Genomic DNA, 54,468 nt, shown 5'->3' with positions numbered 1-54,468 from the left:
GATCTTGATGGCGTAATTGCCCACCGCCTCGACGCCGATGATGCCCACATGGCTGCGCCCGGCCACCAGCTTCTTTTCATCCGGGCCATGGCCCTGCACTTCCGCCGACGGGCTTTCCACCCGCAGTAATTCCGCTGACAGGGTAAAGCTAGCACCATCATCGAAGGCGATTTCGACGCACTTTTCCGCCTTCTTCACCGTGATGTCGGTGGGCGTGTGGCGGCTGCCATAGGTTTGGCTCATGACCGGGCTCCGCTGTTGTCCAGGCTGCGGGCTTCGTCCGGCAGCATGATGGGAATGCCGTCGCGGATGGGAAAGGCCAGCGCGGCCTTGTCGCTGATCAGCTCGTTGGCGGCGGCGTCATAGCGCAGCGGCCCCTTGGACACCGGGCAAACCAGAATTTCCAGCAATTTCGGGTCAATGGCGGCGACACGTTCGGACATGGGGGACTCCTAATGACGGATGGTTTCACCGGCCTCGGCCAGCACCGCCATCTCGAAAATGGCAATCATCATCTTGGCCCGCTGGCTGGCATCGGGGGCTTCCAGCAAGGCCTGTTTTTCCTCGGGCGACAAGGGCGCCGCCATGGCCAGGGTGGTGATCAACTCGCGGTCGGCGGCAGCATCCAACTTGGCCAGATCCGAGGCCAAACCATTCTGGGCCAGACAGGCGGTGACCGCCCCGATCAGCCGGCGGCGGTCGAATACGGGATCGGACTCACCGGCCAAATCGGCAGCGAAGGGGGTATAATCGGCCATCACCCGACGATAGCCGGAGCGGCCCTCGGCCTCGCCGACGATACGGAAACGGCTGATGCCCTGACACGTGATCAGATAACGGCCATCGCCGGTTTCACCAAAGGCGACGATACGGGCCAGACAGCCAACGGAATAAAGCCCCGGCGCCGGTCCCTCGCCCGATGCCGTCGGCTGCACCAGGGCCAGCAGGCGACCGGCCCCCAGGCAATGATCGGTCATGGCCAGATAACGCGGCTCAAACACCGTCAACGGCAGACGCCCGCCCGGCAGCAACAGGGCACCGGGTACGGCGAACACCGGAACGATGGCCGGCAGCGGGCTCATGCGAACAACAGCGCCGACAACCGACGCCGGCCCTGCAGGGTCAGCGGATGGGCACCGCCCAAGGCCTCGAACATCTTCAGCAATTGCTTGCGCGCGCCATCGTCGTTCCAGGTGCGGTCACGGCGGAACAATTCCAGCAATTCCTCGAGCGCCGCTTCGGTTTCGCCGGCACCATAATAGGCCAGGGCCAGATCGAAACGGGCCTGATGATCATCGGCATTGGCCGCCAGCCGGCGGCGCAATTCAGCCGCCTGCCCAGCCCCGGCCGCGGCGGCCTGTTGCAGTTCCAGCGCTGTCCTGACCGCCGCCACCTCGGCATGCTTGGCCAGCTCCGGCGGCAATTGCCCCAACATCTGGACCACGCTGTCCACATCGCCCACCGCCATCAGGCAGCGCAGCAGCCCGGCCATGGCCGGGCCGTTATTGGGGTCTTCGCCCAGCACCTGCTGGAAAATCTGCGCGGCGGTCTCGGCATCGCCTTGGGCCAGCAAGGCCTTGGCCTCGTCCATCACCTCGGCCAGGCTGGGCTGGGCCGCGCTCTTGGTCAAGCGTTGGACGAAAGCGCGCAACTGGCTTTCCGACTGGGCGCCGGTAAAGCCATCCACGGGACGGCCATTGGCGAAGGCGTAGACGGTGGGCACTGACTGAATGCGCAATTGCGCCGCCAGTTCCTGGTTCTTGTCGACGTCGATCTTGACCATGCGCACGGCACCGCGAGCCTCGCGCACCACTTTTTCCAGGGCCGGCCCCAATTGTTTGCACGGGCCGCACCACGTTGCCCAGAAATCGACGATCACCGGCGCCTTCATGGAGGCTTCGATGACGTCGGCGGTAAAGGTCGCGGCACTGCCATCCTTGATGAGATCGCTGGGGGTGGCCCCGCCGGCGGCGGGCTTTGATCCTGAACCAATGATGAAATCCATGGTGGCGACAGATCCCAAATATATAAGAAGACTCGCAAAAGATGGGCTGTCGGGGGCAAACGCGCAAGGCCAAAGGCAGCGATGAATTTTTTTGAAAAAAAGCTCTTGACCCCGTCCGGGATTTTGCTATTTTCCGGGCCTCCGCAGCGACGAGCCGCGGAACACGCCAGGAAGCGGGCGTAGCTCAGGGGTAGAGCACAACCTTGCCAAGGTTGGGGTCGAGGGTTCGAATCCCTTCGCCCGCTCCAATTTATCTAAGCAATATCAAAGGCTTACGGTCACTTGACTGTGAGCCTTTTGCTTTTCTGGCTTTTCCCCGAATCATCCAAATTCATAAAAATCAATGATTACAGTGGCTTACAGGCGTGGAATCGTCTGTGAGAATGCACAAATTTATGCACAAAATATTGGTGAATTCTGCAAAAGAACACTACCTGTAAATTTGACTTCAACCGCAGATAGAGGTATATTGTCTATACTACATAATCATAAATGGAGGAGAATTGATGAAATGAAGACAAAGCGTAAGTGTGTATTGGACAACAAGGTTTATATATTTATTCGTGATAATGCTAAATTACTAATCTGGCACTACTATTTTACTCATAATGGCGATCAGTTTCGTGGATCAACCGGTCATAGAGATGTCGGTGATGCCACGGTCGCTGCAATCAGCCGATACAAGGCTGTGCGTGATGGAGAGGTTTTGGTTCAGACCACCCGGACATCATTCAAGGATGTGGCTGAACGGTGGCTGAAGGTCAACGGAACCAATCGGGACATAGCCAACAAACGCAAGGCGGTGGAGAAGTTCTTCATTCCATATTTCCACGATGTGCTGAAGCTGGCTGATATCGGGAAGATCCGCCAAAGCCATCTGACGGATTATATAGAGTGGCGTCGGGCTTATCACACCACTGGTCCTGGCAGCCAAAATCTCAAGAAGGGCTATAAGCGGGATGGCAAAAGGGTTCAGGCAAATGCCCAATCCTATGGGGTTCCCAAGAACGACACGCTCAATCGTGAAAACCAGAACCTGAACCAGATCATCGCCTTCGCCAAGAAGGAGGGGTTGATAGATTCCAGGAATCTTGCCCACATTGATAAGCTGGATAGCGATGGCGATGTACGACCGGCTTTCACCAGCCAGCAGTGCGACACATTGATCAAGATGGCGATGGATCGGATGGGGGAGGATCGCGGCAAACACATCCAAGCCCAACGCAAGTCGCTATACAATTTCGTGGTCCTGCTTCGCTACACAGGTCTACGTCCCCATGAAGGCTTGAACCTACAATGGGCTGATATCGATCTGGATCGCAGCAGGTTCGACATCAAGAAGGGTAAGACCGGCAAGCGGGTTGTTCCCATGGCATTCCCGGAATTGATTGCCATGTTCAGGCAGATGCTGGTGGATCAAACCGTCGATGGGGTTTCCCCTACTGGATTCCTCTTCACCAATCCCAATGGTAAACGTGTGGGGTCGTTCAAGACGTCCTTCGAGACGTTGGTACAAGCCTGTGGGTTCAAATCCGATGATCCCAAGGGCTATTCCTTCTATAGCTTCCGGCATCACTTGGCGACCTACCTTACCGGCGTGGGGCTTCCAGATGGGTTGTCGGTTCAGATCATGGGCACCAGCAGGCGCATGATGGATGCCCATTATGACCATTCCAATGCCAGTGCCGTGCTGGAATGGTTCGATAATCGGCGGGGTCCGTCTGGGAATGCAGGTGTGGTTCAGGTGGTCGCCGGTTCTGGTCCGCTGCTTCAGATGGGTAGTGATGGGCTGTTGGTCCTGGGATGAAGATTCTCGGGAAATTTGCTGGTCGGTCATATTTCAGGAGATCAATATCCCTGACGAAACTCCTCTAGATAGTAGTTTCGTTAGGGATTTTTTGTGGCAGACCTGAAGGCTGGAAAGTTGGGAGTCTCAACTTTTCTGCTCCTGCACCTTCATAGGAGTCAGGTGGTTGGCGCAGATTCACCCAGATCAAAGATTCCGGGAATCTTGGCGAGGACCAGACACTTGACTCCAACCATGGACACGGATCAACCCTAAATCTTTGGATGTGATCAGGGGTAGACGAAACTCCTCTAGATAGCTGTATCGTCTACCCTTATGATTCCGTCGATCCGCCACAGGATTGAATTCTGGGTCAGGTTTCTGGGATCAATTCGATCTCACTGCTGGCATCGAACATCCGGCGGGCTATGCCAGTCGCCTCTGCCGCTCTTGCCCAGAACACCTTGATCGTCCACCGCCCCCCGATGAAGCCCTGTGCTCGGAATTTCAGTTTCGGGGCGTCGGGGTCGAACTTACGGGTATTCCGGCGACTACGGTCCCGCACCGATAAATTGGAATGGAAAACCATTGATTAACCTAATGTTTTTTCGTCAAATGGCTTGGATCTTTGAATGACCAAACCTACCATATAGTCATCGATCATGACCTAATTTTGGTGATTGGCTACCGAATCTTTCCATCTGGCGAACCCTTCACCCCCACCAAGATAGCCACCACCTCAGTCCTCCCTGTTCAAGGTCACGAACTCGGGATTATCATCTGCCTGACCCAGAGGGGCTTCATGACTCTTCAATTCAGATATTTTATCCGAGCAGTGTCCGCAATCACGGTCCTGGTTGTGTTTGCGTTTGGGCTCCTGCGCTACAATGAATTTCTTACAATGCGGGAAGACGCCCAATCAAAGAGATCTAATTTTGAGGTTGAGATTCAAAGACGAAATAATTTGTTCGGCAACCTCATTAACCTAACAGTTAATCATGCTTCTTTAGAGAGTACTGTATTTAATCATGGTTCAGATAAGCGCACTGAAGGTGTTTCTGGTAGCACTGCCAAAAATGAAGTATTGAAAATTGATCAGATATTTTCCCGTGATGGATTCGGCGCTGCATTCGGAAAAATTATTGCTTACTCTGAACGTTATCCAGACATTAAATCCGTTAAATCATATAAATTAATGATGTCATCTCTGGTTGAGATGGAAGAAAGAATAGCTAACAATAGAGTTTTATATAATGAATCTGCTGCGAAATTTAATGCTGAGATTCGAAAAATGCCTTGGAAATACCTAGCTATTATTGCTGGCTTCCAGCCTCGTGAATATTTTCATCAAGGTCAGGAAAGCACTGCGATTATCAATGCCCCCATTGTTGCTCCAGAGATGTACCAACAGCTGATGCCATTGGATTCTGCACAGGAGCCAAACAAAAAGTGACGAAGGGCATCACCCCATCAAATTGACCGCCTTCTTCAGCATGGCATCGTTGACGTCGATGTACCTCTGGGTGGTTGCGAGGCTGGAATGCCCAGCAAGGTGCTGCAGAACCCTTGCCCCGACGCCCTTCTCGGCAAGCGTTGTTATAAAGGAGCGTCGTCCACTATGGCTGCTGGCTCCATCGATCCCCGCATCGGCATAAATCTTCCTGAATAGCTGGACCAACGTGTTTGCCGAAAATGGCTTGTTAGATTTCTGGCTGGCAATCAGGGGGCGGGAAGATTCCCGGGAATCTTGGAGGGCAATGAATCGAGCCACCTCCTTCTGGAGTTTGTCGCCCACCATGATGGTGCGACCCTTCTTGCCCTTGGTCATGGACTGGGCGAGGTAGATTTCCGATTTGGGCTTGCCGGTGGAATCCATCACATCGCCGATGGTGAGGCTGGCAATCTCACAAGCCCGCAATCCTGCGAGTAGGCTGAACTGGAATGCCATGCGATTCCTGTCTGCATGACGATCTTGGGCAATGATGGACAGAACCCGCTTGGTCTCGTCTGGGGAAAGAACCTTCGCCTGTTTCATAACCGGAAACCTCACATAATCTCGTTATGCGAGTATTTTAACTCATTATGAAAAGCAGTCCAGTCGAACCCGACCAAAAAACCAAGCATTTCTGCGGGTTACGGGGATAATCTCATAGAATGATAATTCTGTGAGGTTTTGGGAATTGGATGGCAAATGAGCGGAGGTTGCTCCTTTGGTTGTGATCGGGGGGCGCGGATGCGGAACCCCAGAAATCAGCGGATCAATTGGTGAAATGCCATCGTGTGATTTGTAAAGGTGTGGGGCTGACGAACGGCATCGTTGCAGGCATACTGCCGTTGTTCTCGGATTCCCCCATGATCAGGCAACTGCTGATGCCCACCAATGAAGCCTTCAGCCGCATCAAGATTGACGCCCAATTGAAGGATGTGGGGTGGAGTCTGACCGACGGGCATAGCGTCAGATACGAGTATCACCTGCCGGACAAGACCAAGGCTGATTATGTCCTGTGCAATCGACACGGTCACGCCCTGGCGGTGGTGGAAGCCAAGCGGGCATCCATCAATCCAGTTGAAGCCGAGAAGCAGGCACTTGATTACGCCAAGCAGGTGGATGTGCCCTTCATCTTCCTCGCCAATGGCGACGAGGTGTGGTTCTGGGAATGGGAGAAGGAAGCCCATCCCCGGCTGGTGGCGACATTCTCGTCCCAGGAAGACCTTGAACGGGCGACTGCCCTGCGAACGCTTCGAGTTGATCCGCTCACCGTGCCCATCGATGACAAGATCGCTGGGCGTGATTACCAGAAGGCGTGCATCAACAAACTTTCTGAGGAAATTACGCTTGGGCGGCGAAAGATGCTGGTCAGCATGGCGACCGGTTGCGGCAAGACTCGGTTGTCCATTTCATCGTAGATAGATTGCAGGAAATTCTTCACATCTTGCCGCTGCTCCTGCTCTGCCAGTTCCAATGCGTGTTTGTGGGATTTATCAGCGGCTTTAATCGTGAAATGTCCGCTTAGCCACCCGCCAATCAGACTGGCAAAAAATCCAACAATGGCAGCGATTAAGGTCACGTCATTTCCATCCATTGGCAGTCTCCAGCGCCAAAATCGAACAATCGCTCTGATTGATCTATCTGCCAATTCTGCCCGCTTATAGCTACACTGGCAATTTAGCGATTATGGAAATCCAAGGGGCTTCAGCTGGTGAACTCAGGTAGTGAAGCCCAACCATCGACAACCACGGTCCAGATCACCGTCCTGCACCTTGTTCCCACGCAAGGTAGGGGAAACCTTCTGGCGTTGGCTGACGTCGAGGTGCTGATCGATGGCGTCTCCATCATCCTTCATGGTGTCCAAGTGTGTGCCACGTCGGAACGCACCGAGGTCCGATTGCCCAAGTATCGTGCCCCTGATGGGACATGGATGGCGGCGATCACCTTACCGGACGAGGTGAAGGGTCCAATGGGTGATGCCGTGATAGCCACTGGCATTGAAGCTGGGGTCTTGCGGGAGAAGGGTATCCCTCCGGCGTGGACCGCCTTCCCGGCCGGGTGAGCTTCGGCGAAGCTGATCGCCTGATTGGCGTTGAAGTTGGCGGAAGTGTCCACGGATTCATTTATGGACAGAAACTCGACCGGGCGGCGGCGGAACCGTTCTTGGCCTGAGGATCTGAAGCGGGAGATCGTCGCGGCGACCTACGAGCCCGGGGCCTCTGTGGCCGGGGTGGCGCGGCGGTACGGGGTCAACGACAATCAGGTTTTCACTTGGCGCAAGCGTTTCGGGGGACAACAGGGCGAGACGGTGCCGGCCCATATGGTGCCGGTGGTGGTGGCCGAGGACATGGCGGCCTCCGGGCGGAAGGAAGCCTCTTCTTCTGCCGGCGTGGTGGAGATCGATCTGGCTGGTGGCTACCGTGTCCGTGTCGGCGATGGTGTCGGTGCCCAGCTGCTGTGCCGGGTCTTGGACGTGCTGGAGCGGCGATGATCCCGGTTCCGACGGGCGTCCGGGTCTGGCTGGCGGTCGGGCGGACGGACATGCGGCGCGGCATGAACGGCTTGGCGCTGCAGGTGCAGGAGGCGCTCGGCCGCGATCCCCACGCCGGTGACCTGTTCGTTTTCCGGGGTGCTCGGGGGGATCTGATCAAGGTCCTTTGGCACGACGGCCTGGGCATGTCGCTGTACGCCAAGCGCCTGGAGAAGGGGCGGTTCATCTGGCCCTCTCCGGCTGACGGCGTGGTGGCGATCTCGTCGGCCCAACTGGCCTACATGCTCGACGGGATCGACTGGCGCAACCCGCGCCACACCTTCCGCCCGCGAAGTGCCGGATAGGGCGGAAACCCACATTTTTAGCGAGTCAGCGGCCGGGTTTTATGATTCCATTGGGGCATGGAAATCGGCCGCGAGACCCCGACAGACGACATCGACGCCCTGAGGGCGGAGCTGGCGGTCGCGCGCGCCAGGGCCGCCGAGGACCAGGCGCTGATCGCGCACCAGAAGCTGCAGATCGAGAAACTGAAGCGCGAACTCTACGGCCCCCAGGCGGAACGCTCGGCCCGCCTGATCGACCAGATGGAGCTGGCGTTCGAGGAACTGGCGGCGGCGGCCACCGAGGACGAGATCACCGCCGAGAAGGCCGCGGCGCGCACCACCAACGTGGCGGCCTTCACCCGCAACCGGCCTGCCCGCAAGCCGTTTCCCGAGCATTTGCCGCGCGAGCGGGTGGTCGAGCCGGCTCCGTCGGCCTGCTCCTGCTGCGGCGGTGACCGTCTGCGCAAGATCGGCGAGGACGTCACCGAGACCCTGGAGGTGATCCCGCGCCAGTGGAAGGTCATCCAGCGGGTCCGCGAGAAGTTCAGCTGCCGGGACTGCGAGAAGATCAGCCAGGCGCCGGCGCCCTTCCATGTGACCCCGCGCGGCTGGGCCGGCCCCAGCCTGCTGGCCATGATCCTGTTCGAGAAGTTCGGGCAGCACCAGCCGCTGAACCGCCAGGCCGAGCGCTATGCCAAGGAGGGTGTGCCGCTCAGCCTGTCCACGCTGGCCGACCAGGTGGGCGCCGGCTGCGCCGCCCTGGAGCCGTTGATCCGGCGCATCGAGGCCCATGTGTTTGCCGCCGCGCGTCTGCATGGCGACGACACCACGGTGCCCGTCCTGGCGAAGGGCAAGACCGACACCGGCCGATGTTGGGTCTATGTCCGCGACGACCGCCCCTTCGGCGGACCGGCACCACCGGCGGCCATGTTCTACTATTCGCGCGACCGGAGAGGTGAACACCCCCAGGCCCATCTCGCTGGGTATGCCGGGCTGCTCCAGGCGGACGCCTATGGGGGCTATGGCGCACTCTACCTGCCCGACCGAAAACCCGGGCCAATCCTGGAGGCCGCCTGCTGGGCGCATGCGAGGCGTCCGTTCTTCGCCCTAGCCGACCTGGCGGCCAATGCCCGCCGCAAGGCCGAGGGCCGGGCTGCCTCGGTGATCTCGCCCCTGGCGCTGGAGGCGGTCCGGCGCATCGACGCCCTGTTCGAGATCGAGCGCGCCATCAGCGGCCAGGACGCCGACCGGCGGCGGGCGATCCGCCAGGAGCTCAGCGCCCCCCTGGTCGCCGACCTGGAACGATGGCTGACGGAGAAGCGCGCCGGTCTGTCGCGAGGCAACGATCTTGCCAAGGCCATGGACTACATGCTGAAACGCTGGCCCGCCTTCACCCGCTTCCTCGACGACGGCCGCGTCTGCATGACCAACAATTCCGCCGAACGCGCCCTTCGTGGCATCGCGCTCGGCCGGAAGTCCTGGCTCTTCGCCGGGTCCGACCGCGGTGGACAGCGTGCCGCCTCCATGTACAGCCTCATCGTCACAGCCAAGATGAACGACATCGATCCGCAAGCCTGGCTGGCCGATGTCCTTGCACGGATCGCGGGTCACCCCGCCAGCCGCATCGACGAACTCCTGCCCTGGAACTGGCGGAACGCCAACCCGGCCTCCGCCGTCGCCGCCTGACGCCGCCCCCCCCCCCTGCGTCCTTCACCGGATGGATACGGAGAAGGTGATGATTTCTGTGAATCTTGATTCGAAAACTTCCGGGGAAATTTGCTGATCGATTCCATTGGGGATTACCGATCTATCAAATTTTTGGATGTGACCAGGGGTAGACGAAACTCCTCTAGATAGAAGTTTCGTCTACCCCAATTTTCTAGAAGACCAGGCTGTTGATGAAAAAGTTGAGACTCCCAACTTTCCAGACCTTGTCAGACACCGAAGATATTTGATCCGGCAGCATCCACTTGTGCCTGGGTCACACCCAGTTGCTGATTGATGTCAGCCCAATCAATCGGGGCTCCAATTTCCCCCTGCTCAGCGAGAAACTGATCCAGTTTCCGAATGGTGTCCAATCGGGTATCTGGCTCACCTGGCTTGTAGTTTGAGGTCAAAACCTCGGTCTGCACCTTGTTAGTGATACCGCTCATGATCTTGTGCTTATGGAATTGGAACTGAAATTCATCGCGTTGGCTGAGAGCGGTGAAGACCGAACGTGTTTTGAACAGTTCGGTGTCGCTATGGGTCATTAGCCATCGATGGGGGCATTTCGCCACAGCCATGCTGTATTCCCAATGGGATCTCACAAGCTCCTGCTTCCTCAATTCTGCAGAAGCCCCTGCTGTCCGGTTGCCCAGAAATGTCTGATAGAGTGATTCTTGATCGTCATAGGGTGGATCAAGAAAAATGAACACCCCAGCCTTTTTCGGAGAGTCCTTCAACAGGTCCAAGACGTCCTTATTGGTGATTTTCACACCCTTTAGCAGCGGATGAACAACATTTAAGATCTTGTTGAATAGAGCGGAGGGATCCTTCTTCACCATCAACGGAGAGACACCCCCGTTATCCATATTTCTGAAGCTCCAAAGCTTAGACAGAAGGAATGCTGTTGCAGCCAGGAGCTGATCATCTCCGACTCTATCCGGAGAAATCCTATTCATTATTTGTTTAGCTACATTTGCATCCCCGTCTGCCTTATCAATATGGCTTTGGATGGCTTTAACCAGCGCCACTGGATCAGATTGAATCTGTGACCAGAACCGAAAAACGTCCCCAGCCTTGTCATTGATCCAGTATTTGATGTTCTGCCCAGGACGGGAATTCTTGATGAACAGGAATGTAGCCCCACCACCAATGAAGGGCTCACGGTACTCGGAAATCTCATCAGGGAACCATTGATCCAGAAGACGGAGCTGGCTGTACTTTCCACCGACGTATGGGGTGGGTGATAGCCTTGGATACCGCTCTTTTGAAGCAGCCAGAATTGCCGCTTTGACGTCCTTGTCTGGTCGTTCGCTCAGGATCTTGGCAACACCCTTATCATCAACATGGATGAGGGCGAGTTTGAATCCTGACTGACCTGAAAATTCAAACGTGTGTGTCGGCTGATTGCGAAGTACTGCCTTTTCATCATCTTCCATGGTCCGTTTCGGTTTGCCGGTAGAAACCTTCTTGGCATCTCGAGCAGCAGCAATGAGAGATTCGACCCCGCCAGATTCTTCAATCGCAGTTGAGACCGAATCCTGATCCGTGGTGATGGATGTATTCTGAATCTCGAGGCGCTTCAATGCGGTGGAATATCGGCTGATCGCAGTTTTGTCGGCATCCTTCCCAAACGCCATTTTCAGGATGATTGCGTACACTTTGGATAATGGTTTAGCCCCGACCTTGCCCCATCCATTGGCGTCATAGGTTGTCTGGGTGAATTTCATGAAGTCATCTGGGGCTTTTTCAGCTTGTTTGGCGATTTGGTAGGTTCGTTCCAATAGCTGGTAGAGGGATTGCTTGCTACGAGTGGCGTTGGAATGGATTTCAGCAACGACTGACTGTGCACCCTGAAGGAGTTCCATGAAGCCCTGGTTATGCTGCAAATTTGGCGAATCAGTCATTGCATCCCCCTTGGTTCCGAATTGGAAATAATTCTGACTGGGGAACACCCTAAAATCCAGCCAGAACACTTCACCACCAAATTTTGGTCGGCATCACTGTCAGTCTGCAGTCGTTGAAAAGTTGAGAGTCTCAACTTCTTCGGCGGAAGTCCGGGTCACCGCTCTTCAATACCATGATTGCCAATACCAATTGGGAAGTCGTCAAAGACAAAATCGCCGCCTAGTACAAATATCCACCCAGAGATTGGAATGGTCAATTGGACCATTCCAATCTCTGGCGGAGAGAATAAATAAATGAATTGTTGTTTGTTTATTTAGACTTAACGCCATCACCTACGGTATTGTTACTATATTAAATATGATGTTGCCGAATTTGATAAATAAATATGTGACCAAGGCTTGCTGCTTAATGGTCTTGGATAGAGCGAAACGTTACAGAATCATACCGACTTTCCTGTTCCGCTCAATCCACAGGAAACCCAGCCCCAGAAGGTTCCAGCAAGCCCCTTCTGGGGCTATTTTTATGAGGAGTGTATTATGAGCGGAAATACAATTAATTATGTTGATGCCATCTGTGGGGCAGGCAAGACCCATGGGGCAATTTTATATGCCATTGATCAGGCGGCGAACCAAGATGCCAAGATCGCCATCATCCAACCGTCCAGGGAATTGATCCTGCAGACCGAGGTGGCGATGACCAAGCAGATCAGGTCAATGGGGGTGGAAGTACCCTTGACCACCATCTACTCGGACGACGATATCACCCAGGGCGATTACGTCTCGGTCAGCACACGGATTCAGGACCACCTCAAGAAGGCAGCAGAAATTCCAACGGGGCAGATCCTCATCATCACCCACGCTGCCTTTCTGTCCCTGCCCCATTGGCATCGCAAAGATTCTTGGGAAATTATCATCGACGAGGTGCCCAACATCGCCCCCTTCCATCGCTATGAACTGGAGGAGAACAGCGATCTCTTGAAGAATCTGGCACGGATCGAACCGGACCGCGGCAGCCCCGCCTACAATAAGGTGGTCGTTAATGACAGGGAATTGGTCGAGAAGGCAATTCTGCTCAACAACGATGTGTTTGGCGTGTTTCGTGACCTCGCCAAGAACCTGATCAACCCCCATGCCGACATCTACTGCCTCAAGGGTCAATGGGACAGACTGTCCACCAAGGGCAATGATTCCATCGACTTCTTCGGCGTGGTCGGTTCCTCGCTGGTCAAGGGCTACAGCAAGGTCACCATCATGGGTGCCCACTTCCCCGATAGCTTGTTAGCGATGATCTGGAACAAGGAGGGCGTCAGGTTCGTCGAGAACAAGGGCATCCAACTCCGCCACACCGACCATGACATTGGAGCCAGACAGCTCACCGTCAATTACCTCTCGGAACTTAGCTGGTCGAAGGCGTTGAAGAGGAAGGTCGGCATCAGCCATTCCAGCATCGGATGCATCCTGCCATCGATCCAAGCGATCTTGGGAACCTGCCCATTCATCTGGTGCGCCAACAATGACCTGCTCAACCAGGCGGTCGATCCCCATTTCCGTGGTTCAGCCACTCGCATCTCCAATGTGTCCCATGGCATCAACCAACACCAAGGCGTCCATCAGGTGCTGGTATTGAGCGCATTGAACCTGACCACCGACCATTTCAAATTCCTCGAGCAGAGGTTCATGATCGATCACACCGAGGTCCAGAAAGCCATCAGCCATGAGACCATTTACCAAGCCCTCATGAGATGCAGCCTGCGAGATCCAGCGGCGACCGACCCAGTGACCATCATCGTTCCCGACAGGTCATTGGGCGAATGGCTGGTTCGCCAGTTCAATGACAACGGCAGGATCAAATTGAACCGTGTTCAAACCGACATTCCTCTTCTGGAAACCAAGTCGGGAAGCACCAGCCGCATGGGTGGTCGCCCACCTGTGAACGTGGTCGCAATGACCAATGCCAAACGCGAATCGAAACACAGGAAGAAGAAACGGCAGATTCGAAATGGAATAATGGCGATTAGCCTTGGTCTAAGAGGGGTAGACGAAACTCCTCTAGATAGTAGTTCCGTCTACCCCTGTTTAGAAGTCTCATTGATCAAAGATATTCATTCCGCACCAATCGATTTTGAGGTGCTAAACAATGACGAATTGATTTCCCAACTTAAGGTCTGCTGGGAATTTAAAGCCAATTCGAAACACGACAATATTTTGATCTCGCCTGCTCGATTCGTTGAGAAGGAGGGGATCGATACCAAACGGGGTCTGGAGAATGTGATCTCCGTCCATGGCATCTGGCTCGATCAGGACGATGGAACCCTGACCCCAGACGAGATGAACCGCATTTTCCCCGATATCAGATTCGTCGCCATGAACAGTTATTCGGGAAACAAACGATACTTCTTCCCCACCACCATCCCCATGACCCTCGAGGCATACCATGCCATCTGGGACATCATGGTCACTGCCATCGAGACATACGGCTACTCGAAGGACAAGGCTGCCTCAAATTTCCATGGAATTGATAAATCCAAGCGACCCGCCTGCTCCATGTTCTATGTGCCCTGTCAAGCCAAAGACCCATCGAAATCATTCTGGGTGGAATTCCCTGGAGTGGACATCGACCCATTGTTCTTCATTGAAAACTACCTGCTGCCAGACCCAACAGAATATGTTGCCTCCACCGCCTTCGCCAATCCAGTGTCAGATGGAATGAAGAGGTTGCGAGAGGCAATTGCACGAACCAGCAATGACAACGAGGTCGCCAAAGCCCGCCAGGTCAGCATGGTGATCAGCCAATGGCGCAATGCCCCCAAGGGCGAGGGATCGAAGGAATTCTTCCTCCTCGGTTGCCGCCTCCGTGACCTTGGACTCGACGAATCCTCGATCCGCCAGAAGCTCAACGAGGAAGCCGCCTATGCCCGCCACCCAGACGAACGACGCAAGCAAATATCGAGGATTGTCGCCTCGGTCATCAAAGACGGTCATCACCCGAATGCATCCAACGACCATGGTGATGACCAGGGGCTACGTCGGAAGGGATGATCGCCATCACCGGCAGAGTTGAGAGTCTCAACTTTTGTCGGGGGTTGGTTGATAAACATGAACCGGAATTCGCACTCCTTGATAAATAGATCACAAACCTATTTGAGAAGGAGGAGTGCTATGACGAATATCAATTTTAACAATGTTATCAATAGATTGAAGGCTGCTGGCAAAATTAAATCTGAAGCCGATATGGGGAACCTTCTAGGGAAGGGTCCGTCCTATGTTTCATCAAGAAAGTCCAAGAATCGACCGCCATCACTTGATGCGTTGACCCATTTGGCTTTCAACCTCGAGCAGGACATCCAAGAATTTCAGGATGAAGCCCGTGAGGGATTGGCATCGGTGGAAGAATGGGAATCCGCCAGCATCCTGTGGGAACTCCAGAACGAGGTGTTCGCCGTCATCAGGGAAACGGTGCAACGGGACCGTCCCGAGGTATTCGACCGCCATCCCGAATTGAAGCGGATGACCTCTTGGATCAAGGACTGAACCGGCGGAAATGTCCTCAGTACCAGATGGCTTGCATGGTCATGGCACAGAAACCCACCAGGGAAGCCCACCAATGGCTCGTTCGATCTGGCTGGGGGATTTGGGCACTCCTACCAGAGAAGCCCCGTATGGGCTTGGAAATGGCGTTCCTCGCCATCGAGTGGAAATTCATCACCTCCCTGATTGGGACATGAGGGCGGCAAGATCACTCTGGGTTTTGATCATCTTGGTCCGTTGCCCATTGATCTGCTCCCGCTTTTTCGCCAATGCAGCCTGCTGTTTCAAGCGTTTCGCCTGATCTGCTTTGGTGTCTGCCTGTTTCTTCAAATTACTAGATAGGGTGTTTGCTGGTTGATCTTCTGTAATCTTCATAAATTCGTGGTATCTCATCTGATTGTCTCCATAATTATCTTCAGCTGTATTTATACTTTATCTAGAAAATCCAGCTGGACTGAAATTCATGATCGCGCTACTGGTCGCTTCAGGACAATATTACTGGAGATGACCATGAACCTTTCAGAATTGAAGTTTGGTGCCGAGAAGCGACCGGTTCCCCACTGGCGTTCTTCGCCCACCGAGAAAATGCGAGCCGCAGTCCTGGCTGCCATCCAGAACCAACGTGTTCTGCTGGAAGCCGAACGCACCGGCACCGCCCCAAACCTGACCAAGACCGTGAAGACGATGGGCGAGGACGGTTCGGTTATTACCTCGGTCGTTGCAAAGAATCCCCGCAAGTGGTTCTGGAAGAATCCGGCTGGGCAGTACCTGATCGAGATGCTATTCGCCGGTCACCCGGTTCTGATCAATGGCAAGCAGTCCACCATACTTGCCGGTGATGCCGATGGGGTGGAACGGGTTCTGAATGTTCTGGCTGATGCCGTTACCAAGGGTGAATTGGACACCCAGCTTGCCAGTGCTGCGGCGAACCGGAAGAAGGCTGGCAGGAAGTCAGCTTGACCAGAACCACCATTGTCCCCCACCGGAATTCAACGGTGGGGGCAAGGATTCCCCACATGAACCACCTGATCCATACCGCTTATGATGGCACCATCACCTTCAAGGATTCCCATGGGGTCGCTGTGGCGTATGCCGGGACACCGGATTTCATCGCATCCATCATCCAAGAACGAGGCTGGAAGGCATATGGCTCCCCATCGGCAGATGGATATTTCCTGGCGTTGAAGGCGACCATGGTGCCGGAGGATCTGGAGATCGATCCTGGCGTCGATGGTTGGCTTCGATTGACCATGGACGACCTGCTGGATTTTGCGTCGTAGCTGCCTGGTCATGGTCACCAAGATTCCTGGGAATCTTAGGGGGCTCTACGCCTGCGGGGGCTGCCAATCCGGATCAACCCATTGCCTCATATTGGTATCGAACTTCTTTATGTGGTCTATAAGCCATGTCTTTAGAAACTGATTCAGAATGTTAACTGGCGGCTTATGCCTCTGACCCATTATGGCCATCATCCGCTTTCGGGCACCGTTTTTTCGGCCCGGTCCCGTCGATCTGAACGCCTTCCTGGGTCTTGCGTTGGCGGGGGCTTTTTCGGTTCACAGGGCGGCCCTTCCGGGGATTGTCGCGCTGTATGATTTCCCAATACGACATCGGCGCATGGTCAGCGGACAGGCCGAGGATGGTCTCGAACGAGACATGGCGGTAATAGCGCCGGTTGTAACGGAAGACGAACTCATAGAGGTAGGTGTCGATGTGCTCGCGGCGGAACCCATGATAGGTGCCGAGCCCCCAGCGCTTCAGAAGGGCGAAGACCCGATGAATCCAGCGCAGGGGGATATGCGCAGCCATATTGCCGACGATGCGGGGATCGTGCCGGTATCCGACAAGCCCGGTGTAGGAGGCGTGGCCATCGCAAACCAGGGTGGCGCCGGGGGCGATGTTGGCCTTGATGAAGGCGTGGATATTCGGCTTCTCGTTGCTGGGGATCACCTCCATCCGGCAGCGGCCCGACAGGGTGTCGAGGTATTTCGCGCCGAGAGCCTCGGGTTTCTGCGGCTTTCCTGTGGTTTTGTCGCGCACCTCGACGGCGCCGATCACGATGATCTTGCCCTCCTTGAGCGGCTTGCCGGGTTCTTCCAGATCGTGGAACGGCATTTCCGTCTGGTCGATCTCGATCACGCCATCGAGAGGATCGCGATTCGGATCGACCATCGCCCGCCGCAGCTTCTGTTCCAGCAACCAAGCTGCCCGATAGGTGATGCCGAGTTGCCCGGCCATTTGCCACGCCGACATCCCATTGGAATGCGTCGCCATCAGGTGGGCGGCACAGAACCACGCCCGAAGCGGATGGCGGGTCCGATGCATGATGGTTCCGGCGGTCGCCGACGTCTGCTTCCCACAGTCTCTGCACGCGAAAGTGTAGGCGCGGCTGGTCAGGCGGGCGGCGTTCTGCGCACCGCATTTCGGGAAAACGAAGCCACTCGGCCATCGTCGATCCATCAACAGCCGGTAACAGCTATCCTCGTCGGGAAACCATACCTGGAAGTCGAGAAGGGACAACTGCTTCGCCATGGCCGCGAACATATCTTGACGTCCGGCCTATCTCAAGGCGCTTAATGGGGCAGCGGCATAAGTCGCGTTAACTGAATGTTGATCAAGTGGCTTTGACTTTTCTATGAAGTATGTGCGTGCCATATCTTGTATCTGCATAACAAGAGCGTTGTGCTCATGAAGGTGCATATCGTGATATGGATACATGCATTCTTTTTGTATTCTTTCTTCGCGCTCAAAATGGAATTTTGTATAGTCTAGCAACGCTTTTAGCGTGTCGCTCATTAATTTTGCATTATTGAGTGATTTCGAATGTTCAAGAAAGTCATTTATTATTGTTATAAGTTTCTCATGGTCTTTATCAATTGTGGTGTTGCCAATTAGCAAATCAGGGGTCAGTTTGATCATTGCTAATTTCCTTACATGTAGTCTTTAGATGACTGCTTCAGTAATCCGTTTGAATAGGATTTCTGTGGAAAGGTCTTCGATGTTCACTGTCACCCGTCCGCAGCCATCAACCTGATTCATCTCAGCCTGAGCCGGAAGGTTTCGGATGTTCGTCAATTTGCGCACTGTCCATACAGTCCGCTGCCGCCCAACCATTTCGAACAGATCACCGATTGATACGGGACGCTGCAGCTTCTGCGATTGAACGGTCTGATTCGGTTGGGAAATCGGCGGCTTCATCGGGTTCAATCAGATATACAAATCGCATATGTCTTTACTCTAAATATGCTGATTTTTCCAATGGAATTGGGGGCGATGGGTATTTTCCGTACCCCCAATAATCTGTTGACCAAATGGGTATTTTGGGGGTACGTTATTTCATGCCTATAGAATTCGACGCCGTTAAAAATGCCATCAACGTCGCCAAGCATGGCGTCGATTTTAAGGTGGTCGACGCATTTGAATGGGACACAGCTGTGGTGGTCGAAGATACCCGCCGGGAATATGGCGAAACACGTCTAATCGCCCTTGGGTATATCGGTGACCGCTTGCACGTACTGGCTTTTACCATCCGTGACGGGAACATTCGTCCCATCTCTTTGCGTAAAGCCAATTCCAGGGAGATTAGGCGTTATGCCGAAGCTTAAGCCATCGACCATCATACCGACCGACGAGGAAGATGCTGCAATTTCCGCTGCAATCAGCACCGATCCAGATTCGCCAGAGTTGACCGATGCCAATTTTGCCAATGCCCGTCCTGCTTCCGAGGTTCTGGCAAATTATCTTGGTGCCACCGAGACTGAGGCGCTTTTGCGTCGTCGTGGTCGTCCGTTGAAAGCCGACCGCAAGGTGGACATCAAGCTGCGCATTGATCCTGATGTTGTTGAGGCTCTGCGGTCTGGTGGAAAGGGTTGGCAGACCCGTGCCAATGAGATTTTGCGTAAAGGCGTTGGGCTGTAGACCATCCAAGATTCCCGAGAATCTTCAGATCCACAAGCAGCGGTAGCCATCGACCATTGATCTGGGTGGAGCTTCATCACGAGAGTAGTCAACATCACCAACCACCCCAGATTGCACAAACCATGCACACGCCAGAATTATGGAGCACAAGTCATTGATATTATTAGCGTATTCGCCCAGCCAGACCATTGCCAAGGTTGGGGTCGAGGGTTCGAATCCCTTCGCCCGCTCCAAGCGAAACGATAAAAGGCCGGGCCTCATAGCCCGGCCTTTTCGTTTGCCTCACATCAAGGGTACGGTTTCCGCCGCCATCAGTGTGAACAGAAACGTCGCCCCTTGCCCCGGCGACGATTCCACCCAAATGCGACCGCCGCAATGCTGGACGATACGCTGGCAGATGGCCAAGCCGATGCCGGTGCCCGATCGGTCGCCCGGGGTATGCAGACGCTGGAACACCACGAAAATCTGCTCGAAATATTCCGCTGCGATGCCGATACCGTTATCGGCCACGGCGAAGGTCCACCAGCCGGGCTCGGTCTGCTGGGCATGGATGCGGATGACCGGCGGGCGCGCCGGGTCAGCATATTTGATGGCATTGTCGATCAGATTCTGGAACAGGCTGACCAATTGTGCCGGGTTGGCCCTGACCATCGGTAAGTTTGCGGCTTCGATGGTGGCGTGACTGTGACCGATCACATCGGTCAGATTGCTCAAGGCCTGCTGCACCGCCTGACCGGCATCCACCGCCGCCAACGGCTCGACGCTGTTGGAAAGCCGGGCGTAATTGAGCAGATCCTGGATCAGCTGCGACATGCGGGCGCTGCCCTCGACGATGAAGCCGATGAAATCGTCGGCATCTTGGTCCAATCGCCCGCCATAGCGCCGGGACAGCAGCTGGGCATAGCTGATGACATTGCGCAGCGGCGTCTGCAAATCGTGCGAGGCGATATAGGCGAAACGCTCGAGATCAGCGTTTGACCGTTCCAATTCCTCGGATTTACGCCGCAAAATCTCCTTGCCCTGGTCCTGACCGATGATATGGAAGGCAGCACCGAAGGCGATGGCGGTCATGGCGACGAAGGCCAGCACCTCCATCAGCCGTACCCGCACCGGGATGGCATCGGCCTGATCCCAACCGCCCTTAGGCAGGGCCGCCAATTGCCACGTCCCTTGCGTCAGCACCACGTCGGTCAGCACCGGCTGGGCGGCAAACACCGCCTGGTCTCCCAGGATCATCGCCCCCGCCGCCCCCAGTCCGTCGCCACCACGAATGGCGACCTGAAACGGCAAATCAGCCTTGCCCAGGCCGGCATCGGCGAAAATGGCCGGAATATCGAGAACGATATTGGCCATGCCATAGAAGCGCCCGTCGCGTAGGAACACCGGATTGCGCAGGATCAGGCCAATGCCGCCCTGGATCAGCGGGACCGGTCCCTGCAACAGCGGCGCCCGGTTTTCGATGGCTCTCCTGACTTGTTGATACTGCACCGGGATCGAACGGTAATCGACGCCGATCACGCTTTCGTTACCGGCCAGCGGATAGCTCATGGCGATGACCATGTCGTGGCTGACCACCATGTTGCGGACGCCGCGCTGGTCCTTCAGCAACACTTCGCCGGTGGTATGAAATTCTTCGGCGGTGATGCCGTCATGGGTGATGATATGGGCGATGACGCCCTGGGCGCGGGCCAAGGGCTCACTCAGGGAAAATTCCAGCTTGGCCCGCACCGCCGAGACTTGCGCGGCCAAAGTGGCGCGAGCCTCCTGATGGCGGCGCTGGCGTTCGATCGTATCCACATGGACCAGAACCGCACCCGTGACCACGCTGACCGCCAAGGCCAAGGTCAATGGCAACCAGTGCCCACGCCGTATAAGGGTGAATGCCATGGCCCCCCCTGCCCATGCCCGCCCATTGCTGGCACTATAGGATGGCGCAGGTTTACAGACAACCGCAACGCCGGGCGATTGACAGCGCCGCCGCCGCCGCTTATGCCTGCGCGGCAGCCTTACTTGGAAAGATCACGTCATGAGCGATATGGAACGCCTGCAGGCGGAAAACGAGGAATTGCGCCAGGAAAACGAAGCCCTGCGGGCCGAAATCGAGGAATTGCGGTTCGAGGCCGAACTCGACGCCTGCCATGCCGCCGGTCTGGCAGCGCAGCTGCGCGCCATCATCGCCGAGGGCGATGCCTGCGCCAATAAAGCCGGCCATCCGCTGCTGGAACGGGTCAGCTACACCAATGACCGCACTGGCGAAGCCATGAGCAAGACCAAATCCTATCCGCTCTACCGCGAGGCCTTCGACGCCGAAGCGGAAGAATGCGGCATCGCCGAACCGCGGAAATATCGGGCCTGATCAAACGGGCTCGCTATCACAAATGATAAAGCGGGCTCCGCCCGCGCCCGCAAAGGGATTAATCCCTTTGATCCCCTTGGTTTGATCGAGGAGGGTCCAGGGACCGAGTCCCTGGCGGGAAACCGGGGCGGCGTCCCGTTATCGATCTGATTTGGGCCGGGGCGCGTTGGCCACGTCGAAGGCAATGGCCTGCAACAGCAGCTGAAAGCCCAAAATCAGCGGCAAACCGGCCAGCATGACGGTGCCCGCCGTGCGCGGCACGCCGCTTTCCAGGGACATGGCCCATTCGCCCAGGCCCATGACCAGGCCGAACAGGGCAAGCGGCAAGCCGGTGAGCAGGTAAAGCGAGGCGATGTTGAAGTCGTGGACGAAATACGACAGCAGCAGCCGACGCAGGAAACCCCGGGCCAGCAAGGGCGGAAAGGTCAGCAGCACGCGGGAAATGCGCAAGGACGAGTCCTCGTCGCCATAGCGCGCCGGCATGGCCACGTCTTCCACCGCCAGCCGTGCCGTGCCCAGGCGGATCATCAGGTCGCATTCAAAGAAATAGCGCGGTGACAGGCGCTCCAGCTCGATATTGTCCAGCGCCCGCCGGGACAGCGCCAGATAGCCGTTGGTGGGGTCCATCACCCCCCACTGCCCCGATGCCGCCTTGACCAGGAAGGACAGGGCGCTGTTGCCCAGCAAGCGCAAGGGCGGCATGGCGCGCAGGGCGCGGAAATCACGGAAGCGGTTGCCCTTGGCCATATCGGCCCGGCCTGTTCGCAGCGGCTCCAGCAAAGCCGGCAGGAAAGTCGGGTCCATCTGGCCGTCGCCATCCATCTTGACGATAATGTCCGCCCCCAAGGCCAAGGCCCGGCGAAAACCGGTGACCATGGCGGCGCCGACACCGCCATTGATCGCGTGGGTCAGAACCTCGATGCGGGGATCACGGCCAGCACGGTCGCGCGCCACCTGCCCCGAGCCATCGGGACAGGCATCATCAACCACCAGAATATGATCCAGATCACCGGGAAGGCTGTCGAGAACCGCCCCGATATGGCGCGCCGCCCGATAACAGGGGATGATCACGGCGACGCGCATGGCTGGGCTCAGGCGCCGCAGCACTTCTTGTATTTATTACCGGAACCGCAGGGGCACGGGTCGTTGCGACCGACCTTTTCCACCACCCGCTGCTGGGCGCGCGGATTCATCACTCCGTCCACATAGACCCAGCGACCATCCAGTTTCTTGAAGCTGCCCAGTTCGTGATGGGCGAAGGGCTTGCCGCGAAGGCTATAGCGGGCGACGAATTCGACGCTGCCATTATCGCCGTCTTCACTGCTGGAGCGCACCTCAAGCCCGTTCCACTTGGCTTCCTTGATCCACTTTTCCGTCTCGGCGCGATCGTAATCTTCCTTGGCCTCGGGGGCCAAAGTGTCTTCCAGATAGACGGCATTAGCCTGGGTAAAGGCGGTATAGCGCGACCGCATCAGGGCTTCGGGGGTAGCGGCGGCGGCGCCGGCCAGCAAGGGAGCGCAGCACAGTTCCAGGCTTTGGCCCGAACCGCAGGGACAGGAAGTCATCGATTACGCCTTTCGCGGATTTTCAGAATTCGATCAGATTGGAGAACATGAAGATGCCAACAATGGCGACGGCATAAAAGGCGCCGCCCAGGCCGAGAAGAAACAGGATGTTACCCAAGGTGCGCAAGGGAAACATGCGTCGTTCCCGCGTGCGCCGCTCGCCCGAACGTTTTTCCGACCCGCCGACGATGGTCAGGAAATAATTGCCGCCGACCAGGGGGAAGGACAGACGGATATGGATGGGATGACGGCGCCACGACGTGGGTTTGACCGCATTCCATAATGCCGCCCGCTGTTCCGGGGTGAAGCTGGCGACCACTTCCGTCGGCAGACGGTCGAGCAGCATGTCCAGTCCGCCGGATTCGATTGCCTCGCTCATCCCCCCACCTCTTCATCGACTTCTGTCGAGTGTCAGTATTCAACAGGCTCGTCCCCCTGTCGAGAGGCCCGATCAGATACCCGAGCGCGACAGGCGCGACAAGATGTCGTCCAACTGCTCCAGATTGCCGTAATGGATGGTCAGCTCGCCGCCCTTGCCCGAACTGGTCAAGCTGACGCGGCACCCCAATTGCTCGGTCAGGTCACGCTCCAGGGCAGCGGTATCGGCATCCTTGTCGAACAGCTTGCCCTGGCTTTTGCCCTTGACCGCCTTGGCCGAACCGCCCGCCTCGCCGCCGGCCAGCTTCTCCGTCTGCCGCACGTTCAACTGCTTGTCCACCACCTGCTGGGCCAGACCGACGGGATCGGTGGCGGTCAACAGGGCGCGGGCATGGCCCGCAGACAGCTTGCCCTGGTCGAGAAAATCCTTCACCGGCCCCGGCAGGGCCAACAATCGCATCATATTGGCCACGTGGCTGCGCGACTTACCGACGGCACGGGCCAGTTCTTCCTGGGTATGGCTGAATTCCTCGACCAGACGGCGATAGCCCTCGGCCTCTTCCAGCGCAGTCAGATCCTGGCGTTGCAGGTTCTCGACCAGGGCGACTTCCAGGGCTTCCTTGTCGGACAGGTCGCGGACGATGACCGGCACTTCGTGCAATTGCGCCCGCTGCGCCGCTCGCCACCGCCGTTCACCGGCGATGATCTCGAACATGCCTTCATGCGGGCGCACCAGGATGGGCTGCAACACCCCCTTGGTCCGCACCGATTCCACCAGATCGGCGATGGCGGCTTCGTCGAATTGCCGACGCGGCTGGAACTTGCCCGGCTTCAGCTGCGCCACCGGCAGATTGCGCAGGCCCATGGGCGCCGTCTCGGTCTCCCCGGCCAACACGGCAGCGCCTTCGACCACGGCGGCAGCGGCGGCTACGCCCGAATCCCCCAACAGGGCCGACAGGCCCCGGCCCAGCTTGCGACGCTTGTCTTCCGCCACTGTCCTTACACTCCCTTGCTCAAGGATATTTCGCGCTTCAACACTTCCGCCGCCAGATGGATATAGGCTTCGGAGCCGGCGCATTTGTGGTCATAGATCAACACCGGCTTGCCATAGGACGGCGCCTCGGAGATGCGGACATTGCGCGGAATCACCGTCTTGTAGACCTTTTCGCCGAAGAACTCGCGCACATCGGCGGCCACCTGTTCAGTCAGATTATTGCGCTTGTCGAACATGGTGAGCACGATGCCCTGCAATTCCAGGGTCGGGTTGAAACCCTTGCGGATGGCCTCGATGGTCTTGACCAGATGGCTGATGCCTTCCAGGGCGAAGAACTCGCATTGCAGCGGCACCATCACCGAATTGGCGGCAACCAGGGCGTTGAGCGTCAGCAGGTTCAGCGACGGCGGGCAATCGATCAGCACGTAATCATAGACGCCCATGGCCGGCTTCAGCGCTTCCGACAGCCGGACTTCACGCCGCGCCATGTCGACCAACTCGATCTCGGCGCCCGACAGATCGACGCCCGAGGGCACCACCCTAAGGCCGGGGATCTCGGTGTCGTGGGTGGTTTCGGCCAGTCCAGCCTCGCCGATCAGCACGTGATAGGAATTGACGTCGCGGGCATCACGGGCGATGCCCAGGCCGGTGCTGGCATTGCCCTGGGGGTCCAGGTCGATCAGCAGCACGGTCTTTTTGGTCGCCGCCATGGCCGTGGCCAGATTGATGGCCGTGGTGGTCTTACCCACCCCACCCTTCTGGTTGGCGATGGCGATGACACGGGTCGGCTTTTTGCCATTCTCAGCCACGGCGAACCTCTTCTAAATGAAGGACAAGGCCGGACGGGTCCGACAGCGACGGGATCCGTTGCGTTGCGATATTCCATTCTTTGGCGGCCTGGGTCAATTCGTCTTCCGCAGCCCGGCCCTTTAGGAACAGGCAGTGGCCGCCGGGCAACAGGTGCGGTTCGGCCCAGGCCAGCAGTTTTTCCAACGGCGCCAGGGCCCGCGCCGTGATCAGATCGGCGCCCAGGGGCGGCACTTTCTCGATGCGGGCGTTGTGGATGGTCACCGGGGTTTCGGTGACGCGGGCGACCTCGCGCAGGAAAGCGCATTTGCGCGCATCCGATTCCACCAGATGGACGTCGGGGGCGCCCAGGATGGCCAGCACCAGACCGGGGAAACCGGCGCCGCTGCCCATGTCCATAACTCTGTGGATGTTTTGGGGAAGAAGCGGGAAAAGCTGGGCGGAATCGAGGAAATGCCTGGACCACAGGCTGGGGATGGTATCAGGACCGACCAGATTGATGGTCTTCTGCCACTTCACCAGCAGGTCAGCGTACAGCCCCAGCCTGGTCACGGCATCGGCTGAAAGGGACAAGGGGGCCAGAACTTCCGGCCCATCGCTCTTGTGGTCTTGTTTCACGTGAAACACCATATATGGGTCAGGCGGCATTGCGCCGTTTGACATGGGCCAACAGGGCGGTGATCGCCGCCGGGGTGATGCCGGAGATACGCGCCGCCACCGCCAGGGTCTCGGGCTGAGCTGCCTTCAGCTTTTGCCGCACTTCCGCCGACAGCGAGCCGATGGCATCGTAATCCATGTCTGCCGGCAGGGTCAGATTTTCCTCGGCCCGATAGGCGCGGATATCGGCTTCCTGCCGCGACAGATAGCCCTGGTACTTGCCGTCGATTTCCAATTGCTCGGCCACCGCCCCGGTCAAGGCGGCCAGCGCGGGCCAGACCTGGGCGAGACGGGGCAAGTCTATATTGGGATAGGCCAGCAGGTCCCAGGCGGAGCGGACGACGCCGTCCTGATTGACCTCGAGCCCAGCCTTCTTCAGGACGTTGGGGGAGGCGCGCAAAGTGTTCAGCAGCCCCCTGCCCTCTTCCAGCGCCTGGGCCTTGGCGGTGAAGGCATCGGCGCGGACAGAACCGACACAGCCGGCCTCCATGCCCTTGGCGGTCAGGCGCAGGTCGGCGTTATCGGCACGCAGGATCAGCCGGTACTCGGCCCGCGAGGTGAACATGCGATAGGGCTCACGCGTGCCCAAGCTGACCAGATCGTCGACCATCACCCCCATATAGGCGTCGGCACGATCAAGGACGAAGGCCTCGTTGCCGGCGACAAAGCGGGCGGCGTTGAGACCGGCCAACAGACCTTGGGCGCCGGCTTCTTCATAGCCGGTGGTGCCATTGATCTGACCGGCCAGGAACAGACCGTTCATCACCTTTGTTTCCAGCGACCGCTTCAACTGCCGGGGATCGACGAAGTCGTATTCGATGGCATAGCCGGGACGGATGATGCTGACGTCTTCCAGACCGGGGATGGTGCGGATCATCGCCTCTTGCACATCGGCGGGCAGCGAGGTGGAAATGCCGTTGGGATAGACGGTGGGATCGTCCAGCCCCTCGGGCTCGAGGAAAATTTGATGGCTGTCCTTGCCGGCGAAGCGCACCACCTTGTCCTCGATGGACGGGCAATAGCGCGGGCCGACACTTTGGATCTGGCCGGAATACATGGGCGCGCGATGCAGATTGGCGCGGATGATGGCGTGGGTGCGCTCGTTGGTGTGGGTGATGCCGCAGGCGATCTGCGGCGTGCTGATCCTGTCGGTCAGATACGAGAACGGTACCGGCGGGTCATCGCCGGCCTGCATCTCTAATTGGTCCCAATGGATAGTGCGACCATCCAGCCGGGCCGGCGTGCCGGTCTTCAACCGGTCCAGCGGCAGGCCGGCACGGGCCAGGGCCGTGGACAGATTGTTGGCTGGCTCGTCACCGAAGCGACCGGCGGGCCAGGTCTTTTCACCGCAATGGATCAGGCCGCGCAGAAATGTACCCGTGGTCACCACCACCGCCCCACAGGTGATGGTGCGGCCATCGGCCAACACGGCGCCAGCCACCCGACCATCCTTGTAGATCAAGTCCTCGACCGAGCCTTGCACCAGGGTCAGATTGTCCTGTTCGGCCAGCAGGGCCTGTACCGCCTGACGATAGAGCTTGCGGTCGGCCTGGGCCCGTGGCCCCTGCACCGCCGGCCCCTTGCTTCGGTTCAAGATGCGGAACTGGATGCCGCCCCGATCGATGGCCCGCCCCATCACGCCGTCAAGGGCATCGATCTCGCGCACCAGCTGGCCCTTGGCCAAGCCGCCGATGGCCGGGTTGCAGCTCATCTCGCCGATGGTTTCCAGACGCTGGGTGGCCAAGATGGTGGCCGCACCGAAACGGGCAGCAGCAGCGGCGGCCTCGGCCCCGGCATGACCGCCGCCGATGACCAGAACATCGCAGATCAAAGTTTCATCGGGTTTCACGTGAAACACCTATTTGCCGATACAAAATTCAGCGAAGACCACATCGAGCAGTTCTTCCACATCCACCCGCCCGGTGATCCGTCCGATGGCCTGGGCCGCCTGACGCAAATCCTCGGCCGCCAGTTCCACCGGCTTGGCCGGATCGAAGCGGGACAAAGCCGCCAGACATTCCTCCACCGCTGCCCGATGGCGGGCGCGGGTCAGCGCCGGCTCGGCACTGACGGCGAAGCGGTTGGCCACTTCACTTTCCAACCGGGCCAGCAGCGCATCAAGCCCCAGGCCAGTGCGGGCGGATACCATGATCCCAGCGTCCGAGTCGACAGGATTCGCCACATCGGCCTTGTTGAAGACGACGATGCTGGCTTCATCGATCATTGATCGGGTCTGCGCATCCCTCTCGGGCAGCAAGCTGGCGTCGAACACCAGCATTTTCAGATCGGCGCTTTCGGCCCGGGCCAGGGCGCGGGCGATGCCTTCGGCCTCGATGTCCTCGGCCGCTTCGCGCAAGCCGGCGGTATCGGCCAGCACCACCGGCCAGCCATGCAGGTCAAGATGGGTCTCGATGACGTCGCGGGTGGTACCGGCCTTGGCCGAGACGATGGCCACCTCGCGCCCGGCAATGCGGTTCATCAGGCTGGACTTGCCGGCATTGGGGGCGCCCAAGATGGCGATGTGGATGCCGTCGCGCAGACGCTCGCGCCGTTGGCCTTCCCGCGTCTTTGCCCGCATGTCGGCCATCAGGGCGCGGACCTGACGCAGCACGTCGTCGGCCAGATCGTCGCCGATGCCTTCGTCGGAGAAATCGATGATCGCCTCGGTCAGGGCCAGGGCACGAATCAAATCCTGACGCCAGCCCTCGACCAAAGCGGCCAGACCGCCATCCAATTGCTGCAACGCCTGACGGCGCTGAGCGGCGGTTTCGGCATCGACCAGATCGGCGATGGCCTCGGCCCGGGTCAGATCGAGTTTGTCATTGAGGAAGGCCCGGCGGGAAAACTCGCCCGCTTCCGCCGGACGCAGACCCAGTTCCAGCAGGGACTGGGACAAGGCAGCGGCAACGGCGCGACCGCCATGCAGATGCAGTTCCACCACCTCTTCACCGGTGAAGCTATGGGGAGCGGGGAAATACAGCGCCAGACCGTCGTCGATATCCTCGCCGCCATGGCGCACCCGCACCCGGGTCGCCAGACGGGGCTGGAGCCGTTTGCCGGTCAGGCTGTGCAAGGTATCGGCACTGGCCGGACCCGACAGCCTGAAAACGGCAACGCCCCCACGTCCGGGGGCGCTGGCCAAAGCGAAGATGGTGGCGACCGTCATTTCTGGTCGGGGGTCAACATCAACCGGGTGACGCGGCCACCGCCCAACAGATGGGTGTCGATGATCTCGTCGATATCCTCGCGGCTGTTGAAGCCGTACCAGATGCCCTCGGGATAGATCACCAGCACCGGCCCCAACTCGCAGCGGTCCAGACAGCCGGCGGCATTGACGCGTACGCCGCCCACCCCCTTCTTCTTGGCCGCCGCCTTCAGGTAATCGCGCAGGGGCTCGGACCCACGGGCGGCGCACGACCCACGGGGATGATCGTCGGCCCGGCGGTTGGTGCAGATGAAAGCGTGGATACGATAAAACAGCTCGGGATCGGTGCTGACGCTCATTCCTTGTTCTCCCGTCGACCGGCGCCGGCGAATTGGGCCCAGAACATCTTTTGCAGCTGCTCCATGCCCTGAACCCCGGCGGGCAGCCACGTCTTCAACATGGTTTCGGGTTCCATGGCCGACAAGGACGCGGTCATGCGTTCCTGAATCTGGCTCATCATCGCCTCTTGCATGGGCTTGACGTCGGGCAGGCCGAAAAAGGTGCGTGCCTCGTCCGGTGTGCAATCGATATCGACGGTAATTTTCATGGCGACGATTCCGGCCTTGTGAAACCTTGCATAAATCCCAAACTAAGCCTTTGAACCCGCCCACGCAATCTTCAGTCGATGGAAGCCCGTTTCATGACCAACCGCCTTGCCGGTGAGACCAGCCCTTATTTGCGCCAACACCAGGACAACCCGGTCCATTGGTGGCCGTGGGGCGATGCCGCCTTGGCCGAGGCGCGCTCCAGCGGGCGGCCCTTATTGCTGTCCATCGGCTATTCCGCCTGTCACTGGTGCCACGTCATGGCCCATGAAAGCTTTGAAAACCCCGAGATCGCCGCGCTGATGAACCGGCTGTTCGTCAACGTCAAGATCGACCGCGAGGAACGGCCCGATCTGGACGCCATCTATCAGCAGGCGTTGCAGCACATGGGCCAGCATGGCGGCTGGCCGCTGACCATGTTCTGCACCCCCGATGGCCAGCCGTTCTGGGGCGGCACCTATTTTCCGCCCGCACCGCGCTATGGCCGCCCCGGCTTCCCCGAGGTGCTGCAGGCGATCCATGATCTGTGGCAGCGTGACCGCGAGCGGGTCGACCATAACGTCGCCGCCCTGGTCGATGCCCTAGCTCACGATGGCGGCGGCGATGCTTCCCCCCTGACCCTGGAAATGCTGGACCGCGGCGCCAAGGCCATCCTTAGCCATGTGGACATGGAGCATGGCGGCTTAGGCGGCGCACCCAAATTCCCCCAGCCCGGCCTGTTCGATTACCTCTGGCGTTCAGCCAAACGGAGCAAGAACAGCGGATTGCACCAGGCGGTCACCCTGACCCTGGACCGTATCTGCCAGGGCGGCATCACCGACCATCTGGGCGGCGGCTTCATGCGCTATTCCACCGACGACGTCTGGCTGGCGCCACATTTCGAAAAGATGCTCTACGATAATGGGCAATTGATCGATCTGCTGACCTTGGTTTGGCAGGATACGCAAAACCCATTGTTCCAGACCCGTATCGAGGAATGCATCACGTGGGTTTCACGTGAAATGCTGGCCGAGGGCGCGGCCTTCGCCGCTGCCCTTGACGCGGATTCGGAAGGCCATGAAGGCCGCTTCTATACCTGGAAAGCGCAAGAGATCATCGATCTTCTCGGCCCCGAAACAGCCCGTATTTTCGCCCAGGCCTATGACGTCAGTATTCAAGGCAATTGGGAAGGGGTGAACATCCTCAACCGCTCCAAGCCGCAAGGCCACGAGCACGAGGAGCAACTGGCCCATTCGCGGACCATCTTGCTGGCCGCCCGGGCCAACCGCATCCGCCCCGGTCGTGACGACAAGGTCTTGGCCGATTGGAACGGCATGATGATCGCAGGCCTGGCCCGCGCCGGTTTCGTCTTCATCCGCCCGGACTGGCTGGACATGGCCGAGCGGGCCTTTGCCGTCATTACCGACAAAATGACCTTGGCCGATGATCGCCTTGCCCATTCCCTGTGTCAGGGGCAGGCCTCGCACGTGGGTTTCGCCGACGATCTCGCCCATATGGCCCGCGCGGCCCTGGCGCTCTATCAAGCCACCGGCAAGGCCGATTACCTGACCTGGGCCGAGACCTGGGTCGCCGCCGCCGACCGCCATCATTGGGATAAGGCCAAGGGCGGTTACTTCCAGGTGGCGCACAGTGCTTCCGACGTCATCGTCAGGACCAAGACAGTGATGGATGCGGCGGTGCCCTCGGCCAACGGCACCATGGTCCAGGTGCTGGCCATCCTGGCCCAGATCACCGACAAACCCGCCTATGCCGACCGTGCCCAGGCGGTGGTCACTGTCTTCATGGATCAGTTCAACGACCATTTCGCCAATATGTCGGCGCTGTTGACCGGCTTCGATTTGGCCGTCGATCCGGTGCTGGTCACCCTGCCCCGCAACAATGCCGAGATGATTGATGTGGTGCGCCACGCCGCTTTGCCCAATCTGATCATCCGTTGGACCGACGAGGTGATGGCGACTTTGTGCCGCAATTCGGTATGCTCGGCCCCCACGGGTTCGCCCGCCGATCTTGCCCGGATGTTGAGGGGGGAATAATGCCGTTCATCAGTTTGAACACCGAAGTAGGGCCGCTGACCATTTTCGCCGATGACGAGGCCATCGTCGCCGTCGATTGGGGCTGGCCGCCGGAAACCGACGAGCCGCCGGGGCCGTTGCTGGAACGCGCCCGCGATCAGCTAGAGGCCTATTTCGCCGGCACCCTGACCGCCTTCGACCTGCCGCTGGCCCCCCATGGCACCGCTTTTCAACGCAAGGTGTGGGCGTCCATCGCTGGCATTCCCTTCGGCAAGGTCCGTACCTACGGTGATCTGGCGCGCGAGCTGGAAACCGGTCCGCGCGCCCTGGGTACCGCCTGCGGGCGCAATCCCATCCCCATCATCATCCCCTGCCATCGGGTGCTGGGGACCAATGGATCGTTGGGCGGCTATTCCGGCATGGATGGCATCGACACCAAACGGGCCTTGCTGAAACTGGAAGGTGTCTCGCTGCCCTGACGATCATTTGCCCATGACCCTTGGCATGCTTATACTTCTCCAGATGGATGGAGGAAGGCATGACCAAGGGTGAACGCAACCGTCTGGTCTGGATCGTCAGTGCGGCCAGCCTGTTATGGATGGCGGTAGCGGGCTTTGTCCTGTTCGTGGTGATGGACCCGGAGATGGCCCATCATTCGTCATCCATGGTCAAGGACCGCATGGCGGCGGAATGTTTCGGTACCTTCCGTGATCGCTACGAATGCAAGGAAGCTATCATCGTCCAAAGTGGGCGCGATACCTTCTGGGCCATGGCCTGGCGCTTTGTCCTGACCATCGTGCCGCCGATCATGGCCAGCTTCTGGCTGTCGTCCTATCTGCGCAAACACCCGGTGCAGATGGTCGAACATCGCCACGTCGATGCCAACGACGATTGGAAGAACCGGGCCAAGTTCCACACCCAGGTTCAGTCGCCGCAGCAGGCGGCCCAAGATCTGCACCTGGATGACTTGCCGCCGATCCCCTCTGGCAAGCATCTAATCGATGACATCGCCCCGGTGGACGATTGGAAAAGCCGGGCGCAGAACCAGATCAACAAGAACAAACGACCGGAATAAGAATTTGGGGGCGTGCCCCCAATCCCCCGATAACGGGAGGCTCGCCTCCTGCCCATGAAAAAGCCCCGGTTTCCCGGGGCTTTTTGTTAGCTTACGAATTCATCCCGTCGAAGACGGGTCACGAATTCATCGCGTCGAAGAAATCGGCGTTGTTCTTCGAATGCTTGAGTTTATCGACCAGGAATTCCATGGCGTCGCTGACGCCCATGGGCATCAGGATGCGGCGCAGAACCCACATCTTGGACAACTGGCCCTTATCGACCAGCAATTCTTCCTTACGGGTGCCCGACTTGGTGATGTCGATGGCCGGGAAGGTGCGCTTGTCCGACAACTTGCGATCCAGGATGATTTCCGAGTTACCGGTACCCTTGAACTCTTCGAAGATCACTTCGTCCATGCGCGAGCCGGTATCGATCAGCGCGGTGGCGATGATGGACAGCGAACCGCCCTCTTCGATATTGCGGGCGGCACCGAAGAAGCGCTTGGGCCGTTGCAGGGCGTTGGCATCGACGCCACCGGTCAGCACCTTGCCCGAGCTGGGTACCACCGTGTTGTAGGCGCGAGCCAGACGGGTGACCGAATCGAGCAGGATGACCACGTCGCGCTTGTGTTCGACCAGACGCTTGGCCTTTTCCAGCACCATCTCGGTGACCTGGACGTGACGCACCGCCGGTTCGTCGAAGGTGGACGAGATGACCTCGCCCTTGACCGAACGGGCCATGTCGGTGACTTCTTCCGGGCGCTCATCGATGAGCAGCACGATCAGATAGACTTCCGGGTGGTTGGCGGAAATGGCGTGGGCCATGTTCTGCAACATCACCGTCTTGCCGGTGCGCGGCGGCGCTACGATCAAAGCGCGCTGGCCCTTGCCGACCGGGGCGATCAGATCGATAACCCGGGTGGTCAGATCCTTCTTGGTCGGATCGTCCACTTCCAGGCGCAGCTTTTCGTTGGGATAAAGCGGCGTCAGATTGTCGAAATTGATGCGGTGTCGGACGTTTTCCGGCGGCTCGAAATTGATGGTGTTGACCTTCAAGAGGGCGAAATAACGTTCGCCGTCCTTGGGCGAGCGGATCTGGCCTTCCACCGTGTCGCCGGTGCGCAGGCCGAAACGGCGGACTTGGCTGGGGCTGACATAGATGTCGTCGGGACCGGGCAGATAATTGGCTTCCGGGCTGCGCAGGAAACCGAAACCGTCTTGCAGGACCTCAAGCACACCCTCGCCGTAGATGGGGGTGTCGTTATCGGCCAATTGCTTCAAAATGGCGAACATCATGTCCTGCTTGCGCAGGGTACTGGCGTTCTCGATCTGAAGTTCCTCGGCATAAGCCAGAAGTTCGGCCGGTGTTTTCTTCTTGAGTTCCGAAAGATGCATGGGGATGTCCGTATGAAGGATGTTCAGCACTGGCCACCAAAAGGCGGTCCTTCGAGGGGAATCTCGACGCGGATTAATCCGTCTGATTGAGTGCGAACATATTTTTGGGAAGCGGGCTTCGGGCGGCCCTTAAGGATGATGCCAGCTTTAGCCAAACAACCCGGTCCTGTCAAACGCCAAATTCTTGTGCGTTGGCGAAGGATCAGAAGGGTTTCACCACGACCAGAAGCACGATACCGATCATCAGCAAGGTCGGCACTTCATTGGCGATGCGATAAAACTTTTGCGGGCGCTTGTTGCGATCGGCGGCGAAGTCGTTTTTCCACCGCATCATGAAATGATGGCTGACCGTCATCAGGATGACCAGGGTGAACTTGGCGTGGAACCAGGCGTCCTGGAACAAACCACCGGTTATGGCCAGCCACAAGCCCAAACCCCAGGCGACGATAGCGGCGGGAGTCATGATCGCCTTCAACAACCGCCGTTCCATCACCTTGAACTTTTCCGAGGTCTCGGAACCGGGTTCCACTTCGCAGTGATAGACGAACAGACGGGGCAGATACAGCAGCCCGGCCATCCACGAAATCACCGCGATGACATGGACCGCCTTGATCCACAAATAGGCTTCACCGCTCATGCTTCCCCCTTGCATAGGCATTGACTGCCGCAGGCCTTACCACGGGCAGCGCCGGGATCGCCCACCAGATCGGCCAGACCCTTGATGAAATCCGGGTGCGAACTGACCGCCGCCGCGCGGAAATAGGCGGGGATACCCAGCTTTTCCGCCAGATGCCGGTATTCAATATCCAGTTCCACCAAGGTTTCCGAATGTTCGGAGACGAAGGCGACCGGGGCGACGATCACCGCCACCTTGTCGGCGGCAGCCCGGTGCAATTCATCCTCGGTGCTGGGACCGATCCATTTGGCCGGGCCAACCCGGCTTTGATAGCAGATGGCCCAATCCAGATCGGCGATACCCAGTTCCGCCACCACGGCGGCGGTGGTTTGCTCGACCTGACGCTGATAGGGATCACCCTTGTCGATGATGCTTTGCGGCAGACCATGGGCGGAAAACAGCAGGCGTGGTCTACCCTGCCCTACCGCTTGGTCCCATTCGACCCTGATCTTGGCGGCCATGGCCCTGATCAGACCGGGCTCGACCGGATAGCAGCAGACCGTGCGGGTTTCACCGAAGCTATTCGCGGCCAATTGATGCCACTGCTTCAGCGAAGACCCGGTGGTGGTGGTGGAAAATTGCGGATAAAGCGGCAGCAGGATCACCCGTTCCGCCCCCCATGCCTTGGCCTCTTGCAAAGCCTGATCGGCGAAGGGGTGCCAATAGCGCATGGCGATCAGTACCTTGAAATCATTGCCGAGCAATTTTTGCAAGGCGGCGGCCTGATCCTGGGTTTGTTCCAGCAGGGGCGATTTGCCGCCCAGATGCTGGTAAATCCCGCGCGCTATCGGTGCCCGCTTGGCCGAAATGTACTTGGCCAGCAGCCAACGGATCGGATTGGGGGCGCCGATGATCGCCTTGTCGTTGAACAGATTGAATAGAAACGGCTTTACCGCGTCCAGGCTGTCCGGTCCACCCAGGTTGAACAGGATGATGGCGGTTTTCATCCCTTGAAGGCTTTCACCCGTTGGGTCAGCCGCGCCACGTTTTCCGGCGGGGTCGGCGGAATGATGCCGTGGCCAAGGTTGAAAATGAACGGCCCCTTGCCCAAGGCGTTCAACACCCGGTCAATACCGGCATCCAAAGCATCGCCGCCGGCGACCAACAAGATGGGGTCCAGATTGCCCTGCACCGTGCATTTGGGCTGCAACACCCGCGCCGCCCAATCCAGCGGTACCGACGAATCCAGGCTGACGCCATCCACCTTGGTTTCGGTGACATAAGCTTCGTACAAAATGCCGGCACCGCGCGGAAAGCCGATCACCGGAATACCAGGACGTTCGCTGTGGATACGCTCGACCAGTCGGCGGGCCGGCTCGATCACCCATTTGCGGAACTCAGTTTCCGGCAGCGCCCCGGCCCAGGTGTCGAAAATCTGGATGGCTTCGGCCCCGGCATCGATCTGACGGATCAGATATTGGCCGGTGGCCTCGATCAGCAACTCCATCAGCCGGGCGAAAGTCTCGGGCTCGGCCCACATCAGCTTTTTCGCCTGGGAAAAATCCTTCGAGCCGCCGCCTTCGATCATGTAGGTGGCGACCGTCCACGGCGCCCCGGAAAAACCGATCAGCGCGGTGGTGGCGGGGATGGCCTTGGACAGGCCGGCGACGGTGGCATAGACCGGCGCCATGCGGTCGTGCAGGCCCGAGATGTCGAGACCATCCAGATCCCTTGCCGAGCGAATCGGCGTCAACACCGGTCCTTCGCCTTCCTTGAACGCTACACCTTGCCCCAACCCGTCGGGGACGACCAGGATGTCGGAAAACAGAATGGCGGCATCGAAGCCGTAGCGCCTGAGCGGCTGCAACGTGACTTCCACCGCCAGTTCCGGGTTGTAGCACAGATCGAGGAACGATCCGGCCTGGGTCCGGGTGGCCCGGTATTCCGGCAGGTATCGCCCGGCCTGACGCATCAGCCAAAAAGGCGGCGGGGTGATGGTTTCACCGGCGAGGGCACGCAAAAAGGGCTTGGTGGCGGTCACGGGCTTTGATCCTTGGGAGTGGCTGACCTGGGCAGAGTTCTACAAGTTTTGATTCTTAAGAGAAAGGTTGTTGAGGTTAGTTGGGCCTGTGGATATCGGGGATGCGAGTCTGTCCACAGATTTTGCACAGAACCATGCAGAGGCCGCCTGATTTTGGTCAGGCTTGTGGAAAAATCGGGTAAAACCGTGTCAACCCGTTGACATCGCAGGCAGTGGGAAAAGTCGGATAACGGGGAAAGCTGGTGCCGCAAAACGTAATTCACGGTATTGTCGCCGACGGTCCGGTTTTTGTCCCGGCGGGATGGAAGACGGGGCGGAAGCGGTATGGATGGGGGGCGAATCCACCCCCCTGTTGGTAAAGCTCGACTTATCCCCATCATTCAAACCAATTCACAGGGTGGCATGGAGTCTTTGCATCTTCATTTGGTCTCGGACGCTACCGGCGAAACCGTCACATCGGTGGTGCGTGCCTGCATGGTGCAGTTCGAAGGTATCAACGCCATTCAGCACAATTGGTGGCTGATCCGCTCGCAAGGGCAGGTGGAACGGGTGATCGCCGGCATCGAAAGCAATCCCGGCATCGTCTTGTGCACTTTGGTCGATGTGGCGGTGCGCGGCGTGCTGGAAGAAGCCTGCCGCCACATGCGGGTGCCGTTCATCCCGGTGCTTGACCCGGTGATGGGGGCGCTGGCCGGCTATTTCAACGCCGAAAGCCATGCCATGCCGGGCCGGCAATACCAGATGGACGCTGAATATTTCGCCCGCATCGATGCCATGCAATTCACCTTGGCCCATGACGACGGTCAGTTGATGGACGATGTGGAAGACGCTGACATCGTCGTCGTCGGCGTGTCGCGCACGTCGAAGACGCCGACCTGTATGTATCTTGCCAATCGCGGCTTCAAATGCGCCAATTACCCGCTGGTTCCCGGCGTGCCGCTGCCGCGCACCTTGGAAACCGCCCGCACACCCCTGGTGGTCGGCCTGACCAAGGATCCGAAAAGCCTGTCCGATATCCGTCGTGCCCGCCTGCGCTTCCTCAATCACGACGAGGAATCCGAATACGCCCAGTTCGAGAAGGTGCGTGACGAGGTGGCCAATGCCCGCAAGCTGTTCACCCGCCACGGCTGGCCGGTGGTGGACGTGACCCGCCGCTCGATCGAGGAGGCCTCGGCCTCCATCATGCAACTGCATGGTCAGCACAAGGCCAAGCAAGAGGGCAAGGCATGATCGTCCTGGCCTCGGGCTCGACCACCCGCCAGACCATGTTGCGGGCGGCGGGGGTGGGGTTTCGCGTGCTCGCCTTGCCGGTGGACGAGGACGGAATCAAGCAGGCGTTGCGCCAGGAAACCGACCGACCGGCGCGGGTCGCCGAAACCCTGGCGGAAATGAAGGCGGTACGGGTCTCGGCCAGATGTCCGGGCGAGATCGTCATCGGTGCCGACCAGATGCTCGATTGCGACGGAATGTGGTTCGACAAGCCGACGGATCGGGTCGCCGCTGGCGATCAGTTGCGGCTGTTGCGCGGCAAGACCCATCGTCTGACCTCCAGCGTCGTCGCCCTGCGCGATGGCCAAAGGCTGTGGCACCACACCGACGAGGCACGGCTGACCATGCGGGCCTTCTCCGATACTTTTCTCGACGATTACCTGGATAAGGCCGGCGACGGGGTTTTGTCCTCGGTCGGGGCCTATCAGTTGGAAGGTCTGGGGGCGCAATTGTTCATGGCGGTGGAAGGCGACCATTTCACCATTCTCGGCCTGCCTTTGCTGCCGCTTTTGGATTTCTTGCGCGAAAATGGGGAACTTACACCATGATCCTGTCGGGCAAGGCCAGGCTGGCCGGGGTTCTGGGCTGGCCGGTGGGACATTCACGCTCGCCCCGCCTGCATGGCTATTGGCTGGACCGTTTGGGCATCGACGGCGCCTATGTGCCGCTGCCGGTCCGGCCCGAAGATTTTGCCAGCGTGTTCCGCGCGTTGCCGAAAATGGGATTCGCCGGGGCCAACGTCACCGTGCCGCATAAGGAACAAGCCCTGATCCTGGCCGACGAGGTCGAGCCGCTGGCCAAGCGCATCGGTGCCGTCAACACCTTGGTGGTGCGTGAGGATGGCTCGATCCTGGGGCTCAACACCGATGCTTTCGGTTTCATGCAGAATTTGCTGGAAACCCATCCGGCTTCCCTTGGCACTCTCAACCGCCCGGCGGTGGTGTTGGGCGCCGGCGGCGCGGCCCGCGCCGTAATCGCCGCCCTGGTCGATGCCGGCGTGCCGGAAATCCGGCTGGTCAACCGCAGCCTTGAGCGGGCGGAAAAGCTGGCGGCCGATATCGGCGGCCCGATCAGGGTGCAGCAATGGGACCGGCTGGATCTGGCCGGGGCCGGCCTGCTGGTCAACACCACCAGCCTGGGCATGAGCGGTCAGCCGCCCTTGGACATCGATCTGTCCGCCCTGCCGCAAGACGCTGTGGTCAACGATATCGTTTATGTGCCGCTCTTGACCGATTTGCTGTTGCGGGCGCAGGCGCGTGGCAATCCGGTGGTCGACGGCCTGGGTATGCTGCTGTGGCAGGCGGTACGCGGCTTCAGCCTGTGGTTCGGCCAGCAGCCGGAGGTGACGGCGGACCTGCGCGATTTCGTGTTGAAGTCATGAAAATCCTGGGACTGACCGGTTCCATCGGCATGGGCAAGAGCACCGCCGCCACCATGCTGCGGCGGCTGGGTATTCCGGTACATGACGCCGATGCCGCCGTGCATCGGCTGATGGGACCGGGTGGAAAGGCGGTGCCGGCCATCAAGGCGGCTTTTCCCGGCGTGGTCATCGACGGTGCGGTCAGTCGCCCGCTGTTGGGGCAATTGGTGTTCGGCGATAAAGTGGCGCTGAAACGGCTGGAGGCCATCCTGCATCCGCTGGTTCGGGCCGAGGAAGCCGCCTTTCTGCGCCGGCAAGCGCGGGCGCGTTTTCCGCTGGTGGTGTTGGATATCCCGCTGTTGTTCGAGACCGGCGGCGACAGACGGTGCGACCGGGTGGCGGTGGTGACCTGCCCGGCCTTTTTACAGGCCGAGCGGGTGCTGGCCCGACCGGGCATGACGGCCCAGCGTCTGGCCGCCATCCGCGCCCAGCAGATGCCTGACGGGCTCAAACGCCGGTACGGTGATTTCCTCATCCGCTCGGGCGCGGGCAAGGGCCCGGCCTTGCGCGCGCTGCGCCGGGCCGTCACCCTGGTGTTGGCTCAATCCGGGCGCGGCGCTTGGCCGCCCCGCCCCTGCCCAAGGTTCGACCATGCGTGAAATTGTGCTTGATACGGAAACCACCGGCTTCGATCCGCTGACCGGCCATCGCATCGTCGAAATCGGCTGTGTCGAGCTGTTCAACCACTTGCCCACCGGCAAGGTCTATCACCAATACGTCAACCCCGAGCGCGACATGCCGGAAGAGGCGTTCAAGGTGCACGGCCTGTCCGAGCAATTCCTGTCGGACAAGCCGGTCTTCGCTGAAATCGTCGCCGATTTCATGGACTTCATCGGCGACGCCATCCTGGTGATTCATAACGCTGAATTCGACATGCGTTTCATCAATGCCGAGCTGTCGCGGCTGGGTTTCCAACCTTTACCCATGAGCCGCTCCATCGATACCGTGGCCATGGCGCGCAAGAAGTTCCCTGGTGCTCAGGCCAATCTCGACGCCCTGTGCCGTCGCTTTGAAATCGACAACACCCACCGTTCCTTCCACGGCGCGCTGTTGGATTCGGAATTGCTGGCCGAGGTCTATCTGCAACTGATCGGCGGACGCCAGCCCGGTTTGGAACTGGGACTTCTGGGCGGCAACGGCAAGGGCGGCGGCGGTCCGGTGCTGGAACGGGTCAAGCGCGAACCGCGTCCGCACGCGGCCCTGCCGGAGGAACTGGAGGCGCATGCGGCCTTTGTCGGCAAACTGAAGAAAGCCCTCTGGCTGCGCGAGCCGGAGTAAAGCGGGCTTCCGCCCCCAATTTATTCCTCGACGACAGTGCTGGGCGGCAATATCCGAATGGTGGTGATCTGATTACGCTGCCGGCGCACCACCTCGAAGCGGAAGCCGTAAAAGCGGAACACCTGTCCCACATTAGGGATTTGCCGGCTTTCATGCAGCAGCAGGCCGGCGATGGTGGTGGCTTGGTCGTCGGGCAGGCGCCACTCGAACTGGCGATTGAGATCGCGGATGGTGACGCTGCCGTCGACCACGAACGAGCCGTCGGTCTGCGGGCGGACGCCGGCGACGGTGACGTCGTGTTCGTCGGCGATGTCGCCGACGATTTCCTCCAGGATGTCTTCCAAGGTCACCACCCCCATCAGGGCGCCGTATTCATCCACCACCAGGGCGAAATGCTCACGTCGGGCGCGGAAGGCCTGAAGCTGCTCCAACAATGTGGTGGAATCGGGGATGAACCAGGGATCGGCGGCCAGCTCGGCCACGTCCAGACTATCCAACTCGCCGCCCAAGGCGCGCACCGCCCGCAGCACATCCTTGGCGTGGACGACGCCGATGATGTTGTCGGCATCATTGCGCCACAAGGGGATGCGGGTGAACGGGCTGCCCAGAATCTGATCGACGATTTCAGCCGGCGGCAGGTCAGCGTCGATGGTGATGGTGGATTTGCGGTGGGTCATCACCTCGCCCACTTCCACGTCGCCCAGTTCCAGGATGGACCGCAGCATGCGGCGTTCCTCCTGCACTTCGTCCTGGCTGGTATGCACCTCGATGGCGCCGCGCAATTCCATCATGGCGGTTTCGATGGAAACGTCGGTCGCGTATTTGGCCCCGAACAGGCGGAAGAACAGGCGCGCCACCACCTCGATGGCCTTGACCAGCGGCCCCAAAAGTTCAGTCACCACGGTGACCGGACCGGACACGAACAGCGCCACTTTGTTGACGTTGTAGATGGCATAGGTCTTGGGCAACACCTCGCCGAACATGACCACGATCACAGTCATGCCGATGGTGGCATAGGCGATGCCGGCATCGCCGAACAGCGCCACCATCGCTCCCGTCGCCAGTGACGAGGCCAGGATGTTGACCATGTTGTTGCCCAGAAGCAGGGCGCCGATCAGGCGGTCGCGGGTGGCGATCAGGCGGTTGACCCGCTTGGCCCGGTGGCTGCCGTCTTGTTCCAATTGGTGCATGGCCGGGCGCGACACGGCGGTCAGCGCCGTTTCCGACCCTGAAAAGAATGCCGAGGCGATCAGCAGGACGAAGATCACCAGCAAGGTCAGGGTCAACTCGTCCATGGTGTCAGGCTCCGATGAACTCGGCCAACATGTCGTGCACCGCCTGTTGCGGTACCTCGGGGGTCAGGAAGCTTTTGCCGATGCCGCGGGCGAGGACGAAGGTGATCTTGCCGTCCTTGACCTTTTTGTCGCCGGCCATGTGGTGGACCAGTCTTTCCACGTTCCAATGACGTTGCTTGGACAAGCGGGTGGGCATGCCCATGGCCGCCAGATGACCTTCCAGGCGGTCGGCATCGGCGACGGGGGCCAAGCCCATGCGCGCCGACAGCCGGAAGGCCATGATCATGCCCAAGGCCACCGCCTCGCCGTGCAGGATCTCGTCGCCGTAACCGGTTTCCGCTTCCAGCGCGTGACCGAAGGTGTGACCTAGGTTCAACAATGCACGGATGCCGCCCTCGCGTTCATCGGCGGCGACGATGCGGGCCTTGGCCCGGCAGGAAATGGCCACGGCGTAGCGGCGGGCGGCGACGTCGCCGTCGATGACCTTATCGCCATTGGCTTCCAACCAAGTGAAGAAATCGGCATCGTCGATGCAACCGTATTTGACCACCTCGGCATAGCCGGCCAGCACCTGACGGCGCGGCAGAGTGTCGAGGACGGAAATATCGGCCAGTACCAGACGCGGTTGGTGGAAGGCGCCCACCAGATTCTTGCCCTTCTTGGTGTTGATGCCGGTCTTGCCACCCACCGATGAATCCACCTGGGCCAGAAGCGTGGTGGGGATTTGGACGAAATCGACGCCGCGCTGCAAGATGGCGGCGGCGAAACCGGTGAGATCGCCGACGACGCCGCCGCCCAAGGCGATGATCATGGTGGAGCGTTCGCAGCGCGCGTCCAGCATGGACTCTACCAAGGCTTCCAGATGGGCGAAATCCTTGCTGTGTTCGCCGTGGGTGATCTGGGTGTGGTCGTGAGCGATGCCGGCCTTGTCGAGCGAGGCCAGCACCCGATCCAGATAGACCGGGCCGACTTGATCATCGGTGACGACGAAGGCGCGTTTGCCGCGCATCACCGGGGCCATCAGCGCTCCGGTCTGGTCCAGCAGGCCGGAGCCGATCAGGATATCGTATCCGCGGTCGCCCAATTCCATGTGCAGGCGGTCGATGCTCATAGGCGGTTCTCCAGTTCCTGGCAAATCTTGGCGACGGTGACTTCCGGCGGTTCGTCAGTGGAATCGACGATGATATCGGCCTCGGCATAGATGGGATAGCGCGCCTCCATCAGCCGCGACAGAATTTCGCGCGGGTCGCCGGTCTTCAGCAGCGGGCGGTGGTCGCGTCCCGAGGTGCGCTTGACCAGCAGGTCCAGATCGGCCCTGATCCACACCGACAGTGCCGATTGCTTGATACGGTCGCGCGTCTCCGGGTCGATGAAGGCGCCGCCGCCGGTGGCCAGGATACACGGGGTGCCTTCCATCAGCCGGGCGATGACCTTGCGTTCGCCATCGCGAAAGGCGGCTTCGCCGTGTTTGGCGAAATAATCACTGATGGAGCAGCCGGCGGCGGTCTCGAATTCGACGTCGGAATCGATGAAGGACAAACCCAGCCGCGCCGCCAGTCGGCGCCCGACACAGGACTTTCCCGCCCCCATCAGCCCGACCAGAACGACGGTACGGTCAAGATGCGACCCCAGCCGAGATTGATCCGCGGGGGCGACGCCGATACACTGCCCCTGTTTCGCCATGGTCGACCCCTATTTTGCGTTCATGCACGCCGAAGAACGGGAAGCCCAAGGGTGAGCCGCCCCATTTTGTCCGTTGATGACTTTTATCCGCCCCGAAACGGGCCTGTCCAGAATTCAAACGCAAGGTTGTTCGCGTCCCATGGGAAAGATTGCCGGTATTTTGCTTGTTACGGTGCTGCTGGTCCTGGTGGGCGGCGGCATCTTCCTGGCCACGTTCGATTTGCCAGCGCCCAAGGCGCGGGTGGAAAAGGTGATTAATGATGACCGCCTGCCGAAATAAGCTGGGCCTGGCCCTGGCGGTTCTTTCCCTGGTCGCCTCCCCCGCTCTGGCGCAGCAGCCCATGCCGTTGACCCAGCCCTTCGACCCGGAAACCATGGAACGGGCCGATCCGCCGTCTTACGAGAATGTCGGGCGGATCGGCACCGATACGCTGAAGGCGCCCAACCCGGAAGCCGCCGGCACCATGGACGTGCTGCAAGGCGGCTTCTCCGCCACCATGTGGAACGGCACCAGTATCGAGGTGGCCCGTACCCTGATCCCGCGTCTGCCCGGTGCCAATGCTTCGCCCACCGTGCGCTCGCTCGAACGGCGTCTGCTGCTGACGGCGGCGATTCCGCCCGACGGCACCAAGCCCGACACCAAGCCGTCCTTGGTGGAATTGCGGGCTGAACGCCTGTTGGCCCTGGGCGACCTGGAAGGCGTCGCCGGTCTGTCCAGCGTGGCGCCTGCCTCGGTGGAAGGGGCCATCGCCACCAAGGTCCAGCGCGACGCCCATCTACTGGCCGGTCGCACGCAAGAGGCCTGCGCCCGCGTCCAACCCGGTTCCGACCCGGAAAACGCCCGGCTGCTGACCTTTTGCCATCTGGTCAGCGGTCGCACCTTGGAAGGCAATCTGGCCCTGGACCTGCTGCGGGAACGTAAAGCCGCCGATAGCGGTTTCATCGCCGCCGCCGAGATTCTGGCCGGCCTGCCCCCCGTTCCCAACGCCAAGATCGAGGTGACGGAGCTTTCGCCCCTGCATGTGGCGTTGTTCAAGGCGGCCAAGATGGCCCTGCCGGAGCAGGCGGTGGCCAACGCTCCGGTCACCGTTGCCAGCGCCATCGCCGGCAATCCCGCTACCCCCATGACCCAGCGCGTCGCCGCCGCCGAACGGGCCGAGGCGGTGGGGCTGATGAGCGCCGACGATCTGCGCAAGCTGTATCTGGAACTGACTTTCGCCCCCGACGAGATGGCCTCGCCCATGGATCGTGCCGCCACGACCGGCCACGGTCGGGCGCTGCTGTTCCGCGCCGCCTTCGATCAGCCCGATCCGCTGTTAAAGGCCCGCTTTGCCGCTCGCGCCATCGAACTGGCGGTGGCCCGCAACCGGGTCGCCGGCACCGCCCGGGTGTTCGAGGCGATCATCGCCGCCATCCGTCCCGATGCCCTGCTGTCGCGGGAAGCGCCGTTCTTCGCCCGTGCCTTCTATGCCCTGGGCCGGGCGGAGGCGGCGGCCAAGTGGCTGGATATCGCCAAGGCCGATGCCAGTGTGGTGCGCGAGGCGGAAAAGCTGTGGCCCTTGACCGCTCTGACCGAAGACCCCGGTAAGGTGGTATCGTTGGCCGGTCTGGCCGGCTGGCGTGCCTCGCTCGCCGGTCTGGCTCCGGATGTTGTCGCCCGGCGCAACGCCGTGGTGCTGGGGGTTTTGGCTGGACTGGGGGCCAAGGTGCCCGATAGCGCTTGGCTCGAGGTGCTGAGCCTGCCTGCCGGCGGCCCCAATCCCGGCCTGTTCGCGCTGATGCAGGGGGCTGCCCTGGATGCGCGGCTGGGCGGCACGCTGCTGGCCGGTCTGTCCACCATGGGCGACGTGCCGCTGGATCGGGTCGATCCCATGACCCTGTCCGAGGTGATCAGCGCCCTGGCGGTGGTCGGCTTGGCCGAGGATGCCCGGCAATTGGCCCTGGAGGCGCTTTTGGCCAATGGCATCTGAACGGCACAAGGAAGCCTTTCTCGAAATGATGGCGGTGGAGCGTGCCGCCGCCATCAATACCCTGGATGCCTATCGCCGCGATCTCGACGATCTCGACAATTACTTGACCAAGCGGGGGGGGTCGCCGCTTTCCGCCCGGCCCGCCGATCTGGCCGGCTATATGCGGGCTTTGGCCGATGCCGGTATGGCCACCCGCACCCAGGCCCGCCGTCTATCCTGTCTGCGTCAGTTCTACGGCTTCGTCTTCGCCGAGGGCTGGCGCGCCGACGATCCGACCTCGCGCCTGGACGCGCCGCGTTTGGGCCGATCCTTGCCCAAATATCTGTCGGAAAAACAAGTGGGCGACCTGCTGGATGCCGCCCGTGCCCTGGAATCGCCCCAGGGCGAAATGATGACTGCGCTGCTCGAGCTTTTATACGCCACCGGCCTGCGGGTGTCGGAACTGGTCGGCCTGCCCTATTCCGCCGTCGCCCGTGACCCCGCCTTGCTGGTGGTGCGCGGCAAGGGCGACAAGGAACGCATGGTGCCGCTGTCCGATCCGGCCCGTGCCGCCTTGCGCGTGTGGCTGCCGCTGCGTCAGGATTTGCTGGGCAAGAAAAAGACTTCGCGCTGGCTGTTTCCCGGTTCCGGCAAAACCGGCCATCTGACCCGCGCCGGTTTCGCCCGCGCCCTGCTGCGGGTGGGGATGAAGGCCGGCATCGATCCGCGCCGGCTGTCGCCGCACGTGCTGCGCCATGCCTTCGCCACCCATCTTCTCGCCCATGGCGCCGATTTAAGGGTGGTGCAGGAATTGCTGGGCCATGCCGATATCGCCACCACCGAAATCTATACCCATGTGCTGGAAGAGCCGAAAGTCCGGCTGGTCAACCAGCACCATCCCCTGGCGGCGTTGCTGAAACCGAAATCGTGATTATGCTATAAGCCGCCAAACCACCCTGTTTCGGAACCACTTCACCATGATCCTCTATACCTTGCGCTGCGCCCACGACCACCACTTCGAACACTGGTTCGACAATTCCGGCGATTTCGACGCCAAGAAGGCGGCGGGCCAGTTGGTCTGCCCGGAATGCGGTGACACCAAGGTGGGAAAAGCCATCATGGCCCCCAATGTGGGCAAGTCCGCCGCCGCCGCGCCAGCGCCCGCCTGTACCCCCATGGGCTGCGGCGGCTGCCAGTTCGCCGGGCAACACTGACCGCTCTGCGGTCAGTGATTTGTCAGTGACGTGCCCGGAGCGGGCCGTCTCAGGCGCCGCCGGGCTTATATTATAAGGGTTCGCCCCGCATCATACGGGGCAGATCGCCGACCACGCCCATGGCGTGCTTCATGAAAAAGCGCTTGGCCCCCGGCATGGCTTGCACCGCCGCCAGTCCCAGGTCGCGGGCCAGTTTCAGCGGGCCGATGTCGTTGGAGAACAGCCGCACCATCACATCGGTCAGCCCCAGCATCAGCATGTTGTCGAAGCGGCGCCAGCGCTGATAACGGGCCAGCACGTCGGGGCCGCCCACATCCAGGCCCAGGCGGCGGGCATCCATGATCACCTCGGCCAGGGCGGCGACGTCGCGGATGCCCATGTTCATGCCTTGTCCGGCCACCGGATGCATGCCGTGGGCGGCGTCGCCGATCAGCACCAGCCGATGGTCGATGGCGCGGTCGGCCAGTTGCAGGGTCAGCGGATAATGGAAACGTGGCCCGGCCAGGGTGACCGGACCAAGGAAATCGCCGAAGCGGGTGTTGAGTTCCGCCAAAAAGTCTTCATCGCTTTGCCCGACGATGGCATCGGCCAGATGCAACCGCTCGGTCCAGACGATGGAGGAGCGATTGCCGGTCATGGGCAGGATGGCGAAGGGGCCGGACGGTAAAAAGCGTTCATGGGCGATGCCCTGATGCGGCTTTTCATGGGTCACGGTAGTGACGATGCCCGACTGGCCGTAGCCGAAGCGCTGCACGCCGATACCGGCCAAGCGGCGGATGGTCGAGCCGCGCCCATCGGCGCCCACCACCAAGCCAGCGCGGATGGTGCGGCCATCGGCCAAGGTGGCGGTGACACCGTCGGCATCGCGATCGATGGCGGCGACGCGAGCCGGAGCCAGCACCTGGGCGCCGGGCAATTGGCCCAGGCGCTGATGGATGGCCCGGCGGATGGTGGTGTTTTCGACGATCCAGCCGAAGGGCTCGTCGCCGATGGCGTCGTGGTCGTAATGCAGGAACAACGGCGAGGCGCCGTCGGTGACCCGGATTTGCAGGATCGGTCCGGCTTCATCCGCTAGCAGCGGCCACACCCCGGCGCCGTCGAACACCCGCTTGGCCGATAGCGCAATGGCGATGGAGCGGCCATCGGTACCGGGTCGGGCCAGATCGACGGGATCGGCGGCTTCGACCAAGGCGACGGCAAAACCGGCCTGGGCCAGGGCGCAGGCGGTCAGGCCGCCGACCGGACCACCGCCGACGATGAGGACGTCGGCCTGAAGGGATGGCGGAGAAGATGCGATCATGGACATATCCATGATGTGCCATCGCTGCCGCCAAAGCGCAAGTCCCGCAGCCGCAAGCGCATGAATCGGGCAGGGGGCAGGGGATGTGGCTATATTTTGAGCATAAATCCAGATCAGCCGGTTTGAGGATCGGCCTAAAGATGGCGCAATCAGTGGATTCCTGATTCCGGCACGGCTCTTGAAAGGGGAACATCACGTAGGGATGCGGCACACGCGCCCCAATGACCCATCAACCGGCGGGATGACATGAGCCCCGCCCTAGTATTTAGGGGACCACGAGATGAAGCTGATCATGGCCATCATCAAGCCCTTCAAGCTGGACGAGGTGCGTGAAGCCCTCACCCCGTTGGGAGTCCAGGGTCTGACCGTGAGCGAGGTCAAGGGCTTCGGCCGGCAGAAGGGCCAGACCGAAATCTACCGCGGCGCCGAGTACGTGGTGAATTTCCTGCCCAAGGTGAAGATCGAAGTGGCCGTCAACGACGAGATCGTCGATCGCGTCATCGAGGCGATCCAGACCGCCGCCCGCACCGGCAAGATCGGTGACGGCAAGGTTTTCGTCATGGATATCAGCCAAGCCTATCGTATCCGCACCGGCGAGGCCAATTCGGAAGCGCTGTAATCGATATCTGCCCATGTTTTGTACAGAGGTGGACCTGCGCGCTTAAGAATTAGTCACCCATACTGTCCCATTCACAGGAGAAGGCGGCGGAAGCATTGATTGGAAAGGCTGGCACGGTTCTTGTTAAGTCCGTGGTCAGCGCCGGCACAGCCTCAGGGGAAGCCGGCACCCCAATCACTGCAGAGCCGTTTCGGGGGTATCCCATGAACCAAGGTTTGAAAAAGGTAATGGCCAGCGCCGGAATGGCGTTTGCCTCGATGTTTGTGGCCGGCGCGGCGCTGGCCGAGGAAGCGGCGGCTGCCGCCGCTCCGGTTCCGGTGTTGGATTCGGGCAGCACCGCCTGGATGCTGACCTCGACGGTGCTGGTGCTGATGATGACCATCCCCGGCCTCGCGCTGTTCTACGGCGGCATGGTGCGCAAGAAGAACATCCTGGCGACCATGATGCAGAGCTTCGCCATCACCGCCTTGGTGTCGGTGCTGTGGGTTCTGGTCGGTTACAGCCTGGCTTTCGCCGAAGGCACCCCCTATGTGGGCGGCCTGGGCAAGGCTTTGCTGGCCGGGGTCGAGGTCGCTTCGCTGACCGGCGTCATCCCGGAAACCGTGTTCATCGTCTTCCAGATGACCTTCGCCATCATCACCCCGGCGCTGATCACCGGCGCCTTCGCCGACCGCATGAAGTTCTCGTCCATGCTGGTGTTCATGGGCCTGTGGGTTCTGGTGGTTTATGCCCCGGTGTGCCATTGGGTCTGGGGCGGTGGTTTCCTGGGCAAGGACGGCGTGCTTGATTATGCCGGCGGCACCGTGGTCCACATCAATGCCGGCATCGCCGGTCTGGTGGCGGCCGTGGTTCTGGGCCCGCGCAAGGGCTTCGGCACCGACAACCTGGCTCCGGCCAATCTGTCGCTGGCCATCATCGGCGCCTCGCTGCTGTGGGTGGGTTGGTTCGGCTTCAACGCCGGTTCCGCCGCCGCCGCCGACGGCCGTGCCGGCATGGCCATGCTGGTGACCCAGGTCGCCGCCGCCGCCGCCACCTTGGGCTGGATCTTCGCCGAATGGATTCTGCGCAAGAAGCCGTCCGTTCTGGGCGCCATCTCGGGCGCGGTGGCCGGTCTGGTCGCCATCACCCCGGCGTCCGGCTTCGTCGGTGTCGGTGGGGCCTTGATCATCGGCGCCGTCGCCGGCGTGGTCTGCTTCTGGGGCGCCACCGGCCTCAAGCATGCGCTGAAGTATGACGACAGCCTGGACGCCTTCGGCGTGCACGGCATCGGCGGCATCGTCGGCGCCATCCTGACCGGCGTCTTCGCCGTCGAAGCCATCGGCGGTACCCCCGGCCTGCTGGAAGGCAATGCAGGTCAGGTGCTGACCCAGCTCTACGGCATCGTCGCCACCATCGTCTGGTCGGCGGTCGCTTCCTTCATCCTGTTGAAGGTGATCGATCTGGTCATCGGCCTGCGCGTCACCCCCGACGAGGAACGCGAAGGTCTCGACCTGTCGCTGCACGGCGAATCGATCCACTAAAACCGGATCCTGTTTGCGGCAAGGAGGGGCGCGGCGCAAGCCGCGCCCCTTCTGTTTATCGGCGGCTATTTCCCCATGGGCGCGGGCGTCGGAATCGGTTAGAACAAAGCCCATGTTCAATGCACAGCTCGACCAACTCACCGATTATCCGTTCCAGCGGTTGACCGATCTGCTGGGCGGTGCCGCCACACCCGATTCGCTGGTCATGTCCATCGGCGAACCGCAACATCCGCCGCCGCCCATGCTGGCGCGGGTGCTGGCCGAACAGGCCGGATCGTGGGGCAAGTATCCACCCGCCAACGGCAGTCCGGATTTTCGCCGCGCCGTCGCCGATTGGCTGACCGAGCGCTTTCAACTGCCCGCCGGCATGATCGATGCCGACCGCGCCATCCTGCCGGTGGCCGGCACGCGCGAGGCGCTTTATCTGATCGCCCAGACGGTGATCACGCCCGGCCAGGATCGGCCCTTGGTGCTGCTGCCCAATCCGTTCTATCAGGTCTATGTGGGGGCGGCGGTGATGGCCGGGGCCGAGCCCTATTTCGTCGCCGGCGCCCACGGCCCGGCCTCGCAGCCCGATTACACCACCTTGCCCGACGACGTGCTGGCCCGGGTCAAGCTGGCTTATCTGTGCAGCCCGGCCAATCCGCAAGGTTCGGTCGCCAGCCTGGACATGCTGAAACGCCATATAGAACTGGCCCGGCGCTGGAATTTCATCCTGGCTGTGGACGAATGCTATTCGGAAATCTGGGATGCCGAGGAACCGGCGGGGGCGCTTTCCGCCTGCGCCCGATTGGACGGGTCCATGGACAACGTCATGGTCTTCCATTCCTTGTCCAAACGCTCCAGCGTGCCGGGGTTGCGCTCGGGTTTCGTCGCCGGCGACACTCGGCTGATGGCCGCTTTCGCCCGCTTGCGCTCCTATGGCGGGGCGGCGACGCCCCTGCCTATCCTGGCGGCGGCGGCGGCATTGTGGCGCGACGAGGACCATGTGCGCGAAAACCGCGATCTCTATCGGGCCAAGCTCGACATGGCCGAACGCATCTTCGCCGGACGCTTCGGTTTCGTCCGTCCGGCAGGGGGGTTCTTCCTGTGGCTGGATGTGGGCGACGGCGAACAGGCGGCGCTGAAATTGTGGCAACAGGCGAAAATCCGGGTGCTGCCCGGCAAGTATCTGTCACGTGGGGATGTGGGGGATCGTTTCATCCGCGTGGCTTTGGTCCATGATCTGGCAATTACGGAACGGGCACTGACGCTGATGGCGCAGACGCTTTAGGGGGAGCAATGGCCGCGGCCAAAAAAGGGGCACCGAAAAGCAGCTTTCTGCCCAAGGGTACCGTGCCGGCCATGCGCCGGCTGGTGGCCCGTCTGGGGGGCTTGGCGCTGACCGTGCTGGCCATTCTGGCCGGTACTGCCCTGATGACCGCCGATCCGCGCGATCCATCCTTCAACACCGCCGTCGACGGTCCGGTCACCAATGCCCTGGGGCCGTTGGGGGCCACCTTGGCCGATCTGCTGGATCAGGTGTTCGGCCTGGGCGGCTGGCTGGTGGTGTTGATTCCCGCCGCCTGGGGCATGCGGGTGCTGGTTCGGGCCCAGGCGCCAAGGCTGTGGGGACTGCGCATCGCCTTGTTGCCGCTGGTGGTGGTGGTGTGGGCGGTGGCTCTGGCCGCCCTGCCGTTGCCGCATCTGTCCGGTGTTGCCGTCGGGCCGGGCGGCGCCTTGGGCAAGGTGATCGTCGCCGCCTTCGTCGCCCCCCATGTTCCGCCGCATATGCTGTGGGCGGTGGGCAGTGCCTGTTTGGGCGTGGCTTTTTTCGCCAGTATCTTCGCTTTGGGCCTGTCGCCCGCCGATTGGGCCGGGCTGGGTTTGGCCGGCAAGAAGTCGTTGCGGGCGGCGGCTTCGTTGCGCCCCAATCCGGATTCGGCCCGGCGCGAACCGGCGGTGATGGTGACCAGCCGCTCGCCCCTGGCCCGGCGGACAATGGTCGAGGACGATGAGGATGAGGATGAAGACGGTGACGCCTTCATCCCCGCTCCCGCCGACGACGATGATAACGATGCGCTGGAGCGCATGCCCCAGCATGGCGCCCTGGTCCAGCCCAAGCGTCCGCCACCGGCGGCGGGCAAGCGGGAAAAGGCGGCGCGTCAGGGCATGCTGGATTTGGGCGGGCCGGTGGGGCCGGGATATGAAGTACCGCCCTTGACCCTGCTGTCCCCGACGCCGGAGCAGAACCGTACCCATCTGTCTCAGGATTCCCTGGCGCAGAATGCCAAGATGCTGGAAAGCGTGCTCGAGGATTTCGGCGTCAACGGCAAGGTGGTCAAGGTCCGTCCCGGTCCGGTGGTGACGCTGTATGAATTGGAGCCGGCGCCGGGCACCAAGACCAGCCGGGTCATCGGTCTGGCCGACGACATCGCACGATCCATGAGCGCGCTGTCCGTGCGCATCGCCACCATTCCCGGTCGTTCGGTCATCGGCATCGAGCTGCCCAATTCGCGGCGTGAAGTGGTTTATTTGCGCGAGTTGCTGGCCGCCCAGCAATTCGAGAAGGCTGGGGCCAAGCTGACCCTGGTCCTGGGCAAGGATATCAGCGGCAGCCCGGTCATGGTCGACCTCGCCCGCATGCCGCATCTTTTGATCGCCGGCACCACCGGTTCGGGCAAGTCGGTGGCGGTCAACACCATGATCCTGTCGCTTTTGTACCGGCTGACGCCGGAAGAATGCCGCCTGATCATGATCGATCCCAAGATGCTGGAATTGTCGGTCTATGACGGCATCCCCCATCTGCTGGCCCCGGTGGTGACCGAGCCGGGCAAGGCGGTGGTGGCGCTGAAATGGGCCGTACGCGAGATGGAAGACCGCTATCGCGCCATGAGCCAATTGGGCGTGCGCAATATCGCCGGCTATAACCAGCGGCTGGCCGAAGCGCGCGACCGCGGCGAACAATTGACCCGCACGGTGCAGACCGGTTTCGACGCCGATACCGGCAAGCCCATCTATGAAGAACAATTACTCGAGCTCAGGGCGCTGCCTTTCATCGTCGTCATCGTCGATGAAATGGCCGATCTGATGCTGGTGGCCGGCAAGGACATCGAGGCGGCGGTGCAGCGTCTGGCGCAGATGGCCCGCGCCGCCGGTATCCATCTGATCATGGCGACGCAACGCCCGTCGGTGGATGTGATCACCGGCACCATCAAGGCCAATTTCCCCACCCGCATCTCCTTCCAGGTCACCAGCAAGATCGATTCGCGCACCATCCTGGGCGAGCAGGGGGCGGAACAATTGCTGGGTCAGGGCGACATGTTGTACATGGCCGCTGGTGGGCGCATCACCCGTGTCCACGGGCCCTTCGTCTCGGATCAGGAAGTGGAACAGGTGGTCGATCATCTGCGGGCCCAGGGTGAGCCGTCCTATATCGAGGCGGTGACCGAGGAAGAAGATGGCGAGTTCGGCGGTGGTCCAGGTGGTTCCGGCGGTGGTTCCGGCGACGATCTGTACGATCAGGCGGTGGCCTTGGTGGCGCGTGAGGGCAAGGCCTCGACCTCGTTCGTGCAGCGCCATCTGCAAATCGGTTATAACCGCGCCGCCCGTCTGATCGAGCGGATGGAGACCGAAGGCGTGGTCGGCAAGCCCAATCACGTGGGCAAGCGCGAGATTTTGGTGCGCCAGACCCGCGATGATTTCTAAAATTCGCCATGATCGGGGATTAAGCCATCCCCATCTGGTCAAGGAGTAGCCCCCCGTGTTGTTCAATCGCCGCTTTCTGCTGACCCTGCTGACCCTGCTGGCGCTGTTGCCTCTGGCCCTGCCGGCCCAGGCCGCCGGCCCGCGCAAGCCGCTGACCGATCAGGACAAGGCTGATGTCGTCCGGGCCGAGGCCTATATGAACGGCATCACCACCTTGAAGGCGCGGTTCCAGCAATTCGCCCCCAATGGCAATGTATCGGAAGGCACCGCCTATTTCTGGCGTCCGGGGCGCATGCGTTTGCAGTACGACCCGCCGTCGCCGATCCTGGTGGTGGCCGATGGCGATTTTCTCATCGTCCATGACCAGGAACTGGGTGAACCCAGCTATATCCCGTTGGGATCGACCCCGGCAGGCGTGCTGGTGCGTGAAAATGTGCAGTTGAACGGTAAGGATCTG

59 protein-coding genes, 1 tRNA gene and 1 pseudogene (2 of these 61 running past the window's edge) are annotated in these 54,468 nt (G+C 60.3%); 32 read left to right on the top strand and 29 right to left on the bottom strand.

Annotation, left to right across the window (positions count from 1 at the left end; translation table 11 throughout):
* The 4 genes in view from MGMSRV2_RS16520 to trxA are tightly spaced (at most 9 nt apart) and all read right to left on the bottom strand, a layout consistent with a single transcriptional unit that may run on beyond the window.
* Window positions 1-243: the 5' portion of a gamma-butyrobetaine hydroxylase family protein gene (locus MGMSRV2_RS16520; RefSeq protein WP_024081500.1), read on the bottom strand. The gene continues 204 nt to the left of window position 1, outside the view; 243 of the gene's 447 nt are visible here — the first part of the coding sequence; it begins with the start codon at window positions 241-243; its stop codon lies beyond the left edge, outside the window.
* Window positions 240-443: a Trm112 family protein gene (locus tag MGMSRV2_RS16515; RefSeq protein ID WP_024081499.1), complete on the bottom strand. Its 204-nt coding sequence runs from the start codon at window positions 441-443 to the stop codon at window positions 240-242. Before MGMSRV2_RS16515 ends, MGMSRV2_RS16520 begins: the two co-directional genes overlap by 4 nt.
* Before the next feature lie 9 nt (window positions 444-452).
* Entirely contained in the window at window positions 453-1,082 is a 630-nt protein-coding gene (locus tag MGMSRV2_RS16510; RefSeq protein ID WP_024081498.1) for an LON peptidase substrate-binding domain-containing protein, read from the bottom strand.
* A complete protein-coding gene (trxA, locus tag MGMSRV2_RS16505; protein ID WP_024081497.1) occupies window positions 1,079-2,005 on the bottom strand; it encodes a thioredoxin in 927 nt (308 codons plus the stop codon). The genes MGMSRV2_RS16510 and trxA overlap by 4 nt, the downstream gene beginning before the upstream one ends.
* Before the next feature lie 173 nt (window positions 2,006-2,178).
* On the opposite strand from trxA, the gene MGMSRV2_RS16500 reads away from it, so the two are divergent.
* From MGMSRV2_RS16500 to mamQ, 3 genes are all read left to right on the top strand, one after another.
* A tRNA-Gly gene (locus tag MGMSRV2_RS16500) sits at window positions 2,179-2,253 on the top strand.
* 263 nt (window positions 2,254-2,516) lie between these two features.
* On the top strand, window positions 2,517-3,812 hold the full coding sequence (locus MGMSRV2_RS16495; protein ID WP_024081496.1) for a tyrosine-type recombinase/integrase: 1,296 nt from the start codon (window positions 2,517-2,519) through the stop codon (window positions 3,810-3,812).
* A gap of 781 nt (window positions 3,813-4,593) precedes the next feature.
* Window positions 4,594-5,244 (top strand): magnetosome protein MamQ, encoded by a 651-nt coding sequence (gene mamQ / locus MGMSRV2_RS16485; RefSeq protein WP_144084325.1) that lies wholly within the window; start codon window positions 4,594-4,596, stop codon window positions 5,242-5,244.
* 9 nt (window positions 5,245-5,253) lie between these two features.
* Here the strand turns inward: mamQ and MGMSRV2_RS16480 are convergent, their stop codons facing one another.
* Window positions 5,254-5,826 carry a tyrosine-type recombinase/integrase gene (locus tag MGMSRV2_RS16480; RefSeq protein WP_024081492.1) on the bottom strand — a complete coding sequence of 191 codons (573 nt, stop codon included), beginning with the start codon at window positions 5,824-5,826 and terminating at the stop codon, window positions 5,254-5,256.
* A gap of 317 nt (window positions 5,827-6,143) precedes the next feature.
* On the opposite strand from MGMSRV2_RS16480, the gene MGMSRV2_RS16475 reads away from it, so the two are divergent.
* From MGMSRV2_RS16475 to tnpC, 5 genes are all read left to right on the top strand, one after another.
* Entirely contained in the window at window positions 6,144-6,698 is a 555-nt protein-coding gene (locus MGMSRV2_RS16475; protein ID WP_024081491.1) for a DEAD/DEAH box helicase family protein, read from the top strand.
* Window positions 6,699-7,087: 389 nt separating this feature from the next.
* Window positions 7,088-7,342 (top strand): hypothetical protein, encoded by a 255-nt coding sequence (locus MGMSRV2_RS16470; RefSeq protein WP_242410697.1) that lies wholly within the window; start codon window positions 7,088-7,090, stop codon window positions 7,340-7,342.
* 63 nt (window positions 7,343-7,405) lie between these two features.
* Window positions 7,406-7,771 (top strand): IS66-like element accessory protein TnpA, encoded by a 366-nt coding sequence (gene tnpA / locus MGMSRV2_RS22470; protein ID WP_024079338.1) that lies wholly within the window; start codon window positions 7,406-7,408, stop codon window positions 7,769-7,771.
* Window positions 7,768-8,115: an IS66 family insertion sequence element accessory protein TnpB gene (gene tnpB, locus MGMSRV2_RS16460; protein WP_024078582.1), complete on the top strand. Its 348-nt coding sequence runs from the start codon at window positions 7,768-7,770 to the stop codon at window positions 8,113-8,115. Before tnpA ends, tnpB begins: the two co-directional genes overlap by 4 nt.
* Window positions 8,116-8,172: 57 nt before the next feature.
* Window positions 8,173-9,780 carry an IS66 family transposase gene (gene tnpC / locus MGMSRV2_RS16455; RefSeq protein ID WP_024079059.1) on the top strand — a complete coding sequence of 536 codons (1,608 nt, stop codon included), beginning with the start codon at window positions 8,173-8,175 and terminating at the stop codon, window positions 9,778-9,780.
* 248 nt (window positions 9,781-10,028) lie between these two features.
* Here tnpC and MGMSRV2_RS16450 read toward each other — a convergent pair whose 3' ends face one another.
* On the bottom strand, window positions 10,029-11,705 hold the full coding sequence (locus tag MGMSRV2_RS16450) for a DNA adenine methylase (RefSeq protein WP_024081489.1): 1,677 nt from the start codon (window positions 11,703-11,705) through the stop codon (window positions 10,029-10,031).
* Window positions 11,706-12,242: 537 nt separating this feature from the next.
* Here MGMSRV2_RS16450 and MGMSRV2_RS16445 point away from each other — a divergent pair.
* Together MGMSRV2_RS16445 and MGMSRV2_RS21200 are read left to right on the top strand one after the other, a co-directional pair.
* A complete protein-coding gene (locus MGMSRV2_RS16445; RefSeq protein ID WP_024081488.1) occupies window positions 12,243-14,744 on the top strand; it encodes a DEAD/DEAH box helicase in 2,502 nt (833 codons plus the stop codon).
* A gap of 120 nt (window positions 14,745-14,864) precedes the next feature.
* Complete coding sequence (locus MGMSRV2_RS21200; RefSeq protein WP_024081487.1) at window positions 14,865-15,236, top strand: DUF6626 family protein; 372 nt, start codon at window positions 14,865-14,867, stop codon at window positions 15,234-15,236.
* A gap of 171 nt (window positions 15,237-15,407) precedes the next feature.
* Here the strand turns inward: MGMSRV2_RS21200 and MGMSRV2_RS16435 are convergent, their stop codons facing one another.
* Window positions 15,408-15,626, bottom strand: a complete 219-nt coding sequence (locus MGMSRV2_RS16435; RefSeq protein WP_041633696.1) for a hypothetical protein — start codon at window positions 15,624-15,626, stop codon at window positions 15,408-15,410.
* A gap of 117 nt (window positions 15,627-15,743) precedes the next feature.
* On the opposite strand from MGMSRV2_RS16435, the gene MGMSRV2_RS16430 reads away from it, so the two are divergent.
* On the top strand, window positions 15,744-16,193 hold the full coding sequence (locus tag MGMSRV2_RS16430) for a hypothetical protein (protein ID WP_024081486.1): 450 nt from the start codon (window positions 15,744-15,746) through the stop codon (window positions 16,191-16,193).
* 56 nt (window positions 16,194-16,249) lie between these two features.
* Window positions 16,250-16,513, top strand: coding sequence for a hypothetical protein (locus tag MGMSRV2_RS16425; RefSeq protein WP_024081485.1), 264 nt, complete (start codon window positions 16,250-16,252; stop codon window positions 16,511-16,513).
* 322 nt (window positions 16,514-16,835) lie between these two features.
* Here the strand turns inward: MGMSRV2_RS16425 and MGMSRV2_RS16420 are convergent.
* The 3 genes and pseudogenes from MGMSRV2_RS16420 to MGMSRV2_RS16410 form a co-directional block, all read right to left on the bottom strand.
* Window positions 16,836-17,765: pseudogene (locus tag MGMSRV2_RS16420) on the bottom strand (IS1595 family transposase); the annotation flags it as partial.
* Between the two features lie 27 nt (window positions 17,766-17,792).
* Window positions 17,793-18,152 (bottom strand): bacteriohemerythrin, encoded by a 360-nt coding sequence (locus MGMSRV2_RS16415; protein WP_024081483.1) that lies wholly within the window; start codon window positions 18,150-18,152, stop codon window positions 17,793-17,795.
* 24 nt (window positions 18,153-18,176) lie between these two features.
* Complete coding sequence (locus MGMSRV2_RS16410; RefSeq protein WP_041633694.1) at window positions 18,177-18,431, bottom strand: hypothetical protein; 255 nt, start codon at window positions 18,429-18,431, stop codon at window positions 18,177-18,179.
* A 140-nt stretch (window positions 18,432-18,571) separates the two neighbouring features.
* On the opposite strand from MGMSRV2_RS16410, the gene MGMSRV2_RS16405 reads away from it, so the two are divergent.
* On the top strand, window positions 18,572-18,838 hold the full coding sequence (locus MGMSRV2_RS16405; RefSeq protein WP_041634718.1) for a BrnT family toxin: 267 nt from the start codon (window positions 18,572-18,574) through the stop codon (window positions 18,836-18,838).
* The gene (locus MGMSRV2_RS16400) at window positions 18,825-19,151 is read left to right on the top strand and encodes a BrnA antitoxin family protein (protein ID WP_024081481.1); all 327 of its coding nucleotides are present in this window, start codon (window positions 18,825-18,827) and stop codon (window positions 19,149-19,151) included. Before MGMSRV2_RS16405 ends, MGMSRV2_RS16400 begins: the two co-directional genes overlap by 14 nt.
* A 282-nt stretch (window positions 19,152-19,433) precedes the next feature.
* Here MGMSRV2_RS16400 and MGMSRV2_RS16395 read toward each other — a convergent pair whose 3' ends face one another.
* Entirely contained in the window at window positions 19,434-21,038 is a 1,605-nt protein-coding gene (locus MGMSRV2_RS16395) for a sensor histidine kinase (protein ID WP_024081478.1), read from the bottom strand.
* 139 nt (window positions 21,039-21,177) lie between these two features.
* Between MGMSRV2_RS16395 and MGMSRV2_RS16390 the strand changes: the two genes are divergently transcribed.
* Window positions 21,178-21,507, top strand: coding sequence for a hypothetical protein (locus MGMSRV2_RS16390; RefSeq protein ID WP_024081477.1), 330 nt, complete (start codon window positions 21,178-21,180; stop codon window positions 21,505-21,507).
* A 138-nt stretch (window positions 21,508-21,645) separates the two neighbouring features.
* Here MGMSRV2_RS16390 and MGMSRV2_RS16385 read toward each other — a convergent pair whose 3' ends face one another.
* The 10 genes from MGMSRV2_RS16385 to MGMSRV2_RS16340 form a co-directional block, all read right to left on the bottom strand.
* On the bottom strand, window positions 21,646-22,590 hold the full coding sequence (locus MGMSRV2_RS16385) for a glycosyltransferase family 2 protein (RefSeq protein ID WP_024081476.1): 945 nt from the start codon (window positions 22,588-22,590) through the stop codon (window positions 21,646-21,648).
* Window positions 22,591-22,598: 8 nt separating this feature from the next.
* Window positions 22,599-23,072 carry a YchJ family protein gene (locus tag MGMSRV2_RS16380; RefSeq protein WP_024081475.1) on the bottom strand — a complete coding sequence of 158 codons (474 nt, stop codon included), beginning with the start codon at window positions 23,070-23,072 and terminating at the stop codon, window positions 22,599-22,601.
* 22 nt (window positions 23,073-23,094) lie between these two features.
* Window positions 23,095-23,451: a hypothetical protein gene (locus tag MGMSRV2_RS16375; RefSeq protein WP_024081474.1), complete on the bottom strand. Its 357-nt coding sequence runs from the start codon at window positions 23,449-23,451 to the stop codon at window positions 23,095-23,097.
* Window positions 23,452-23,523: 72 nt separating this feature from the next.
* Window positions 23,524-24,444 carry a ParB/RepB/Spo0J family partition protein gene (locus tag MGMSRV2_RS16370; RefSeq protein ID WP_024081473.1) on the bottom strand — a complete coding sequence of 307 codons (921 nt, stop codon included), beginning with the start codon at window positions 24,442-24,444 and terminating at the stop codon, window positions 23,524-23,526.
* A gap of 5 nt (window positions 24,445-24,449) precedes the next feature.
* The gene (locus MGMSRV2_RS16365) at window positions 24,450-25,253 is read right to left on the bottom strand and encodes a ParA family protein (RefSeq protein ID WP_024081472.1); all 804 of its coding nucleotides are present in this window, start codon (window positions 25,251-25,253) and stop codon (window positions 24,450-24,452) included.
* On the bottom strand, window positions 25,246-25,869 hold the full coding sequence (gene rsmG, locus MGMSRV2_RS16360; RefSeq protein WP_242410696.1) for a 16S rRNA (guanine(527)-N(7))-methyltransferase RsmG: 624 nt from the start codon (window positions 25,867-25,869) through the stop codon (window positions 25,246-25,248). Before rsmG ends, MGMSRV2_RS16365 begins: the two co-directional genes overlap by 8 nt.
* Window positions 25,870-25,888: 19 nt before the next feature.
* Entirely contained in the window at window positions 25,889-27,757 is a 1,869-nt protein-coding gene (mnmG, locus tag MGMSRV2_RS16355; RefSeq protein WP_024081470.1) for a tRNA uridine-5-carboxymethylaminomethyl(34) synthesis enzyme MnmG, read from the bottom strand.
* Between the two features lie 9 nt (window positions 27,758-27,766).
* Complete coding sequence (gene mnmE / locus MGMSRV2_RS16350; protein ID WP_024081469.1) at window positions 27,767-29,074, bottom strand: tRNA uridine-5-carboxymethylaminomethyl(34) synthesis GTPase MnmE; 1,308 nt, start codon at window positions 29,072-29,074, stop codon at window positions 27,767-27,769.
* Complete coding sequence (locus MGMSRV2_RS16345) at window positions 29,071-29,412, bottom strand: (2Fe-2S) ferredoxin domain-containing protein (protein ID WP_024081468.1); 342 nt, start codon at window positions 29,410-29,412, stop codon at window positions 29,071-29,073. The genes mnmE and MGMSRV2_RS16345 overlap by 4 nt, the downstream gene beginning before the upstream one ends.
* The gene (locus MGMSRV2_RS16340; RefSeq protein ID WP_024081467.1) at window positions 29,409-29,660 is read right to left on the bottom strand and encodes a DUF6489 family protein; all 252 of its coding nucleotides are present in this window, start codon (window positions 29,658-29,660) and stop codon (window positions 29,409-29,411) included. The genes MGMSRV2_RS16345 and MGMSRV2_RS16340 overlap by 4 nt, the downstream gene beginning before the upstream one ends.
* A gap of 93 nt (window positions 29,661-29,753) precedes the next feature.
* Between MGMSRV2_RS16340 and MGMSRV2_RS16335 the strand changes: the two genes are divergently transcribed.
* From MGMSRV2_RS16335 to MGMSRV2_RS16325, 3 genes are read left to right on the top strand one after another with little or no spacing between them, the layout of a single operon-like run.
* Window positions 29,754-31,691, top strand: coding sequence for a thioredoxin domain-containing protein (locus MGMSRV2_RS16335; protein ID WP_024081466.1), 1,938 nt, complete (start codon window positions 29,754-29,756; stop codon window positions 31,689-31,691).
* Complete coding sequence (locus tag MGMSRV2_RS16330; RefSeq protein WP_041633693.1) at window positions 31,691-32,149, top strand: methylated-DNA--[protein]-cysteine S-methyltransferase; 459 nt, start codon at window positions 31,691-31,693, stop codon at window positions 32,147-32,149. Before MGMSRV2_RS16335 ends, MGMSRV2_RS16330 begins: the two co-directional genes overlap by 1 nt.
* A 59-nt stretch (window positions 32,150-32,208) precedes the next feature.
* Window positions 32,209-32,745 (top strand): hypothetical protein, encoded by a 537-nt coding sequence (locus MGMSRV2_RS16325; protein WP_024081464.1) that lies wholly within the window; start codon window positions 32,209-32,211, stop codon window positions 32,743-32,745.
* Between the two features lie 118 nt (window positions 32,746-32,863).
* Here the strand turns inward: MGMSRV2_RS16325 and rho are convergent, their stop codons facing one another.
* From rho to hemE, 4 genes are all read right to left on the bottom strand, one after another.
* Window positions 32,864-34,120: a transcription termination factor Rho gene (gene rho / locus MGMSRV2_RS16320; protein ID WP_024081463.1), complete on the bottom strand. Its 1,257-nt coding sequence runs from the start codon at window positions 34,118-34,120 to the stop codon at window positions 32,864-32,866.
* Between the two features lie 202 nt (window positions 34,121-34,322).
* The gene (gene hemJ / locus MGMSRV2_RS16315; RefSeq protein WP_024081462.1) at window positions 34,323-34,757 is read right to left on the bottom strand and encodes a protoporphyrinogen oxidase HemJ; all 435 of its coding nucleotides are present in this window, start codon (window positions 34,755-34,757) and stop codon (window positions 34,323-34,325) included.
* Window positions 34,754-35,743 (bottom strand): ferrochelatase, encoded by a 990-nt coding sequence (gene hemH, locus MGMSRV2_RS16310; protein ID WP_024081461.1) that lies wholly within the window; start codon window positions 35,741-35,743, stop codon window positions 34,754-34,756. Before hemH ends, hemJ begins: the two co-directional genes overlap by 4 nt.
* Window positions 35,740-36,777 carry a uroporphyrinogen decarboxylase gene (hemE, locus tag MGMSRV2_RS16305; protein WP_024081460.1) on the bottom strand — a complete coding sequence of 346 codons (1,038 nt, stop codon included), beginning with the start codon at window positions 36,775-36,777 and terminating at the stop codon, window positions 35,740-35,742. Before hemE ends, hemH begins: the two co-directional genes overlap by 4 nt.
* 402 nt (window positions 36,778-37,179) lie before the next feature.
* Between hemE and MGMSRV2_RS16300 the strand changes: the two genes are divergently transcribed.
* From MGMSRV2_RS16300 to dnaQ, 5 genes are read left to right on the top strand one after another with little or no spacing between them, the layout of a single operon-like run.
* Complete coding sequence (locus tag MGMSRV2_RS16300) at window positions 37,180-38,007, top strand: pyruvate, water dikinase regulatory protein (protein ID WP_024081459.1); 828 nt, start codon at window positions 37,180-37,182, stop codon at window positions 38,005-38,007.
* The gene (locus MGMSRV2_RS16295) at window positions 38,004-38,594 is read left to right on the top strand and encodes a Maf family protein (protein ID WP_024081458.1); all 591 of its coding nucleotides are present in this window, start codon (window positions 38,004-38,006) and stop codon (window positions 38,592-38,594) included. The genes MGMSRV2_RS16300 and MGMSRV2_RS16295 overlap by 4 nt, the downstream gene beginning before the upstream one ends.
* Window positions 38,591-39,427 (top strand): shikimate dehydrogenase, encoded by an 837-nt coding sequence (locus MGMSRV2_RS16290; RefSeq protein ID WP_024081457.1) that lies wholly within the window; start codon window positions 38,591-38,593, stop codon window positions 39,425-39,427. Before MGMSRV2_RS16295 ends, MGMSRV2_RS16290 begins: the two co-directional genes overlap by 4 nt.
* Window positions 39,424-40,065 carry a dephospho-CoA kinase gene (gene coaE, locus MGMSRV2_RS16285; protein ID WP_024081456.1) on the top strand — a complete coding sequence of 214 codons (642 nt, stop codon included), beginning with the start codon at window positions 39,424-39,426 and terminating at the stop codon, window positions 40,063-40,065. Before MGMSRV2_RS16290 ends, coaE begins: the two co-directional genes overlap by 4 nt.
* Window positions 40,058-40,744 carry a DNA polymerase III subunit epsilon gene (dnaQ, locus tag MGMSRV2_RS16280; RefSeq protein ID WP_024081455.1) on the top strand — a complete coding sequence of 229 codons (687 nt, stop codon included), beginning with the start codon at window positions 40,058-40,060 and terminating at the stop codon, window positions 40,742-40,744. The genes coaE and dnaQ overlap by 8 nt, the downstream gene beginning before the upstream one ends.
* 20 nt (window positions 40,745-40,764) lie before the next feature.
* Here dnaQ and MGMSRV2_RS16275 read toward each other — a convergent pair whose 3' ends face one another.
* From MGMSRV2_RS16275 to MGMSRV2_RS16265, 3 genes are read right to left on the bottom strand one after another with little or no spacing between them, the layout of a single operon-like run.
* On the bottom strand, window positions 40,765-42,039 hold the full coding sequence (locus tag MGMSRV2_RS16275; RefSeq protein WP_024081454.1) for an HlyC/CorC family transporter: 1,275 nt from the start codon (window positions 42,037-42,039) through the stop codon (window positions 40,765-40,767).
* Window positions 42,040-42,043: 4 nt separating this feature from the next.
* Window positions 42,044-43,150 (bottom strand): 3-dehydroquinate synthase, encoded by a 1,107-nt coding sequence (gene aroB / locus MGMSRV2_RS16270; protein WP_041633691.1) that lies wholly within the window; start codon window positions 43,148-43,150, stop codon window positions 42,044-42,046.
* A complete protein-coding gene (locus MGMSRV2_RS16265; RefSeq protein WP_041633690.1) occupies window positions 43,147-43,722 on the bottom strand; it encodes a shikimate kinase in 576 nt (191 codons plus the stop codon). Before MGMSRV2_RS16265 ends, aroB begins: the two co-directional genes overlap by 4 nt.
* A 139-nt stretch (window positions 43,723-43,861) precedes the next feature.
* Here MGMSRV2_RS16265 and MGMSRV2_RS21650 point away from each other — a divergent pair, with 139 nt between their 5' ends.
* From MGMSRV2_RS21650 to MGMSRV2_RS16250, 4 genes are read left to right on the top strand one after another with little or no spacing between them, the layout of a single operon-like run.
* Window positions 43,862-44,002, top strand: coding sequence for a hypothetical protein (locus tag MGMSRV2_RS21650; RefSeq protein WP_024081453.1), 141 nt, complete (start codon window positions 43,862-43,864; stop codon window positions 44,000-44,002).
* Complete coding sequence (locus MGMSRV2_RS16260) at window positions 43,980-45,692, top strand: hypothetical protein (RefSeq protein ID WP_024081452.1); 1,713 nt, start codon at window positions 43,980-43,982, stop codon at window positions 45,690-45,692. Before MGMSRV2_RS21650 ends, MGMSRV2_RS16260 begins: the two co-directional genes overlap by 23 nt.
* The gene (locus MGMSRV2_RS16255; protein ID WP_024081451.1) at window positions 45,682-46,602 is read left to right on the top strand and encodes a site-specific tyrosine recombinase XerD; all 921 of its coding nucleotides are present in this window, start codon (window positions 45,682-45,684) and stop codon (window positions 46,600-46,602) included. The genes MGMSRV2_RS16260 and MGMSRV2_RS16255 overlap by 11 nt, the downstream gene beginning before the upstream one ends.
* 46 nt (window positions 46,603-46,648) lie before the next feature.
* Window positions 46,649-46,885 carry a DUF1178 family protein gene (locus MGMSRV2_RS16250; RefSeq protein WP_024081450.1) on the top strand — a complete coding sequence of 79 codons (237 nt, stop codon included), beginning with the start codon at window positions 46,649-46,651 and terminating at the stop codon, window positions 46,883-46,885.
* A gap of 70 nt (window positions 46,886-46,955) precedes the next feature.
* Here the strand turns inward: MGMSRV2_RS16250 and MGMSRV2_RS16245 are convergent, their stop codons facing one another.
* Window positions 46,956-48,185: a UbiH/UbiF/VisC/COQ6 family ubiquinone biosynthesis hydroxylase gene (locus tag MGMSRV2_RS16245; protein WP_024081449.1), complete on the bottom strand. Its 1,230-nt coding sequence runs from the start codon at window positions 48,183-48,185 to the stop codon at window positions 46,956-46,958.
* A gap of 280 nt (window positions 48,186-48,465) precedes the next feature.
* Between MGMSRV2_RS16245 and MGMSRV2_RS16240 the strand changes: the two genes are divergently transcribed.
* From MGMSRV2_RS16240 to MGMSRV2_RS16220, 5 genes are all read left to right on the top strand, one after another.
* Window positions 48,466-48,804, top strand: a complete 339-nt coding sequence (locus tag MGMSRV2_RS16240) for a P-II family nitrogen regulator (RefSeq protein WP_024081448.1) — start codon at window positions 48,466-48,468, stop codon at window positions 48,802-48,804.
* 203 nt (window positions 48,805-49,007) lie between these two features.
* Window positions 49,008-50,324 carry an ammonium transporter gene (locus MGMSRV2_RS16235; RefSeq protein ID WP_024081447.1) on the top strand — a complete coding sequence of 439 codons (1,317 nt, stop codon included), beginning with the start codon at window positions 49,008-49,010 and terminating at the stop codon, window positions 50,322-50,324.
* Window positions 50,325-50,436: 112 nt separating this feature from the next.
* Window positions 50,437-51,597 carry an aminotransferase class I/II-fold pyridoxal phosphate-dependent enzyme gene (locus MGMSRV2_RS16230; protein WP_024081446.1) on the top strand — a complete coding sequence of 387 codons (1,161 nt, stop codon included), beginning with the start codon at window positions 50,437-50,439 and terminating at the stop codon, window positions 51,595-51,597.
* 8 nt (window positions 51,598-51,605) lie between these two features.
* Complete coding sequence (locus MGMSRV2_RS16225) at window positions 51,606-54,011, top strand: FtsK/SpoIIIE family DNA translocase (RefSeq protein ID WP_024081445.1); 2,406 nt, start codon at window positions 51,606-51,608, stop codon at window positions 54,009-54,011.
* 55 nt (window positions 54,012-54,066) lie between these two features.
* On the top strand, window positions 54,067-54,468 hold the 5' portion of the coding sequence (locus MGMSRV2_RS16220) for a LolA family protein (RefSeq protein WP_024081444.1). It continues 255 nt past the right edge of the window; only the first 402 of its 657 coding nucleotides appear in the window; the start codon lies at window positions 54,067-54,069; its stop codon lies beyond the right edge, outside the window.

Origin of the sequence: Magnetospirillum gryphiswaldense MSR-1 v2, from assembly GCF_000513295.1 — a bacterium.
GTDB lineage: Bacteria > Pseudomonadota > Alphaproteobacteria > Rhodospirillales > Magnetospirillaceae > Magnetospirillum > Magnetospirillum gryphiswaldense.
This window is presented reverse-complemented; position numbering and strand designations above follow the sequence as displayed.

Bases quoted from the DNA above. Each gene is read 5' to 3' on its own strand.
- aroB (WP_041633691.1), bottom strand. From the start codon at position 43,150: ATGAGCATCGACCGCCTGCACATGGAATTGGGCGACCGCGGATACGAT.
- MGMSRV2_RS16300 (WP_024081459.1), top strand. From the start codon at position 37,180: ATGGAGTCTTTGCATCTTCATTTGGTCTCGGACGCTACCGGCGAAACC.
- tnpB (WP_024078582.1), top strand. From the start codon at position 7,768: ATGATCCCGGTTCCGACGGGCGTCCGGGTCTGGCTGGCGGTCGGGCGG.
- coaE (WP_024081456.1), top strand. From the start codon at position 39,424: ATGAAAATCCTGGGACTGACCGGTTCCATCGGCATGGGCAAGAGCACC.
- MGMSRV2_RS16260 (WP_024081452.1), top strand. From the start codon at position 43,980: ATGATGACCGCCTGCCGAAATAAGCTGGGCCTGGCCCTGGCGGTTCTT.
- MGMSRV2_RS16290 (WP_024081457.1), top strand. From the start codon at position 38,591: ATGATCCTGTCGGGCAAGGCCAGGCTGGCCGGGGTTCTGGGCTGGCCG.
- MGMSRV2_RS16400 (WP_024081481.1), top strand. From the start codon at position 18,825: ATGCCGAAGCTTAAGCCATCGACCATCATACCGACCGACGAGGAAGAT.
- tnpC (WP_024079059.1), top strand. From the start codon at position 8,173: ATGGAAATCGGCCGCGAGACCCCGACAGACGACATCGACGCCCTGAGG.
- MGMSRV2_RS16225 (WP_024081445.1), top strand. From the start codon at position 51,606: ATGGCCGCGGCCAAAAAAGGGGCACCGAAAAGCAGCTTTCTGCCCAAG.
- MGMSRV2_RS16390 (WP_024081477.1), top strand. From the start codon at position 21,178: ATGAGCGATATGGAACGCCTGCAGGCGGAAAACGAGGAATTGCGCCAG.
- hemJ (WP_024081462.1), bottom strand. From the start codon at position 34,757: ATGAGCGGTGAAGCCTATTTGTGGATCAAGGCGGTCCATGTCATCGCG.
- dnaQ (WP_024081455.1), top strand. From the start codon at position 40,058: ATGCGTGAAATTGTGCTTGATACGGAAACCACCGGCTTCGATCCGCTG.
- MGMSRV2_RS16450 (WP_024081489.1), bottom strand. From the start codon at position 11,705: ATGACTGATTCGCCAAATTTGCAGCATAACCAGGGCTTCATGGAACTC.
- MGMSRV2_RS16240 (WP_024081448.1), top strand. From the start codon at position 48,466: ATGAAGCTGATCATGGCCATCATCAAGCCCTTCAAGCTGGACGAGGTG.
- MGMSRV2_RS16380 (WP_024081475.1), bottom strand. From the start codon at position 23,072: ATGACTTCCTGTCCCTGCGGTTCGGGCCAAAGCCTGGAACTGTGCTGC.
- MGMSRV2_RS16405 (WP_041634718.1), top strand. From the start codon at position 18,572: ATGCCTATAGAATTCGACGCCGTTAAAAATGCCATCAACGTCGCCAAG.
- MGMSRV2_RS16475 (WP_024081491.1), top strand. From the start codon at position 6,144: ATGATCAGGCAACTGCTGATGCCCACCAATGAAGCCTTCAGCCGCATC.
- MGMSRV2_RS16345 (WP_024081468.1), bottom strand. From the start codon at position 29,412: ATGAGCGTCAGCACCGATCCCGAGCTGTTTTATCGTATCCACGCTTTC.
- MGMSRV2_RS21200 (WP_024081487.1), top strand. From the start codon at position 14,865: ATGACGAATATCAATTTTAACAATGTTATCAATAGATTGAAGGCTGCT.
- MGMSRV2_RS16255 (WP_024081451.1), top strand. From the start codon at position 45,682: ATGGCATCTGAACGGCACAAGGAAGCCTTTCTCGAAATGATGGCGGTG.
- MGMSRV2_RS16250 (WP_024081450.1), top strand. From the start codon at position 46,649: ATGATCCTCTATACCTTGCGCTGCGCCCACGACCACCACTTCGAACAC.
- MGMSRV2_RS16425 (WP_024081485.1), top strand. From the start codon at position 16,250: ATGAACCACCTGATCCATACCGCTTATGATGGCACCATCACCTTCAAG.
- MGMSRV2_RS21650 (WP_024081453.1), top strand. From the start codon at position 43,862: ATGGGAAAGATTGCCGGTATTTTGCTTGTTACGGTGCTGCTGGTCCTG.
- MGMSRV2_RS16235 (WP_024081447.1), top strand. From the start codon at position 49,008: ATGAACCAAGGTTTGAAAAAGGTAATGGCCAGCGCCGGAATGGCGTTT.
- MGMSRV2_RS16275 (WP_024081454.1), bottom strand. From the start codon at position 42,039: ATGGACGAGTTGACCCTGACCTTGCTGGTGATCTTCGTCCTGCTGATC.
- MGMSRV2_RS16445 (WP_024081488.1), top strand. From the start codon at position 12,243: ATGAGCGGAAATACAATTAATTATGTTGATGCCATCTGTGGGGCAGGC.
- MGMSRV2_RS16495 (WP_024081496.1), top strand. From the start codon at position 2,517: ATGAAGACAAAGCGTAAGTGTGTATTGGACAACAAGGTTTATATATTT.
- MGMSRV2_RS16510 (WP_024081498.1), bottom strand. From the start codon at position 1,082: ATGAGCCCGCTGCCGGCCATCGTTCCGGTGTTCGCCGTACCCGGTGCC.
- rho (WP_024081463.1), bottom strand. From the start codon at position 34,120: ATGCATCTTTCGGAACTCAAGAAGAAAACACCGGCCGAACTTCTGGCT.
- tnpA (WP_024079338.1), top strand. From the start codon at position 7,406: ATGGACAGAAACTCGACCGGGCGGCGGCGGAACCGTTCTTGGCCTGAG.
- MGMSRV2_RS16340 (WP_024081467.1), bottom strand. From the start codon at position 29,660: ATGAAAATTACCGTCGATATCGATTGCACACCGGACGAGGCACGCACC.
- MGMSRV2_RS16415 (WP_024081483.1), bottom strand. From the start codon at position 18,152: ATGATCAAACTGACCCCTGATTTGCTAATTGGCAACACCACAATTGAT.
- MGMSRV2_RS16335 (WP_024081466.1), top strand. From the start codon at position 29,754: ATGACCAACCGCCTTGCCGGTGAGACCAGCCCTTATTTGCGCCAACAC.
- trxA (WP_024081497.1), bottom strand. From the start codon at position 2,005: ATGGATTTCATCATTGGTTCAGGATCAAAGCCCGCCGCCGGCGGGGCC.
- MGMSRV2_RS16395 (WP_024081478.1), bottom strand. From the start codon at position 21,038: ATGGCATTCACCCTTATACGGCGTGGGCACTGGTTGCCATTGACCTTG.
- MGMSRV2_RS16245 (WP_024081449.1), bottom strand. From the start codon at position 48,185: ATGATCGCATCTTCTCCGCCATCCCTTCAGGCCGACGTCCTCATCGTC.
- MGMSRV2_RS16265 (WP_041633690.1), bottom strand. From the start codon at position 43,722: ATGGCGAAACAGGGGCAGTGTATCGGCGTCGCCCCCGCGGATCAATCT.
- hemH (WP_024081461.1), bottom strand. From the start codon at position 35,743: ATGAAAACCGCCATCATCCTGTTCAACCTGGGTGGACCGGACAGCCTG.
- MGMSRV2_RS16410 (WP_041633694.1), bottom strand. From the start codon at position 18,431: ATGAAGCCGCCGATTTCCCAACCGAATCAGACCGTTCAATCGCAGAAG.
- MGMSRV2_RS16330 (WP_041633693.1), top strand. From the start codon at position 31,691: ATGCCGTTCATCAGTTTGAACACCGAAGTAGGGCCGCTGACCATTTTC.
- MGMSRV2_RS16480 (WP_024081492.1), bottom strand. From the start codon at position 5,826: ATGAAACAGGCGAAGGTTCTTTCCCCAGACGAGACCAAGCGGGTTCTG.
- MGMSRV2_RS16515 (WP_024081499.1), bottom strand. From the start codon at position 443: ATGTCCGAACGTGTCGCCGCCATTGACCCGAAATTGCTGGAAATTCTG.
- MGMSRV2_RS16430 (WP_024081486.1), top strand. From the start codon at position 15,744: ATGAACCTTTCAGAATTGAAGTTTGGTGCCGAGAAGCGACCGGTTCCC.
- MGMSRV2_RS16295 (WP_024081458.1), top strand. From the start codon at position 38,004: ATGATCGTCCTGGCCTCGGGCTCGACCACCCGCCAGACCATGTTGCGG.
- MGMSRV2_RS16325 (WP_024081464.1), top strand. From the start codon at position 32,209: ATGACCAAGGGTGAACGCAACCGTCTGGTCTGGATCGTCAGTGCGGCC.
- mnmE (WP_024081469.1), bottom strand. From the start codon at position 29,074: ATGACGGTCGCCACCATCTTCGCTTTGGCCAGCGCCCCCGGACGTGGG.
- MGMSRV2_RS16230 (WP_024081446.1), top strand. From the start codon at position 50,437: ATGTTCAATGCACAGCTCGACCAACTCACCGATTATCCGTTCCAGCGG.
- MGMSRV2_RS16385 (WP_024081476.1), bottom strand. From the start codon at position 22,590: ATGCGCGTCGCCGTGATCATCCCCTGTTATCGGGCGGCGCGCCATATC.
- mamQ (WP_144084325.1), top strand. From the start codon at position 4,594: ATGACTCTTCAATTCAGATATTTTATCCGAGCAGTGTCCGCAATCACG.
- MGMSRV2_RS16435 (WP_041633696.1), bottom strand. From the start codon at position 15,626: ATGAGATACCACGAATTTATGAAGATTACAGAAGATCAACCAGCAAAC.
- MGMSRV2_RS16375 (WP_024081474.1), bottom strand. From the start codon at position 23,451: ATGAGCGAGGCAATCGAATCCGGCGGACTGGACATGCTGCTCGACCGT.